This is a genomic window from Arsenophonus sp. PmNCSU2021_1, from assembly GCF_036919435.1.
GTDB lineage: Bacteria > Pseudomonadota > Gammaproteobacteria > Enterobacterales > Enterobacteriaceae > Arsenophonus > Arsenophonus nilaparvatae.
On the sequence record NZ_JAZHPL010000004.1, the window covers coordinates 57,672 to 115,342 of the forward strand.

Consider the following 57,671-nt stretch of genomic DNA (forward strand, 5'->3'; position numbering starts at 1 on the left):
ACCCATCATATAATGACAAGTAGGGATAACAGGAATCGGTTCTTTAACCGGATCAACATGAGCAAAAGTCCTGGATAATTCGAGAATACCGGGTAATCGTGATTCCAACACTTCTTTACCTAAATGATCCAGTTTTAATTTAACATGTGGTCCCCAGGGGCCATCACATCCCCTTCCTTCACGGATCTCTATCATAATTGAGCGAGCAACAACATCGCGGCCAGCCAAATCTTTTGCATTAGGCGCATAACGCTCCATAAAGCGCTCGCCATCTTTATTAAGTAAATAGCCGCCCTCTCCCCGACATCCCTCTGTCACTAATACACCCGCACCAGCAATTCCAGTTGGATGAAATTGCCACATTTCCGTATCCTGCAATGGCACACCTGCCCTGACAGCCATGCCAACACCGTCACCGGTATTAATATGGGCATTAGTTGTTGATTGATAAATTCTTCCCGCTCCACCTGTCGCAAGAATAGTAGCTTTAGCTTTAAAGTAAACGACCTCACCGGATTCCATACATAATGCGGTACAACCGACTATGTCACCATTCTGATTTTTAACTAAGTCAAGTGAATACCATTCGGAGAAAATCGTGGTATGGTTTTTTAAATTCTGTTGATAAAGAGTATGCAAAAGGGCATGGCCAGTTCTATCTGCCGCCGCCGCGGTTCGAGCGGCTTGCTCACCACCAAAATTTTTTGACTGGCCACCAAATGGACGTTGATAAATACGACCGTCGTCTAAACGTGAAAATGGTAACCCCATATGCTCAAGTTCTAGTATGGCCTCAGGTCCGGTTTTGCACATGTATTCGATGGCATTTTGATCACCTATATAATCAGAGCCCTTGACAGTATCATACATATGCCATTGCCAATCATCTTCATGCGTATTACCTAACGCAACGGTGATCCCGCCCTGAGCAGATACGGTGTGTGAACGTGTCGGGAAAACTTTAGAAATTAATGCACATGACAAACCTAACTGAGAAATTTGCAACGCAGCTCGCATCCCAGCGCCACCAGCACCAATAACAACGGCATCAAACTCTCTTACTGGTAATTTCATTTACGCTCCCCACACTACTATTGTTCCATAAATTAAATACGTCATTAATATAACAATAAAAAATAGTTGTAATGATAATCGCAAGGCGATTGACTTAACATAATCGGTTAATACTTGCCATAAACCTATCCAGGCATGTACTAATATGGAAATGAGCGTTAAAATAGTAAAAATTTTTGTTATTGGAAAAGCAAAAAAAGTCCGCCAAACAGTATAATTTAAATCAGTTGTGACTATAAAACTAACAATATAAAACGTATAAAGGGCAATAATAATGGCAGACGCACGAAGTAGTAGCCAATCTTGTGTGCCAGTGCGGCCTAATGTTGATGCATTAACTACCATACAAAAACCACCGCTAAGATCGACAAAATAGCGGTGATAATAAACGCAACTATCGCTGAAATACGTCCCACAGACAAACTCTCATCGATAAAACCAAAATCCATTAGCATATGACGAATACCGCCACAAATATGATATATTAGTGCAGTCAAGACACCCCAAATAATGAATTTTATAAAAAAGCTACCCATAATTTCAGTAGCATATTGAAAACCTTCCAGTGAAGAAAGCGATAATCCCAGCAGCCATAACAAAATACCGACCGCAATAAAGGTAATAACGCCAGAGACACGATGTAAAATCGAAGCTATTGCAGTAATCGGAAAATGAATTGTCTGCAATTGAAGATTGATAGGTCTTTGTTTTTTCACAATTTATGCCCACACAGCTCTTTATTGTTTTCCTACCTCCGGACCTGGAGCAGAAATCAAACAGCGATCGTGATAACAAAGCACAACTCAGCTTATAAATTAATCCCTAACATATTGGCAAAAGTTGTTACTCATTAACGCTGGGTACTCCTACCACAAGGTAATCCGGAGACCTCATTTGCAGTATATGACCTTCACATGCCCATTACAATTACAACACATTAGGTTTGGAGAGATTTAGCTTGAACAGTGAGTGTGATCACGGTTTAAACATCGGTCATTAAATTGATAATGTAATTTGACAAGAAACAAACATTTATCTTACATATGATTAAGTTGAATTAATTAGTGATTATCGCCACACAAAAGAAGAAATTATGTAAAATAAACATGCTAGATTGTTATCCATAAAAAACCTAATGTTATTGTTGGTATAATTTAAAATATATAAGGAACAGAATAGATTATGAATTGTTAATAAAAAATTTTATTAGATAAAAACTTCGTTAAAAACATGATTCAAGCCTTTTAATAAATGAAATATCATGCAATTTCTAAGCGTTTTATCATGCTTTCATGGTTGTCGGAAATTGCGTTTTAGCGCTAAGGAGACCCGTAATGGCAGGCAAAGAAAAAAAGACTATAGAATTAGTCGATAAAGATGCAGAAAAAATTGAGCTTGAAGTACTAAACCCTACACTTGGGATCGATGTAATTGATGTCCGAGGATTAGGCTCCAAAGGTTATTTTACCTACGATCCTGGCTTTACCTCAACCGCATTCTGCGAGTCTAAAATTACCTATATAGATGGAGATAAAGGTATTCTTTTGCACCGCGGATATCCTATTGATCAATTGGCTACCAATTCTACTTATTTAGAAGTTTGTTATATACTACTTTACGGTGAAAAACCTTCACAAAACGACTATGACAACTTTAAAAAAATTGTCACTGAACATACAATGATCCACGATCAAATTACTCTGCTTTTGCAAGGTTTCCGTCGTGATTCTCATCCAATGGCAATCCTTTGTGGTGTAACCGGCGCACTAGCGGCTTTCTATCACGACTCATTGGATGTTAATAATCCGCGTCATCATGAAATAGCGGCATTTAGGTTACTATCAAAAATGCCTACCGTTGCAGCAATGTGTTATAAATACTCTATTGGTCAACCTTTTATTTACCCAAAAAATTCCCTCTCTTATTCTGCGAATTTCCTTCATATGATGTTTGCTACACCTTGTGAAAAATATCAGGTTAATCCAATCATAGAACGGGCCATGGATCGTATTTTTATTTTGCATGCTGATCATGAACAAAATGCATCAACTTCAACAGTAAGAACTGCGGGTTCTTCTGGCGCTAATCCATTTGCTTGTATTGCTGCTGGAATCGCCTCTCTTTGGGGACCGGCTCACGGTGGTGCCAATGAAGCCTGTTTACGCATGCTAGAAGAGATTCAAACTGTCGAAAATATTCCTAAATTTATCAAACGGGCAAAAGACAAAGATGATCCCTTCCGTTTAATGGGATTTGGCCATCGGGTTTATAAAAATTATGATCCCCGCGCAACTGTGATGAAACAGACCTGCGATGAAGTACTTAAAGAACTTAAATTAAATGATAATATATTAGAAGTCGCCAAGCAGTTAGAACATATAGCCCTAAATGACCCCTATTTTATTGAGAAAAAACTTTATCCCAATGTGGATTTCTATTCTGGCATCATTTTAAAAGCAATAGGGATCCCAACAACCATGTTTACGGTTATTTTTGCTATTGCTCGTACAATTGGTTGGATTGCTCACTGGAACGAAATGCATGATGAAGAATTAAAAATAGCACGTCCCCGTCAATTATATACCGGCTATAAACAAAGAGATTTTCATAGCGATTTAACCAAAAAATAGTTAATTATTATTGATAAATAAACTGTGTCTTACTATTTTATTTTGCATAAACAATCATCATATAGAATACAAGACACAGTTTGGTGATAACCCTTGGTTTTAATACTTTTTAGCTGGCTTGGTGTTTATCCTTACAAAAATTAGGCAGGATTGGCTATATCGATAAAAGTCACCTCAAATCCATAATCTTTTTGCAGCCATTCACCTAACATTTTAACGCCAAATCGCTCCGTTGCATGATGACCTGCGGCATAAAAATGGATCCCCATTTCTCTGGCAATATGGATCGTTTGCTCAGAAACTTCACCTGTCACAAAAGCATCAACACCTGCCTCGGCGGCTTGTTGAATAAAATTTTGTCCGCCCCCTGTACACCAGGCAATGGTACTGATCTCTTTTGGGCCATTATCACCACAATACAAGGGTTGACGAGCTAACTTATTGGTTAAACGCGACATTAAATCATCAGCCGTTATCGGTTGAGCAAAACTACCCATTGGCAATAAAGGCGAAATAAGCTTTTCAAACCGAACCCCCATGATATTCCCCAACTGCGCGTTATTTCCCAAAATGGGATTGGCATCAAGGGGCAAATGATAACCATAAAGGTTAATATCATTGCAAAGCAATGTTTTTAATCGATTACGCTTCATATTAAGAATAATGGCGGCTTCATTTTTCCAAAAATAACCATGATGAACAATAATCGCATCTGCAGCTAATTTTACCGCTTCATCAAGTAACGCTTGCGATGCAGTCACACCGGTCACGATTTTTTTTACCTCTGAGCGCCCTTCCACCTGAAGCCCATTGGGCGCATAGTCTTGATATTCATAAATATTCAAGTGCGTATTGATTAGTTGTTCTAATTCAATATTATGCATTACTTACTATCCTATTTGTAAAACTGATTTATTTTATTAAATATTAAACTTAAAAATATGTTTCACAACGACTTAAAACAAAAACGCCCTATCACAACCAGTAATAGGACGTTTTATTTTTTAATCAATTAATGACTTCATCGATTCGGTATCTTCAGCGCTGGCCAACCAAACGGGTTTATCACTAGTCTTTAGCCACATGCGGTGTAGGTAACTATAAAAGCGGCTACGATCATGTCGAAAAATCATGATAGGAAAAGCCACAATGCCTAATAATACAACACCAACACGACGCAAGAGAACTTGATGCCAAGGGTATTGACGATACTCAGACATAAAGATCCTCCTTATAAAGTTATCAATTGATATAAACAATTGAGATATATTATGTAATGAATGAAAATTTTATCTGATAAAAACCAGCATTACTACTCATCAGACCACTTTTTTTGCTGTTTTTATCAGCACTTTTCTTTATATCGTAATATCGTAATTTATTTGCTTATTAAACAATAAAAAAGCAGTCATTATTACAATAAATAAACATTATATTAACTATAGTTTATTTATTGTAACAAAAAATAGCGATAATAGTAATAACAGACAAACTATTATATTGGTATTTTTATACTATTTTTACACTATGAGTAGACTTTTTATCAGATTCTTTGCATTGAAAGACTTAAGCTTAGTACATTAAAATCATGAGGAGACAAACTGTGTCCATCTTTTCTATCACAGGGATCATTCTAATTGGAATATTATTTCTCTATTTGATTTATGCGCTTACTCATGCGGAGGATTTTTAAATGGTAAGTAGTGCTTTATTAATTGCCAGTTTTTTAATTCTCCTGCTTGTTATCGCTAAATTTGTAGGAAATTATATCGCTTTATTGATTGAAAGTGATTTACCGATCTGGGTTTTCAAAATAGAATCCGGCTTATGGAGTTGCTGTCGGTTGCGCAAACCCGGCGGTGAAATACATGAAATGAATTGGCGACAATACGTTACTGCGCTGCTGCTGTTTAACGTTATTGGTGGCGTATTTCTCTTTCTGCTATTAATCAATCAATACAATCTACCGCTCAATCCACAAAAATTTGTCAATCTAAATTGGGATCTTGCACTTAATACCGCAATTAGTTTTATCACCAATACTAATTGGCAAGCCTATAGTGGAGAACACACCTTAAGTTATTTTAGTCAAATGACGGGATTAACGGTACAGAATTTCTTATCTGCTGCTACCGGTATTGCAGTAGCTTTTGCGCTGATCCGCGCCTTTGCCCGCCAGGGGGTAAAAACGCTGGGCAATGCCTGGATAGATATTGCTCGCATTACACTCTATCTTTTACTACCACTGGCGATTATTTTTGCCTTATTTTTTGTCAGCCAAGGTGTATTACAAAATTTTTCGCCGTATCTAGTGGTAGAAACATTACAAACCCAAAACCAAATTATCCCAATGGGACCCGTCGGTTCGCAGGAAGCAATCAAATTATTAGGTACTAATGGCGGTGGATTTTTTGCCACCAATTCAGCACACCCTTTCGAAAATCCTACCGCGTTAACCAATTTTAGCCAAATGATTGCCATTCTTTTAATTCCCACTGCACTCTGTTTTGCATTTGGCCGCGTGGTCGGTGATAGTCGGCAAGGTACAACATTAATTTGGACAATGGGGATCATTTTCACTCTTGCTATCGCTATCGTTGTTTACGCAGAAATGCAAGGTAACCCACAATTGATGCTTTCAGGTGCTAACAGTAATATTAATCTGGAAGGTAAAGAAAGTCGCTTTGGGATTTTAAATTCGGCACTCTATGCTGTCATCACAACAGCAACCTCCTGCGGTGCAGTAAACGCCATGCATGATTCTTTTACTGCATTGGGCGGGATGATACCAATGTGGATTATCCAACTTGGTGAGGTGGTATTTGGTGGCGTAGGTTCCGGGTTATATGGCATGCTACTATTTGTTATGCTAGCCGTTTTCCTGGCGGGTTTAATGATAGGTCGAGCGCCTGAATATCTGGGGAAAAAAATCGAAATTCAGGAAATGAAATTAACCGCTATCGCTATTTTAATCACCCCCGCTTTAACATTGCTAGGAACAACACTGGCGCTTTTTACCGAAGCAGGACGCAGTGCTATTTTAAATCCTGGCGCTCACGGCTTTAGTGAAGTTCTTTATGCGTTTTCCTCAGCTGCGAATAATAATGGTAGCGCTTTTGCAGGATTAAATAGCAATAACCTATTTTATAATATTACGTTGAGTATTGTTATGTTTGTCGGTCGTTTTGGCTTAATTACTGCAGTAATGGCTATTGCGGGTATTATAGTAAGGAAAAAGCGCCAGCCCGAGAGCTTTGCCACATTACCCACTCATGGCCCACTCTTTATTGGCTTGTTAATACTAACTGTTTTCGTTATTGGTGCACTCACTTTTTTGCCTGCCCTGGCACTTGGACCAATTGCTGAACATTTACAACTTTGGCATTCCGTCCAATAAGGGAATATAAATGAACAAAAATATCAGCCTATTGTTTGATAGTAAATTGATCCACCAAGCATTATTTGACGCTATTAAAAAATGTGCGCCACAAATTCAGTGGCGCAATCCAGTTATGTTTATCGTTTATATCGGTAGTATATTAACGACATTAATTTGGTTTTATCAATTATTCACACCTTCAGTTGACAACAGTACGCTATTTACCGGCATTATTGCGGTTTGGTTATGGTTTACCGTTCTATTTGCTAATTTTGCCGAAGCATTGGCTGAAGGGCGCAGTAAAGCGCAAGCAGCTAGCCTTAAAGGTGTTAAAAAACAAAGCATTACTGCTCGTTTAGCCAGTGCCGATTATCAGGCAGCAAAAGAGAAAATTAACTCTGATCAAATAAGAAAAGGCGATATCGTACTGGTTGAAGCGGGCGAAATTATTCCTTGCGATGGTGAAGTACTTGAAGGAGGAGCTTCCGTTGATGAGAGTGCCATTACCGGTGAATCAGCCCCTGTTATTAGAGAGTCTGGCGGTGATTTTTCTTCAGTAACGGGAGTAACGGGAGGAACGCGGGTACTATCTGATTGGTTAATTATCCAATGTACGGTCAATCCTGGTGAAACTTTTCTTGATCGCATGATTTCGATGGTTGAAGGTGCTCAACGACGCAAAACACCTAATGAAATCGCCTTAATCATACTATTAACTGCATTAACAATTATTTTTCTATTAATCTGTTCAACCCTCTATCCTTTCAGTTTATTTAGCGCTGAAATCAATGGTAGCGGTAGCCCAATTTCTATTGTGGTACTGATTGCGTTATTAGTTTGTTTGATCCCGACTACGATCGGCGGATTACTCTCTTCAATTGGCGTTGCCGGTATGAGCCGAATGTTAGCCGCCAATGTGATCGCAACCAGTGGACGCGCTGTAGAAGCAGCCGGTGATGTCGATGTCTTATTGCTCGATAAAACAGGTACTATTACCTTAGGTAATCGCCAAGCGTCTAAATTCTTACCCATTAAAGGTGTTTCAGAGCAACAACTGGCTGATGAGACACCAGAAGGACGTAGCATTGTTATCTTAGCTAAGCAATTGTTTAATTTACGTGAACGTGATCTACAGGCATTAAATGCCACTTTTGTTCCCTTTTCTGCCATGACACGTATGAGTGGCGTAAATGTGGGTGATCGAGTGATCAGAAAAGGCTCAGCCGATTCTATTCGTCGTTATTTGGAAACCAGTCATGCCAGAGTCCCAGCTGAAACAGAAAAATTAGTCGAAGAAGTTGCCCGTAAAGGGGAAACACCATTAGTTGTTGTTGAGAATCAACAAATTCTTGGGGTTGTCGCCTTAAAAGATATTATAAAAGGAGGCATCAAAGAACGTTTTGCTGAAATGCGCCGGATGGGAATTAAAACCGTGATGATCACCGGTGATAACCATTTGACGGCGGCAGCCATTGCCGCTGAGGCCGGTGTTGATGATTTCCTGGCCGAAGCAACCCCTGAAGCTAAACTGGCATTGATCCGCCAATATCAGGCAGATGGGAGCCTAGTTGCTATGACAGGTGATGGTACTAATGATGCGCCAGCTCTGGCACAAGCCGACGTTGCTGTTGCCATGAATTCTGGCACTCAAGCAGCAAAAGAAGCCGGTAATATGGTCGATCTTGACTCAAATCCAACTAAGCTTATCGAAGTCGTTCATGTTGGTAAGCAGATGTTGATGACCAGAGGCTCTCTTTCAACCTTTAGTATTGCTAATGATATTGCCAAATATTTTGCCATTATTCCTACCGCTTTTTCAGTGACCTATCCTCAGCTTAATATATTAAATATCATGCAATTACACTCGCCTTCTTCAGCGATCCTGTCAGCAGTTATTTTTAATGCATTAATTATTGTTGCTCTGATCCCATTAGCGCTAAAAGGTGTTAGTTACCATCCGATGAGTGCAATAGCATTACTACGCCGTAATTTATGGATTTATGGATTAAGTGGTTTAGTTATACCATTTATTGGTATCAAGTTGATTGATCTACTGCTTAGCCTGTTTATGTCCTAATAAGGTATTGAATATGAATGTGTTACGTTCTTCATTTGTGTTATTCATTTTTCTAACTATCACAACCGGAATTGTTTATCCATTATTTATCACTGGTTTATCAAATGCTTTCTTTAATTATCAAGCTAAAGGCTCATTGATTGAAAAGAATAACCGTACTATTGGTTCGGCACTGATTGGCCAATCGATTACTGATGTTAAATATTTTCATGGGCGGCCATCAGCAACGCCTGATAGCCCTTATAATCGATTAGCCTCCAGTGGCAGTAACTTGGCGGTCAATAATCCCGAATTGCAAAAACAGTTTGCTGTTCGTTCTCAACAAATTAAAATTTTCAATAATCAAAATAACGTGCCCGTTCCTGTCGATCTGATAACGGCTTCAGCCAGTGGATTAGATCCTCATATTTCACCAAGTGCAGCATATTATCAAGCAGCTAGAGTTGCTAAAGTGCGCCGACTCGCTTTACATAAAATTAGACACTTAATTACCGATAACACCGAACGACCTTTCTTTAGTTTCTTAGGTGAACCTGTCGTTAATGTGCTTAAACTTAATATAGCTCTTGATGTACTTGAACAATCTGAGAATGCAAAAATACAATAAGGTTGATAGATGGAGAGCCAGGAACCGAAACGCCCTACCCCAGAAGATTTATTGAGTATTGCCAATGAAAAAATTCGCGGCAACTTAAAGATCTTCTTCGGCGCCTACGCTGGAGTAGGAAAAACCTATGCAATGCTACAAGAAGCCCAACGGCTTCGGTCTCAAGGGCTTGATGTTGTCATTGGTGTGGTAGAAACGCACAATCGATCAGAAACTGCTGCGTTATTGGAAGGTTTGCCACAACTGCCAACAAAACGGATCCGCTACCACGGACGTAAAATTAATACCTTTGATATTGACGGTGCTTTAGCACGTCACCCGGCCATTATTTTAATGGATGAATTAGCTTTTAGTAACCCGCATGGCAGTCGTCATCCTAAACGCTGGCAAGACGTTGAAGAGTTATTAGATGCCGGTATTGATGTTTTAACCACCATCAACGTACAACACTTAGAGAGTTTAAACGATATTGTCGGCAGTATTACCGGTATTCTCGTGCGTGAAACGGTACCTGATCATATTTTTGACCAAGCCAGTGAAATTGTTTTAGTCGATTTACCACCTGACGACCTACGCCAACGGCTGAATGAAGGAAAAGTCTATATTGCCGGACAAGCCAAACGAGCAATTGAACATTTCTTTCGTAAAGGCAACTTAATTGCCCTAAGGGAGTTATCACTAAGACGTACCATCGATCGTGTCGATAATCAAATGCGTGAATACCGCGATACCCAAGGTTACTCTCAAGTTTGGCATACTCACGATAACTTATTAGTTTGCATTGGTCACAACATAGGAAATGAAAAATTGGTTAGATCGGCAGCCAGACTTGCCGCTAAGCTGGGTTGTAGTTGGCATGCCGTGTATGTAGAAACCCCTAAATTACATACCATAGCTGAGGAGAAACGACGCGCTATTCTCAAAGCACTAAAATTGGCGCAAAATTTAGGCGCAGAAACCTCAACCCTGGCTGATACAAATGAAGAAAAGGCTATTTTAGATTATGCTCGCGAGCATAACTTAGGTAAAATTATTATTGGTCGTAAGCAAAATAAAACGTGGAGACTACTAAACTGTAAAATTCGCCCTGATTTTGCTGAACGCTTAGGCAAGTTAGGACCTGATTTAGATCTGATTATCATTGCACTGGATGAAAGTACCTCATGGGAAAAGGAGACTGAACGCCGGCCGCTAAGTGACAAATGGCGAGGAAATATCCAGGGTTATCTGTTCGCCGCTCTGTTATGTATTACCATCACCCTATTTTCTAATCGCTTTTTGCTTAATTTCGATCAAGCTAATATTGTCACTGTATATGTATTAGCGATTGTTATTATCGCTCTGCTGTATGGCCGAAATCCTTCCATCTTTGCTGCATTTATTAATGTTATCGGTTTTGATCTGTTTATTGTCCAGCCCCATTTTTCCTTTGTTGTTTTTGATATGCAATATTTGATAACCTTCATTGTCATGCTGGTTGTTGGTCTTTTAGTAGGTAATCTCGCTGCTGGTATGCGCTATCAAGCTAAAGTCGCTCGTTATCGTGAACAACGGACTTGCCATCTTTATGAAATGACCAAAGAGCTAAGCCGAGCTCTGAATGAAATAATGAAATTGATATTGCAAAAACAGGTTATCATTTCCTTTCCAATGCCTTTAAAGCAAAAGTCAGTCTGTTGCTACCCAATGATCATCAACAACTGGTTCCGCTTAAACTGGCTGACTATGGTCAAGTGCAAATTGATCAAGCAATTGCATTATGGAGCTTTGATAAAAATCAACCAGCGGGTGCCGGAACAGATACATTACCTAGCGTGCCTTATCAATTACAACCGATTGCGACTTCAAAAGAAACTTTAGCCATATTAGCTATCGAACCACAAAATTTGCGTCAATTACTGATCCCGGAACAGCAACGACTGCTACAAACTTTTACCGGCTTGATTGCCAATGCATTTGAACGATTACAACTTGCTAGACAAGCAGAATCTGCCAAACTGGATGCTGAACGCGAACAACTGAGAAACTCTTTATTGGCAGCACTTTCTCATGATTTGCGGACCCCACTCACAGTAATATTTGGCCAAACAGAAATATTGATGTTAGAATTAAGTGCTGAACATTCACCTCATACCGAAAAGGTTAACCAAATACGTCAGCAAATCCTAAGTACCTCAAGATTAGTCAATAATCTGCTAGATATGGCGCGGATCCAGTCCGGTGGCATTATACCAACTCTTACCTGGGAATCATTACAAGAAATTATCGGTAGCGCATTACGTTCTCTCGAATATGCATTAAAAAGCCATCCAACTAAAATTAATGTTCCTGCTGATCTATTACTTTATTGCGATGCCAATTTACTCGAACGTGTGATCATTAATTTACTGGAAAACACAATTAAATACTCAGCTGAAAACTCTCCTATTGGCATTGATGCCTACCCTCAAGGTAAATATGTCCATATTGAAATTTGGGATAAAGGTATCGGCATACCGGAAGGACAGGAAGAATTTATTTTTGATAAATTTTCTCGAGCTAAAAAAGAATCTTCCATTCCTGGTGTGGGTTTAGGCCTGGCCATTTGCCAAGCGATTATTGAGCTGCACAATGGCGAAATTTGGGCGGAGAATAACAAAAAAAGTGGAGCAACTTTCCACTTTGTTTTACCTTTAAAAGAAGTTCCTACTATAGAAGAGGGAATTGAAACGGAGTGATCCAGCACAATATTTTAATCATTGAAGACGAAAAAGAGATACGACGATTTGTCAAACTGGCATTAGAAGGTGAAAATTTTCGTGTATATGAAGCAGAAACCTATCAGCGAGGACTAATCGAGTCAGCAACCCGCAAGCCGGATTTGTTGATCCTCGATCTTGGCTTACCTGATGGTGACGGTATTGATTTGATCCGTGACTTACGCCAATGGAGCCATATTCCAGTATTAGTATTGTCGGCACGGGCAGATGAAACAGATAAAGTGATGGCGCTGGATGCCGGTGCAGATGATTATTTAACCAAGCCATTTGGCATCAGTGAACTACTGGCCAGAGTGAGAGTTGCCCTACGCCGCTATGCACGTAAAAATCAGCTAGACCCAATATTTCGATTTGGTGATATTAGTGTTGATTTAATCAATCGACGAGTAACGAAAAATCAGCAAGAACTCCACCTTACTCCAATTGAGTTTCGTTTGCTCAGTGAATTTATCGCTAATAGCGGCAAAGTGTTAACTCAACGTCATCTGCTACGGCAAATATGGGGTCCTAACTATGTTGAACATAATCATTACTTACGTATTTATATGGGACATTTAAGGCAAAAATTGGAAGACGATCAAACTCAACCAGTACACATACTGACTGAAACTGGAATTGGCTACCGCTTTATGCCTTAATAAAAATCAACTTTATCTTTATTATGATAATGCACTTAATTTTGCATTATCACTGCTTTTATCAATATTTAACCCAACAAATCTATTATGTGACCTTTATAGATTAACACCCTTCCGGCCCTATAGGGCAAGGGGATGTCAAAGGGATATTAATATAGAACCTAACCGATCTGCTCTTATTTCGGATAATTAATTTAAGTTAGACACGAGTTTCGCAATCTCCAAAAAAGAAGTATAAATTTAAAAACAAGAAAAAATCAGGGTGTTCATATTTTGTCGGGTTATCCATGTATTAAAGATATCTATAAAACATTCTTACAAGTAAGCAGTTTAAGATACTCTGGTTTAGCGTTATCAGAAGTAAGCCCATCGCCTTTATCTCATGACACTGTTAGCCGATGGCTAAAAAGTAGATGTTTTAGACCTAAAGACCTATGGCGATTAGTTGAACCTTCTATAGACAAAAAAAGCCCTTGCGTACTAATTGCCGATGATACATTGATTGCCAAAACACGTAGTAAAAAAATAGAGATGGTCCATTATCAATATTCAGGTAATGAACATGATGTTATTGCTGGCATAGGTTTAGTTAATTTGCTTTGGCATGATCTGACGAAGGTTGAATCAATTCCTATCAATTATCGTATTTATGATAAAGATTCTGATGGAAAAACAAAAAACACGCACTTTTCCGAAATGCTCACTCTTGCTAAAAAAAGAGGGATCATGCCAGAAGCGGTAGTGATGGATGCTTGGTATTCTAGCCTGGATAACCTGAAATCAATTCGCTCTCATGGTTGGGTCTGGGTAACCACGCTGAGGAAAAATAGGATTGTTAACCATAACAAACAACTGAACAAGTTAGACATCTCAGAAGAAGGAACGTCAATACACTTGCGAGGATATGGTTGGGTAACCGTTTTCAAATTTACAGCCAAAAACGGCCGTATTGATTACATAGTAACAAACAAAGAGAATCCCACCCATCAATACCTCAAATCTATCATGGATGCCCGTTGGTCTGTTGAAGTTTATCATCGAGAAGTTAAACAAAACTGTGGTATTGAACGCTGTCAGGCTCGCACGAGCCGAGCGCAAAGAAATCATATTTTTCTCGCTATTTCTGCGTGGTTTGAACAACATAAACGTCGTATATCTGAAAAAATAACCCTTTATCAACAAAATTGGGACGTAATCAAAAGTGCTATTACTGAGCAAATCCGTGTTTTATTAGCGTACCCAAATTAGTTTTGTGCGAAACTCGTGTTAGAATCAAATAAAGCAATTCTGGGAATTAAAATTTACCAGACAGGAAAAATTTTATTATAAGAAATGAAAATCTTGTCTATGTTATATAAACATCAGTTTCCACTACAGGAACAATAAATCAATCTGCTAAACCCCTTTTATGTTTTAGCGACTAATACTCAGCTCCATTCTTAACTTCTCACTATTATTGTAACAGAAAATTTACTTTTCCATTGTTTCCCCACCACTATTTAAGTTATATAATTTAGATACGGGTATAACTATAAATAAGTTTTATTTTAAATAAAGGATTATTTAAAAAATGAATTATTCAAAATGTTTATTCTTTTCACTGGTTGTATTAATACATACTGAAAATACAGCACATGCTGACAGAAATTTTTTATGGCATAAAATAAATGAAAATTGTGTACCGGGATACATTAATAAAGACACTTATCAACCATGCAGCCTGGTTGATATCAATGAAAAAATTGCGATATACAAAGTTGATAATGATAAATATCAATATCTTTTATTACCAACTGACAAAGTAACGGGTATTGAGGATGATAAATTACAAAAAAACAATTCACCAAATTACCTTTATAACGCATGGCTGGCAAAAACATTTTTGACAGAACGACTTGGTAAGCCGATTAAGGAACGTTTTATTTCATTAACATTAAACGCCAAAAATGCTCGTAGTCAGGACCATATTCATATATCATGCTTATCTAATTCTGCAAATAAAATCATATCAAAAATACCAGAAAGAGAAATAGATACAGACTGGTCTAAAAAACAGATAACAATACCACCTTATTCTTTTTATTACAGAAAAATAAGTCTAACTGAATTAATGAATAGCAATCTATTTAAATCTGTAGCAGAGAAAGTAAAAAAAGAACAAGGCAAATTAGAATATACAGGAGTTGGGCTGATTAATAGAAATTCAGACACCTTCATTATTTTAGCAGGGATAGGAACAAAGTCCAAAGGAGTATCTGCTGAACGGATTCAGGATCATGAATGTGAACTTGCAGAGCAATAACATAGAATCAATAGTTATAATTATATAAACCAAGGAAATATATTTTTATATATCCAGCAATTTTAATTATTTATTTTTTAATGAGAATAATTTCCTTATATTAATTTTTCATTATTAACGTGAGATAATAGCTAAAATTTAAACTGACAGTTTTCTATTCATATAATTTAATTAAACATGACCCATTAATAACGCAATATAATCTCATTATTAATGCGTTAAATGACAAAAGGTAAAAACACAAGCTCTCCCGCAGAAATCAGTCATTGATAGCTAAACCTTGCCAGTTTGTTATCTCCCCATTTCTTTAAGAATAATATTGGTATACTCGACAATAGGCTCTCTGATATGCTGGCTGTTTTCATCATCGGTAAGCATTGTTAATAAATGAACTATTTCATAATATTTCAAACAAATAACCTAAAAAATAATATCGAAAACTTGAATTTGACATGACTAAGATATCAACTTACAAGTTGATTAAACGCACTGGGATCTCAAATGATGGCAAAATGAGATCGCTGTAACTGTACTAATCGTTTTGAGTAGTGGGGGGTCGCAATTAAAAATCTCTACCCTATGCGCAAAAAATTTATCGTCACTACAATAAAATAAAAATTGAATTTAACACCGTTATTTTGACGGTGTTTTAAATCCATTTATAAAAATAAATTTAAATGTTAATCAAAAAGAAAATAAAAAATTAAACATAAAATAAATTAATAGAAAAATTATTCCCCAACGCCAAAATAGTTTTTATTGATATATGCGCATTGATTTAAGTTAAATAGATTTAACTCAACTGAATTATCTTATCATCTATTATGATATATTAACATTTCTATTTTATTTAAAATAATTTTTCCTTTTTTACTTTCATTATTGTTCTTTTTTAATCTCATTATTATTTAAAAAATAATAAGATAAGATTGCTTTTTATTATATTTTAATGATGAGGAACAATAATGAAATGTAGACACGCAAAAAATACTGATTTAGAAAACGTCAATGATATTCTAGCGACGGCCTTTTCTGAAGAACCGGTACACAAGCTTATATTTCCAGGTCGTGACCGTGATAGTCTTATTGATGTATTGCGGAATTTTTTTCGTATATACGTTAACCTTGCATGCAGATATGGCGGCATACTTCTTACAGACACGAGTTTCGCACGGGCATATAAAATTCTAGAAATGGCTTCAGAACAATAATTAATCTGTAACTTGCTAAGACGTATAAATTTACTTAAATTACAATAAGTTATTTTTAATTTATGAGATTTTTTCTATTTATATATTATGCTGAATTAAACTTAAAAATAGAGCGTTTTTTTATTGGTGCGAAACTCGTGACAGAAAATGATGCTGGTGCTTTGGTCTATTTCCGGCCTGAATCTATGCCAATGCCAAAAGAAGAACTTACTCAAATTGATAACCAGTTACGCAAAGTGTGTGGAGCAGACTATTCGAAAGCCGTAGCGTTTATAGACGGACTTGAGCAATATCATCCACATGCCTTTCGTCATTACTATATATCACGAGTTTCGCACAGGCCTATAAAATTCTAGAAATGGCTTAAAAGTAATGATTAATCTGCAAGTTACTGAAATGCATAAATTTACTTAATTTACAATAAGTTATATTTAATTTATAAGGTTTTATCTATTTACATATTATGCTGAATTAAACTTAAAAATAGAGCGTTTTTTTATTGGTGCGAAACTCGTGAAGATATCTATAAAACATTCTTACAAGTAAGCAGTTTAAGATACTCTGGTTTAGCGTTATCAGAAGTAAGCCCATCGCCTTTATCTCATGACACTGTTAGCCGATGGCTAAAAAGTAGATGTTTTAGACCTAAAGACCTATGGCGATTAGTTGAACCTTCTATAGACAAAAAAGCCCTTGCGTACTAATTGCCGATGATACATTGATTGCCAAAACACGTAGTAAAAAAATAGTGATGGTCCATTATCAATATTCAGGTAATGAACATGAGGTTATTGCTGGCATAGGTTTAGTTAATTTGCTTTGGCATGATCTGACGAAGGTTGAATCAATTCCTATCAATTATCTTATTTATGATAAAGATTCTGATGGAAAAACAAAAAACACGCACTTTTCCGAAATGCTCACTCTTGCTAAAAAAAGAGGGATCATGCCAGAAGCCGTAGTGATGGATGCTTGGTATTCTAGCCTGGATAACCTGAAATCAATTCGCTCTCATGGTTGGATCTGGGTAACCACGCTGAGGAAAAATAGGATTGTTAACCATAACAAACAACTGAACAAGTTAGACATCTCAGAAGAAGGAACGTCAATACACTTGCGAGGATATGGTTGGGTAACCGTTTTCAAATTTACAGCCAAAAACGGCCGTATTGATTACATAGTAACAAACAAAGAGAATCCCACCCGTCAATACCTCAAATCTATTATGGATGCCCGTTGGTCTGTTGAAGTTTATCATCGAGAAGTTAAACAAAACTGTGGTATTGAACGCTGTCAGGCTCGCACGAGCCGAGCGCAAAGAAATCATATTTTTCTCGCTATTTCTGCGTGGTTTGAACAACATAAACGTCGTATATCTGAAAAAATAACCCTTTATCAACAAAATTGGGACGTAATCAAAAGTGCTATTACTGAGCAAATCCGTGTTTTATTAGCGTACCCAAATTAGTTTTGTGCGAAACTCGTGATATAGTGAAATCAACATTTCATGGGTATGAATTAAAAGTCCTTGAAGCTCATCTTTATTACCATTAATAAAAAAATTAATATCCTTTATTAAAAATTTATCTATATAGAGAGATAGTATCGCTAAGTTATTTAGGTGATCATGCAAAACAAAAGCATGCCCGATAATATTAAGTGTTTTGATTGGTTCAAAGACTTTTTTAACTGGCCATATGGAATTAATTTTAATATTTTCATCCCAAGAAAAAGGCGAAACCTGATTTAATGCCTTAATAATGACCGGATCAATGTCTTGAGTTTTTTTATTAAGATAGTTATTAACAAGATCATCAGATAAATCACTAATAATAATCATGTCATCTGTGTTTTTTTATTCATCACAGCGTAGACGTAGTTTACCTTGTCATATTTCGCTAATTGTTTATCCAGATGCTGCTTGATGTAATTATTTTTTTCAGTATTTGAAAAAAATTTTTTAGGCATTAAATTTGTTCCTATTGTAAATGATGATGATATTTTCTTAAAATTCCTTAATGATTGATGAGATCTCTGACTTAGACTGATAGACATTGTTAGCTAAAAATCCCTGCTCAGTATCGTTTTTGGTAAAATGAATTTTTCCCCTTGACTAACGGTAAGGGGAAATTTCTTGCAAAGAAGTTTAACAAAAACCATTTCTACCACATCACTGTTAATGTAATTTATTGTCATACTAATCGGAATTGATTTACAAAAATAGCTTTTTCGATGAACAAGGGGTGTTTTGTCGCATGTAGGCTTAATTTCTCGCGCCCTATCTTTTGAATAAACATTCAATTTTTGTTCAACCTGTGAATTTCTATTAATAAGATTTGTTTAACATTTTACGATAGCAATCTGATTAATATCAGTCGTCCAATATTAGATAAAAATATCACCATAATTCCTTTGTGATAGATCTTTAATCTTTAAAATAGGTTTCTTAATTCAGGCTCTGTTAATCCAGTGAATTTCATAATAGATTTTCTGTCGATACCGCTTTCAAGCATCTGACAGGCAATATTCATCGAAGCTTATTTTTCACCTTCCCGTTTTCCTTTCTCAATACCCTCTTGAATGCCTTCAATTTTTCCTTTTTGAATTCCTTTCAGAATGCCTTTTTTTCGCCTTCTCGACGTAGCTGTTCTGCAATAGTCATTACGACCTCCCGATAATCATCCGCTTTCGCTTTTTCCGCAATCTGATGCAAAAATTGTTTTGCATGAGAAGTATTCCCCCGCTCAACAATATAATATATTAATCCCTTAAACAACTCCGGCCCCATTGCATACTGATTTAATAAATCAGCTATCTGCTGACTAAATTCTAGCATATCGCGGGTTCTGATATGTTTCTGTACCACACGAGTTTCGCACAGGCCTATAAAATTCTAGAAATGGCTTAAAAGTAATGATTAATCTGCAAGTTACTGAAATGCATAAATTTATTTAATTTACAATAAGTTATATTTAATTTATAAGGTTTTATCTATTTACATATTATGCTGAATTAAACTTAAAAATAGAGCGTTTTTTTATTGGTGCGAAACTCGTGTACTAGTTCCATGAGCGCCACTCGTCGATGGGTTAAAATTTCCTCATCCGGGATCACTTTGATATCAACCAACGGAAATACCTGCATATAGACAGATTTTGCCAGTTCCGCATCAGCAAAACAATCCAGCCATTAAGTACTGTAAGGATAGAGTGAAGTTTTACCTTGATAAAACAACAGCAGTATCACGACCGGCAACGTTTTATTACCTTGCTCAAGGTGCCGATGCATAGCCGCCACACTATATCTTAACAACCTAAAAGCCATCAATTTTTCCGGCTTATTCTGATGTTCAATGAGAGTATAAATATACCCCTTTCCTGTTGTAGTTTGCACAGAATAGAGCATATCAGAGCATTGACTACGCAGGTCTGATTCAATAAAACGGCACTGTTGCAATAGTGCCATTGATAATTATCGCCAGGTTGGTGGTTGGATTGTTTTTAAAACATCATTATAGTGTTTTATGGCATAACCAGTCATTATGTCAGATAAAACCGCTGTACAAGTGAAGGCTTTATTTGTCCCGAGTAGTCGATTTTTCCAATCATTGAATTTATCCTGACCAATCAGTGTTGGATCAATTGTGTGAGCTTTTTCCATTAGGGCATAAGCATAATATCTGAGCATCAGATGAATAACGGGTGAAATGAAAACTGCAGATAACGAAAAAAGATGTTCAGCTTTTCTCCTATCTGTACTTGACGTTAAATCATATAATTTCATAATCCGGTTGTAATTTTCATCATTCAATATATAACCTTGTTTTAAATCAAGTACGCGAGAGAAAACTTCACTTAATTCCTGTTGATAAGTGTCATCCACTAGTTTTGTAGCATAGGCTTTAGATTTTGTGGCATCTATGAATAACGATTTAAGCTGGTCACCTAAATCTAAGGTCTCGATCAACTGATAAAATTTTGATTGATTCAAGCTATAAGAAAAGTGCGGCGCAAAAAGGGGAAAACTTTCGTTGTAACATTGCTTCAAACTGTATTCTGTTGGGCTTAAACATTTTCCATCTTGAAAAAGATAAACGTGATCCCACTTAGTATCCAGACCCGGATGCAGCATTTGTGATAAAATATTTTCAGAAGCAACTAGTACTCTGTTAGGTGTCGTTGATAATAATAGAAAATTTTGCGCATTGTTATCTGACCAGTCTGCATTGCCTTTGTAATCACCAAAAATTTCTTTAATATCTCCATGCTTTAGTTGTTGCTGAATTTCAGGCATACTGAGATACTTTTCATACAGACTGTGGCCTGCATCAATACCCTGAGTTCTGGCTGCCAATAAGACTTGAATAAAGTTACTATTAAATTCAGAAGAAACCATTAGATGTGGATGTTGGTCAAAATAATTAAGAAATAGGTTTGTTATTGTTATTGTTATTGTTATTGTTATTGTTATTGTTATTGTTATTGTTATTGTTATTGTTATTGTTATTGTTATTGTAGAACGATTTTCTAGCAAACTGAGTAAATTTGGTGAAAGATTTTTTAGATAATTACTCGTTAGTGTATTAACAAAATGACTAAGTATACCCATTGGTCATAAATGACGTTTTGCCAAAAATGTCTAGTAATGGTAATGTGACATTAATAAGATTTGCATTAGATTTTTCTAACGAAGTAATTAACTGGCAGGCCAACTTTATTTTTAGTTCATTATATTTATTATCAATACTATTGATACTCGTTAATAAACTACTTTGATTGTTAAAGTGATTAAGTGTAATATATCTGGTCGCGCAAGGGAACTTCCCCCCTGCGCTCCCACGGAACCGGACGTGACAGTCTCCCGTCATCCGGCTCTTGTCGTTGACCGTTCACGCCGCGTACAAATTTCCCAGTGTGCAAACAGACAGGGCTTAGCGCTCTGTATCCTTCTCAACCATTCATATGCCTGAGCCAGGCTACCGTGTACCCGCTTATATTTGCGGGCGACCCATTTCGCAAGGTGCAGATCTATATGACTGGCTATACAGTCCATCGCTGACCGATAAAAGCGTCCATAATACTTAATCCAACCTCGTAACATGGGATTGAGCCAGCGTGCCATTACTTCCAAAGACAACGGAGTTTTGTGACTCAGATCCCAGCCCCGTACCGTCTGCCGGATTGCCTTCGCAGCTCTGGCGCTTATCGCTGGCAGGAAATTCACTGACAGCTCTCCCTCTTTCGATAATGACTTTCTTGGCCTGAATGTATAGCCCAGAAAGTCGAAGCTGATTTCAGGATATGCCCCCGTTCTTTCCCTGTCCTTGCAGTAGACGACTTTCGTCTTGCCCGGACTCATTTCCAGCTTACATTCACCCAGGCGCGCTCTGAGCCTGCCACGCAACATCATTGCCTGCGCATGGCTCTTGCAGTGGATGACAATATCATCAGCGTATCGCTCAAACCGGACGACAGGAAATTCCCGTTTCATCCACATGTCGAATGCATAGTGCAGGAACAGATTTGCCAACAACGGACTAATGACGCCCCCTTGAGGCGTACCTTTATCCCTTGTCTGCACAGTCCCATCCGGCATCTGTACCGAAGCGGTCAGCCATCGCTCAATGTAGAGCAACACCCACTTGTAATCCGTGTGCTTGCGCACCGCCTTCATCAGGAGCTCATGATCGATGTTATCGAAGAACCCTTTGATGTCTACATCCAGCACCCAGTCAGTGCGCCAGCATCGTTGCCGGGCTAGCTTCAGGGCATCGTGCGCAGATTTGTGTGGGCGGTAGCCAGGAGTCATCGTGGAATAGTGGCTCCAGAATCGGCTCCAGCATGTTTTTGACCACCATCTGCGCGATGCGATCAGAGACCGTAGGTATCCCCAGCGGTCTCGTTCCACCCGTCGCCTTTGGTATCTCAACACGCCGAACTACTGGCGGCATATAGCTGCCCGAAGCCATTCGATTCCAGATTTTGTATAGGTTCCCCAAGAGGTTCTTATCAAATTCCTCGATCGACTGACCATCGATTCCGGCACTGCCTTTGTTGGCTTTTACCTTCTTGTACGCGCACCAGACAGCCTGTCTAGATAACGCAAACGGTTTGGACTGGCTCACAGGCTCCTCCCGCTTGCGCGGTTGACCTGTAATACAGCCCCAACGACTGGCCCCCTTCGCTCCACGCCCATTACAGGCGTTTCATCACTACTACAGAACCATCTGCCCCTGTGCCCCGCATTGGTACTTAGGCGCTCACAGGGCTTCTGTTCGACGCCGCTCCCTTCGCATCGGGACGACAGGTTCCCACGTTCCATGCCAGAGCCTGTGTTATGCTCATGCTGTCTATATGCCGGATGCCGACCAGCCAGTAACCAGATAACCGCTGGACTTATCACGCACCGCTTAGAAAGCGCGTTTTTGACATCATCTTGTTCCTTTCGACACTGCATCTACAGTTCACTTTCGTTCATCATCACAACACATACATGACGCATCTGACTGCGCCTTTTCCCTGACGCCCACCACCACCGCTCTTAACAGCAGCAGCTCAGGGTAGTTTGAAGGCTGCGTCTGGACACCGCCTCCGAGGGGCCGACCCTCATCTCTCGCACAGCATTGCACCCTTATTTGCCTCAGGGTGCATTCGTGGCACACCTAAGCTATCATCATTCCATATTTTTGGAAGAGATAAAGTTAAAGTATTATTTAGGATGGCATCTGAAAAATTAGCAGCATTAATATTTAGCTCTTTTAAAATGGCATTACTGAAGTCAACTTTACTTAAGTTAGCGCCTATCAAGTCAGCTCCTGTCAGATTAGTATTGGTTAAATTAGCCCCGATCAAATCAGCGTGAGCTAAATTAGCGTTCATTAAGTTAGCATTGGTTAAATTAGCGTCAATTAATATGGTGTTTCCCAGCTTAGCCCGAGTTAGATTAGCGCCTGTCAGGTCAACTTCTATCAGATTAGCGCCGACTAAATCACTATCATCCATTTTTACACCGACCAAATTAGCCTGAAACAAATTAGCGTTATTTAGATTAGCTATGTTTAGATTAGCCCCTTTTAGATTAGCTTCTACCAATCTAACATATGCCAGATGAGCTAGAGCTAGATTGACGTTTATTAATTTAGCACGAGTTTCGCACAGGCATATAAAGTTCTAGAAATGGCTTAAAAGCAATGGTTAATCTGTAAGTTACTAAAACACATAAATTTTATTAAATTACAATAATTTGTATTTAATTTATAAGGTTTTGTCTATTTATATATCATGCTGAATTAAACTTAAAAATAGCGCGTTTTTTTATTGGTGCGAAACTCGTGTTTAGCTTTCTTTAAGTCAGCTCCCGTCATTTTAGCACCTGTCAGGATAGCTTTCGTCAAGTCAGCTTCCATCATTTTAACACCCTTCCGCTTAGCGTTGGCTAGATTACTACCATCCATTTTTGCACCAATCAGATTAGCTTGCAGCAAATTAGTGTCTTTTAGATTAACCTTTTGTAGCGTCGCTTTTTCTAGATTAGCGCCGGATAAGTTCGCTAATGAGAGGTTAGTTTTACCATTAAAAAGAGATGAAAGATTCATATCGCTTAAATTTGCTCCCGATAAATCAATAACAGAATTATCATTTCGATTAGCTAATGATTTTTTTAATGCATCCGAGTTTTTCCTCTGTCGATCCAGTTAAAAAAACATCAGATGACCCACCCCCAAATTTATCCACCATTTTAGAACCCATTCCACCCAGACCTTGCGTTTTCAGATGATAAAGTCGTTCTCGTATTAAAATAGGCGCTAATGTTAGATTACCCACATCGTCTTTAAGATATCTACGACCATACAGGGCTCCGGTTTCTGAATTAATCTGAACAAAGATATCTTTACCCTGTTTTTTACCAATATTAACGACAAAAACTTTCTTTTTTAACTCAGTGCGGTAAGCGGTCTCAATTTTAAATGATTTAGCCGGTGTTACCGGAAAATTTTTTACCTGCTTTTCCAGAGTTTCTGCTAGCTTTGTTAAGCCATTAATTTTTGGTTTTAATTTTAACGCCGTATTTTTTAAACTATTGATACCTTTTATGCCGCCAGATGTGAGTAATTCAAACCCTGGATCTGCACTGCGAAAAAATCTATACCTAATCCAATGTAGGCTTCTGGTGGTACACTTTTTGTTATATGGGGGATACCAACGCTGATAAACTGCTTACCTCCTTGTTTTAAGAACTGCGCAATTGTTGCCTGTTTTGCTGCGATTTTGAGTCCTTGAGTCGTTGCTTCCCCCATTGCAATACTAAATCGCCCACCAATTTGCAGTCCTTTACCCAAAAATGGTAAAAAACTTAAAATATCAAATATACCGGCGGCAATAGATTCCCTAACATTACCTTTTTGCGCTTCATTAATGCAGGTGTAAAAAGGAATAAGACTTAAGAAAAAATCGTCTACTTTTTGCCGAGTGGTTTTCTGATAACCATCATCATGGAATTTTATAAACAGCTTATTACTACGTATTTCCGCCAACTTTTCTAACGCCATTTTTGGCTGTTCATCTGTTTTTTTTAGCAAAATAGGAGAGTGGATCTTCAAGGCGAAATTTTTGTTATAGCGAGGATTTTTATGATCTTTTATTAAGTCAAAGATTAAATCTCTGTTACGGTCAACGCGCGATAATTTATAGTTGCCCATTTTTTGCTCTTTTTCTAAGGCATAAATCCGTTCTTCTCCATTAAAGGAACACATAAGCATATCAGTGGCATCAGGAATATGAATAATAAGTCCATTGTTAGCAACTAATCCAGCTACACCGGGTGGTAGAAAATGAATGTTACTATCCCTGGCATTGTATTCAACTTTTACCTGGTTTATTTCTGCTCGTTGCAAAAATATTTGTTCTTCTTCGCTGAGAGCATTAAATGCTTGAGGTAAAAGAACGTGTTCTGTTTGCTTAAAAACATCCACAATATGCTGGTTTTGTTGTTCAAAAATTGTATCGATATTAAGTAATGTGCTTATCTTGCCCTGCTGATTTGGATAGTCCACCTCTCTATTTTTATACAACACGAGTTTCGCAATCTCCAAAAAAGAAGTATAAATTTAAAAACAACACGAGTTTCGCACCAATAAAAAAACGCTCTATTTTTAAGTTTAATTCAGCATAATATATAAATAGATAAAACCTTATAAATCAAATACAACTTATTGTAATTTAATAAAATTCATGTGTTTTAGTAACTTGCAGATTAATCATTACTTTTAAGCCATTTCTAGAATTTTATAGGCCTGTGCGAAACTCGTGAACAAGAAAAAATCAGGGTGTTCATATTTTGTCGGGTTATCCATGTATTAAAGATATCTATAAAACATTCTTACAAGTAAGCAGTTTAAGATACTCTGGTTTAGCGTTATCAGAAGTAAGCCCATCGCCTTTATCTCATGACACTGTTAGCCGATGGCTAAAAAGTAGATGTTTTAGACCTAAAGACCTATGGCGATTAGTTGAACCTTCTATAGACAAAAAAAACCCTTGCGTACTAATTGCCGATGATACATTGATTGCCAAAACACGTAGTAAAAAAATAGAGATGGTCCATTATCAATATTCAGGTAATGAACATGATGTTATTGCTGGCATAGGTTTAGTTAATTTGCTTTGGCATGATCTGACGAAGGTTGAATCAATTCCTATCAATTATCGTATTTATGATAAAGATTCTGATGGAAAAACAAAAAACACGCACTTTTCCGAAATGCTCACTCTTGCTAAAAAAAGAGGGATCATGCCAGAAGCCGTAGTGATGGATGCTTGGTATTCTAGCCTGGATAACCTGAAATCAATTCGCTCTCATGGTTGGATCTGGGTAACCACGCTGAGGAAAAATAGGATTGTTAACCATAACAAACAACTGAACAAGTTAGACATCTCAGAAGAAGGAACGTCAATACACTTGCGAGGATATGGTTGGGTAACCGTTTTCAAATTTACAGCCAAAAACGGCCGTATTGATTACATAGTAACAAACAAAGAGAATCCCACCCGTCAATACCTCAAATCTATCATGGATGCCCGTTGGTCTGTTGAAGTTTATCATCGAGAAGTTAAACAAAACTGTGGTATTGAACGCTGTCAGGCTCGCACGAGCCGAGCGCAAAGAAATCATATTTTTCTCGCTATTTCTGCGTGGTTTGAACAACATAAACGTCGTATATCTGAAAAAATAACCCTTTATCAACAAAATTGGGACGTAATCAAAAGTGCTATTACTGAGCAAATCCGTGTTTTATTAGCGTACCCAAATTAGTTTTGTGCGAAACTCGTGATCTATAAAACATTCTTACAAGTAAGCAGTTTAAGATACTCTGGTTTAGCGTTATCAGAAGTAAGCCCATCGCCTTTATCTCATGACACTGTTAGCCGATGGCTAAAAAGTAGATGTTTTAGACCTAAAGACCTATGGCGATTAGTTGAACCTTCTATAGACAAAAAAAGCCCTTGCGTACTAATTGCCGATGATACATTGATTGCCAAAACACGTAGTAAAAAAATAGTGATGGTCCATTATCAATATTCAGGTAATGAACATGATGTTATTGCTGGCATAGGTTTAGTTAATTTGCTTTGGCATGATCTGACGAAGGTTGAATCAATTCCTATCAATTATCGTATTTATGATAAAGATTCTGATGGAAAAACAAAAAACACGCACTTTTCCGAAATGCTCACTCTTGCTAAAAAAAGAGGGATCATGCCAGAAGCCGTAGTGATGGATGCTTGGTATTCTAGCCTGGATAACCTGAAATCAATTCGCTCTCATGGTTGGATCTGGGTAACCACGCTGAGGAAAAATAGGATTGTTAACCATAACAAACAACTGAACAAGTTAGACATCTCAGAAGAAGGAACGTCAATACACTTGCGAGGATATGGTTGGGTAACCGTTTTCAAATTTACAGCCAAAAACGGCCGTATTGATTACATAGTAACAAACAAAGAGAATCCCACCCGTCAATACCTCAAATCTATCATGGATGCCCGTTGGTCTGTTGAAGTTTATCATCGAGAAGTTAAACAAAACTGTGGTATTGAACGCTGTCAGGCTCGCACGAGCCGAGCGCAAAGAAATCATATTTTTCTCGCTATTTCTGCGTGGTTTGAACAACATAAACGTCGTATATCTGAAAAAATAACCCTTTATCAACAAAATTGGGACGTAATCAAAAGTGCTATTACTGAGCAAATCCGTGTTTTATTAGCGTACCCAAATTAGTTTTGTGCGAAACTCGTGTTTATATAAATAATGTGACTAATGTCCGATTTCAATAAAGATATCTTTATTCATCGTAAGGTAAAGTTATTAAGCTGTTTCTATACTCATTGAGAATCAAGACAAAAAACTTTTTTATTAAAAGACTAAGCTTAAGTAATTGAAATATTCATTGTTTTGTTTTTTAAGTTTATATCTTATAATTGGCAGGTAATTTTAATTAAAACAGATTGAAATAACATGAAAACGATTGAAGTTGACGAAGAACTTTACCGCTATATCGCTAGTCATACCCAGCATATAGGTGAAAATGCATCGGTTATATTACGACGTCTATTAGGGTTTGACGTTAGTCAGTCGCATATTCCACTCTCGGTCACCGTAAGTAATATAACGGTAGGAGTGAAAAAAGATAAAGCAGTTTTTTCCCATGATGCAGCAAGAGTGATACATGATTTATTGCTTTCCAACAATTATGCAACTAAAAGCAAAGCGATTGATCGCTTTATGCTTATTTTATCCACTCTATACAATTTAAATAAACAAGCTTTTTTGGCAGCAACAGAATCAACCCATGGGAGGACGCGCATTTATTTTGCTAACGATAAACAGACCTTATTGGCCAGTGGTAAGCAGACAAAACCTCGCCTAATACCCGATACGTCTTTTTGGGTAATTACCAATACCAACACCAATCGTAAACGCAATATGATTGAACAAATTATGCAAGATATGAAGTTTCCTGTTGAATTGGTTGAGAAGGTATGTGGTACGATTTAAACAAATATTATTGGTCACTTAGTTATTATTGCTATGTGTACCGCTGTTGCTGCGGAGAGAAATAAGTGGCATTACATAAACGTGCTGGGCAATCTGCCCAACAAAGTGATTTAATAAATGTTGAACAGTTGGTCGCACAATATTATTCACTACAACCGCAAGTAAAAAATCCTGCTCATAGCGTTAAATTTGGTACATCAGGTCATCGTGGTAGTGCTTGTCGTCATAGTTTTAATGAGCAACATATTTTAGCGATTACCCAAGCAATCATTGAAGTCCGTCGATTAAATGGAATTACTGGCCCTTGTTTAGTGGGAAAAGATACTCATGTTTTATCCGCGCCTGCTTTTATGACGGTTGTTGAAGTGTTGATCGCGAATGGCGTTGAAGTCATCGCGCAACAAGACGATGGTTTTACACCAACTCCCGCTATTTCTCACTCTATATTGGATTATAATCGTCAGCATCAAGCAAAAGCCGATGGTATTGTGATCACGCCTTCACATAATCCTCCAGAAGATGGTGGCATCAAATATAATCCACCCCATGGCGGCCCGGCTGATGAAGCACTAACGGTTGAAATTGAACGCCGAGCAAATCAATTTATTGCCGATCAATTATCAGCTATTCAACGTATCAATTATCAGGCCGCTATTAAAGATCCTCACTATCAACAACAAGATCTTGTTGAGCCTTATGTGGTTGCTTTGAGTGATGTTATTGATATGGCTGCGATTAAAAAAGCTGGATTAAAAATAGGTGTTGATCCGTTAGGGGGCGCCGGAATAGATTATTGGAAACGCATTGCTGAATATTATCAACTCGATTTAGAGTTAGTTAATGAACAAATAGATCCAACATTTAGCTTTATGCCTTTAGATCATGATGGTGTGATCCGGATGGATTGTTCTTCGCGCTGGGCGATGAAAGGCTTATTGGATTTGCGTAATAAATTTGATTTAGCTTTTGCTAATGATCCGGATTATGATCGTCATGGAATTATAACGCCAGCGGGATTGATGGATCCAAATCATTATCTCGCGGGTGCTATCGATTATCTCTTTCGCCATCGCCCTCAATGGAAAAAAGAGGTTGCGGTGGGCAAAACATTAGTCTCCAGTGCCATGATCGATCGTGTGGTTGCAGATTTAGGACGTGAATTAGTTGAAGTACCGGTTGGTTTCAAATGGTTTGTTGATGGTTTATATCAGGGTAAGTATGGTTTTGCTGGTGAAGAGAGCGCTGGTGCTGCTTTCTTACGATTTGATGGAACGCCATGGACGACCGACAAAGATGGTATCATTCTCTGTTTGTTAGCCGCTGAAATGACGGCGGTGACAGGGAAAAACCCGCAGCAGCGCTATCAAGAACTTGCTCACCTTTTTGGTGAACCTTGCTATAGTCGTATCCAGGCTAAAGCTAGCCATCAACAAAAACAACGTTTAGCTAAATTGTCCGCTGAAATGGTATCTGCAGATATGCTGGCCGGTGATCCGATTATTGCCCGTTTAACCAAAGCGCCAGGCAATGGCGCAGCGATTGGTGGTTTAAAAGTAATAACAGATTATGGTTGGTTCACAGCACGACCATCAGGTACTGAAGAAGCTTATAAAATTTACTGTGAAAGTTTTCGTGGTAAGGAGCATCTTAATTTGATTGAACAGGAAGCTATCCAGATTGTTAATCAAGTTATTGCAGATTGAGCAGTTTATTATCCATTGCACCGTAAAATCCCATCCTTCCGGGGGTATATAAAGCGTGCTTTTCAGACTAGCCAGGTGTTTGCTGCTGTTCAATGTATTACTAAATGATCAATATTGGAGTACCCGCACATAAGTGCCAGGTATGCGGATATAAGGCGAGCGCAGATATCAACAGTGCCGTATATTTTAGCGACAGGACAAGCCGTGCTTACCTGTAGAGGGATGGTGCAATTAGACCGCCCGTTGAAGCAGGAACCCACTGAAATGATCCAGACTTCAGTCTGAACCTAGTAGGGATCCTCGCCCTTCAGGGCGGGGAGGATTTTAATCAATATTGTTTCTTAGTTAAATGAAGTAACCACGAGTTTCGCACAAAACTAATTTGGGTACGCTAATAAAACACGGATTTGCTCAGTAATAGCACTTTTGATTACGTCCCAATTTTGTTGATAAAGGGTTATTTTTTCAGATATACGACGTTTATGTTGTTCAAACCACGCAGAAATAGCGAGAAAAATATGATTTCTTTGCGCTCGGCTCGTGCGAGCCTGACAGCGTTCAATACCACAGTTTTGTTTAACTTCTCGATGATAAACTTCAACAGACCAACGGGCATCCATGATAGATTTGACGTATTGACGGGTGGGATTCTCTTTGTTTGTTACTATGTAATCAATACGGCCGTTTTTGGCTGTAAATTTGAAAACGGTTACCCAACCATATCCTCGCAAATGTATTGACGTTCCTTCTTCTGAGATGTCTAACTTGTTCAGTTGTTTGTTATGGTTAACAATCCTATTTTTCCTCAGCCTGGTTACCCAGACCCAACCATGAGAGCGAATTGATTTCAGGTTATCCAGGCTAGAATACCAAGCATCCATCACTACGGCTTCTGGCATGATCCCTCTTTTTTTAGCAAGAGTGAGCATTTCGGAAAAGTGCGTGTTTTTTGTTTTTCCATCAGAATCTTTATCATAAATACGATAATTGATAGGAATTGATTCAACCTTCGTCAGATCATGTCAAAGCAAATTAACTAAACCTATGCCAGCAATAACCTCATGTTCATTACCTGAATATTGATAATGGACCATCTCTATTTTTTTACTACGTCACGAGTTTCGCACAGGCCTATAAAATTCTAGAAATGGCTTAAAAGTAATGATTAATCTGCAAGTTACTGAAATGCATAAATTTACTTAATTTACAATAAGTTATATTTAATTTATAAGGTTTTATCTATTTACATATTATGCTGAATTAAACTTAAAAATAGAGCGTTTTTTTATTGGTGCGAAACTCGTGTACGTGTTTTGGTAATCAATGTATCATCGGCAATTAGTACGCAAGGGCTTTTTTTGTCTATAGAAGGTTCAACTAATCGCCATAGGTCTTTAGGTCTAAAACATCTACTTTTTAGCCATCGGCTAACAGTGTCATGAGATAAAGGCGATGGGCTTACTTCTGATAACGCTAAACCAGAGTATCTTAAACTGCTTACTTGTAAGAATGTTTTATAGATATCTTTAATACATGGATAACCCGACAAAATATGAACACCCTGATTTTTTCTTGTTTTTAAATTTATACTTCTTTTTTGGAGATTGCGAAACTCGTGGTAACATTCTGTTTTAACACCCACTAGACGCAGGATTGTTTGCAATAGAATATTCAGTATTGATTCCTCAAATATTAGCTCTTCCCAGGTTCCAAAACGAGCGTGTGGGCCGTTTTTCCTGGTTGCAAAGGAAGTGGCTCCCCTTTTACCCAGTGATCATGTCCGGCAAGGAACCATGGACTTATCGGATTACCACTTTGCCCGCCAGTCATTGTTAGCGTACCTTGATGCTCTTTTGCCGGAGCAACAACCAGCCGACTGGATGCACCAAAGCCAGGACGATTAACATGGGGCACATTATGATCACCTGATAATGGATCCGATGGTGCCGCAAACCAGGGGCGTAAAAAACTGAACACATGTACAAACGGATGAACAATATCAGCCTTGTTGCTCTGTCCCCAGGTTGCCTCAGTAAGTTTTTTTCCTCCACTGGTCAGTGAAGTCAGTACGGTATCCAGTTGATTAACAAGAAAATCAGCCCAACAATTGTATGGAGAAGGGATCCATTTTTCAGCCTTGATTAAGGTTATCACCGTTTCATCCCAACGGGTATTGGCTTTCATATAGCTGGCTTGAGGACATTGCGCGGTTAGTATTTTATCAACCTTACTGAATATGCCACTATAAATCATGTCACGCCATGCTTATAATAGCAGGTATCCGACAGAATCAATGCAAGCAGAATCCTGCCATTCAGTAATAAAACCCGCAGCCTCCTTACGAAGTTCATGACCTATTCTTTGTTCATTTAGTAACGGTAATAATACCTTTTTCCATTTTTGTATAAGAGGCGCTCTATCATCTAGTTGAATCGCTCTCATAACATCGGCAGAGATTTTGTCAGCCTGTTTAAGCCAGCGTTTTATTTCCCAGGAGCGAACCCCAATATCTGCGCCACCATCGCCAATATAAAGGTATTTATTGTCGAAACACTGTCTGTTATTGGCTGACCAGAGAATACCATCAGGCGGATCAACAATATCCGGGTGTTTTTCAGCGGCGAGTACAGATGCTCCCCATGCAGAATTTTCATCTAGTGGATAAGTATAATTTTCATACGGATCCAATCGCTGTGGTAATCCTCCTGCCAGAGTCCAGCCTATGTGTCCTTCTTTATCTGCCAGCATCATGTTAACAGCTGGCATGCCTGATGCCTTGGCAATATTGATCGCCTCACGAACATTGTTAGCCTCGTTTAAAGATAAGAAAACCAGTGAAATGGCTTGTGGTAACTGGAGAACCCAACGCATGGCCAAATTTCCTTCCTGGGTCGACACCACAGGCCCCCAGGGACTGACAGGGATATTTAGTTCAACAGTGTCATATCCTCCCAACAATTTTCTTACTTTTATCATTTCTTGATGAACTGGCCAGTGTGTTATTGGTTCCTTGGTTCGTATAAAATCAAAAGTACTGGCATAAGCATTTGTGAGCCCCCAGGCAATACTGCCATTACTTCCCACAACAGTCGCCGGTAATCCCGGAAGAGTTAGTCCAGCAAGGGTGATATTTTCACCTTTGTCGGTACAATATGTTATTTTTGCCCGGTACCAGTAATTAGGCAACATAAGCTCAAGATGCATATCATTGGCCAGCATAGCATGTCCGCTTTCGCTATGCTGACTATCGACAACCCAGCCATTGCTCCCGACATATGTATGCTCCGAAGGTAATAAGGGAGCGCGGTCACTGCTTTGTCCCCACCATACAGGTGGTGTGGCGTCTGGCGCGACAGGTGGTGCAGGTGGAGTACCGGTTAATGGGGTATCCCATTCGCTCGTATCTGGCATAAGAAACGCCAGTTGTTCTGTCTGGATGTGTCTGGCAAACCAGCCACGCGCATAAAGACGCGGAGCCTGATTTTGCTGAAGCGCGGATGACAACGCATACAAAACGAGTAAGGTATCTTCATCCCTCCAGTCAGCGGGAGTTGTCAGTAATGCAATATATTCAAAATGGCGGCCCGCTAATGAAGCTAGCCCGGCGTTAACTCCCCGACTATATTGAGTGAGAATTTTCTTTTCTGAGGCAGGGAGTGTGGTCAGAGTGTCGCGTGCTTTTGTACGAAATTGCCATAGCCGGTTTTGCTGGTCCGTTTTTAGCGCAAGAACCCCTAACAATTCAGCCAGTTCACCTGCGGCCAGACGACGCATTAAATCCATTTGTGGAAATCGATCCTGTGCGTGAATAAAACCTAGAGCGTAGCTGACATCTTCGCGGGTTTTACCGTTAATACCTGGTATACCGAGCTCTGCATCCCGGGTGATAGTGACCTTACCGTTTAGCAGTGGTTGTTTCAGCATACCATCCAGATGGGGTAAACTAGGCTTACATAGTGCCTGTAGCCAGGCGGGCATATCTGATTTATTATCAGAAAGGAATTCAGCTCCTGAGATAAGACCACTCAGAATTTCGGTACTGATGAGTTCTTTAATCATGTGTTCAAAATACATTCCCGGACCAAGTCCTTATTCGTACCCCTAAATAACAGCTTGTCCTTTCAGTATTTCCTGTTGTTGATTAAGGTAATTTATCTTTCCGGTATATATATTTTCAGTTTGTTTATCTGCCTCTATATTGCTTATCAAAAATTACATTTTGAATTTTTACTAAATTACAGGGCATTAACCATATGTGCGAAAATGTATCGAATAAGTTTGATATCATGGCAAAAAAGAGAAGAAACTAACACAGTCATCAGTAGTAAAATATCTGATATTGAGTTTAGCTATCTTTTACTTTTGACAAATGAATAACCTGATTTTGTTTTATTTGCGTGAAGATTGTTCGAACTAAATTAAATGAAACAAAATTTTTTGTGATAGAGGAGGTATATATCCTGGAGGGAAAAGAATGAAACTCTCGATTAATAAAGATATTGATATTCGCTTAAACATTCTGATGCTTTCATATATGAAACATGGTAATAATTTGGGGTTATAAAAGATAAAGAATCAAGGTTTGTTTATGCTAATAAGGCTACCATTAATTATAGTAATTTCTCTAAAGGTCTTTATATATAAGCTCTTTTAATAGTTAATGCTCTGTATCTGATTAGAATTTGAAGCTGTTATACAAGCAAACGATAAAAACGTAATGCAAAATCAAAAAACAATTCAAGTTTTCCATATTATTTTTTTAGATTATTTATTTGTTTAAAGTATTATAAATTTTTAGACAGGTAAAAATATTTATTCTTAAATGTTTATTAAATCGTTTTATAATAATAAAAGACATTTATCGTCTTTAAATAGATTAAGGAGACATTGAATGCGGCTTTTTGGGTATGCCAGAGTGTCAACCAGTCAACAATCGCTCGATATTCAAATTAAAGCGCTTAAAGAAGCCGGTGTAAGAGCAAATCGAATTTTTACTGATAAAGTCTCAGGTAGTCATACTAATCGGGACGGACTCAATCTGTGGCACTGTTGCAAATATCGTGACGTGGTAGCCTTATTTGTTGGTGAAAGTTTTAACATTTCAAAAATCCTGTTCACCGGGTGCATCTCACCTAAGGGATAGCTGAAGTAAAACGACTTAGCCTGACCTTTACGCAGCGCCAGCATTACTGCAATCCCTTTTATCGTGGCATAAGTGGTCTTCATCGATTTAAACCCCAGTGTGGCGCTGATTATCCGTTTCAATCTGCCATGCTCGCATTCGAAAATGTTATTTCGGTACTTAATCTGTCAATGCTCAACGTCAGACGGATACACGAGTTTCGCAACCAATAAAAAAACGCTCTATTTTTAAGTTTAATTCAGCATAATATATAAATAGATAAAACCTTATAAATCAAATACAACTTATTGTAATTTAAGAAAATTCATGTATTTTAGTAACTTGCAGATTGATCATTGCTTTTAAGCCATTTCTAGAATTTTATATGCCTGTGCGAAACTCGTGGGATATTGACCTTCACGTTTGAGCTGTCAATGCCAACTGAATTCTGATCCACTTTGCTAAAGTAAAACTGATCCACCCCCTTTAATTTACTCGCTAAGTTCCGGTTTCAATTTTTTATGTAGCTGACCGCTTTTTAGCTTGTCTTTTAACCGATAACTTTGTCCACTAATCTGTACAATATGTGCATGGTGCAGCAATCTATCCAGCATAGCCGCTGTTAGCGTCTCATCGTCACCAAATGTACTTGACCACTGAGCAAAAGACAGATTACTAGTTAAGAGCACACTACCCGCTTCATATCGCTTTGCCACCACCTGGAAGAACAGGTTTGCTTCTTCCTTGCCAAAAGGTAAATAGCCAACTTCATCGATAATCAATAGTCTAGGTTTACTGATAACTCGGGTAAGATATCCTTTAAGGTCACCTTGTCGATGAGAGGTAAGCAGCTGCAACATCATGTCCGCCGCAGTTAGAAAACGGATGCTTAATCCCTGCATCGCAGCCCTATAGCTGATGGCAGTAGCAAGGTGGGTCTTACCGACACCAGACGGACCTAGCAACACGATATTCTCCTGGCGCTCAATAAAAGCCAGTCCAGCCAGTTCCTGTATTTGGTTACGGGTGTCAACGATCACCGAAAACTGATCCACTTTTTAGCTAAATACGATCAATCAAAATTGATCCACTGTTTTACTCGGTTATTGCTCCTGATCGCCGCTTATCTTTCAATCGATAGCTTTCACCGCTCAATTGCAGTACATGCGAATGATGAAGTAAACGATCAAGCATAGCGGCGGTTAATGTTGCGTCATCAGCAAAAGCACCAGGCCATTGTCCAAATGATAAGTTACTCGTCAATATGACACTGCCATGCTCATAACGCTTGGCAATCACATTGAAAAATAGGTTTGCTTCCTCTCGCCCAAATGGCAGGTATCCAATCTCATCTATGATCAACAACTTCGGGGCCATTACCGAACGTGATAGATATTGTTTGAGCTTATTTTGTCGTTTAGCAGTTGAGAGTTGCAACATCAGTTCAGCCGCTGTTGTAAAGCGAGTTTTCTTCCTGGCCTGTATTGCTTTTAATCCTAATCCAATAGCTAAATGCGTTTTGCCTACACCGCTTGGGCCAAGCAACACGACATTTTCATTACGTTCAATAAAAGTTAATGCACTTAATTCTTGTATTTGTTGCTTAGGAACACCCGTTGCAAACTTAAAATCGAACGAACTAAGTTCTTTGTGCGTTGGGAATCCTGCCATCCGACTAAAGAGATGGCGAGTTCGTTCATCTCGTTGTTGTTGCTCACATTTTAATAGGGACAATAAAAACTCTCCGTAGCTTTTGTCTTGGGCAATGCACTGTTGGGCAAGTGATGACCAATGAGTCGGAACAGAATTTAATTTCAATGACTCACACAGGTGTTCAATTTGTTCATGCAATAACATGTTCACCTCCCAGCAATGCTTCATATACGCTGATTGAGTGTTGCAAATTGACAGATTCAAGCGGCGGTACGATACGGATATTAAGCGCATTAGTCTGCGGGATAGATTGGCAAATCCTTGTTGGCAAAGGAAGAAGATACTTAATTTCCTTAGCTAATCTATCTGCTGGCTTCTCTAACGTTGTTCCATGAATCCGCTGATGAGCGACTCGTTGTAACCAGGGCCCCACTTTTGCATTGGCTATCTCCATGTCCAGTTCAAGATTATGAGCACGAAGGTCGGTATTTAATGGTACGATAAAGCTGTTTTTTAAGTAGTGGTTAAAGCGCTCTACTTTACCTTTTGTTTTTGCCCTGTAGGGCTTACAAGCACTCAATTTAAATCCGTAATCTTTCGACATCTGAAGCATTTCGACATTTAATTTATGTTCACCTTCTGCATAAGCATCCCGTTCGATGATGAGAGCTTTTGCGTTATCACACCATACTTCCTGTGGTACACCACCAAAATAGTCGAAAGCGTCTTTTAAACCTTGTTGCCAGGATTCTGCTCGCTCATTATCAAAGAATTTTACATAACTCGCACGCGAGTAGCCGAGCGTTGCAACAAACGCTTTTAGGGGTTGTTTTCCTCGCCGGATGGTGGTGAAGTCGATTTGCATTTGTTGACCTGGCTGTGTTTCAAAACGGACGACAGCTTCGGGAACGATGCTTGGTTTAAATTGACAAACAAATCGGCGTAATTGAGCAATACCGCCTTGATAACCTCTTTCAACTACCTCATCAAATAAGACTGTTGCAGGGATCCAATCAGGTTTAGCCAATTCAATTCGCTGAAGCAAATAAGGTTTAAAGGGTGCCAGTTTACTCGGTTGTTGACTTCTTTTAGCATAAGTTGGCATTCCCTGCTATTGTAAATGATGTTTTACGGTGTTACGGGAAATGCCCAATTCACGGGCAATTTTTCGAAGGCTTTGTCCTTGTGCAACGCGAACATGAATATCCACAAATATCTCCTTGGTTAACATAAATTACCCGTACAAAAATGTACGAATAATACCAAGTGGATCAGTTTTAGATGATCGTTAGTGGATCAGTTTTGCATGATCGCTGACAATTGCGATTACATCTAATAAAAACACGCTCAACCGAAGAAATCATTAATCGTGTATGGGGCGAACATCATACACAAGAAAATGACGTTGTGAACCTGCTTGTTGCATTTAAAAATCAATTAGACAGACACCCCACAGACAGTATCAACAATCGCTGTCTAACAAAAACTTATCTTTATACGGTGAAGAACCGTTATCCTCGCAGCAGGAGACGTAATGGATCTGGCAACCGAGAACAACATTTTACGAATAATCAAAAACTTCACACAAGAGCAACTCGAGGTCTGCGATAAAGAAGGCGAACGCATTTATGAATCGTTAAGTGACGGGTATCTTGCTCACGTCTTATCAAAGCAAATCTTTATTTACGAAGATAATTATGATGAGTCTCTTCTCGCAATCCAAACTACCCCTGGTTTCAATAATGCACTCTATGACTTAGGTCAACAACTCGCCAAAATTCTTTACGCGAAGAAGTGTCAAGATTCCTATTATGAGGTGCCAGTTTAATGCAGTGGTATGACGTAGAACAAAATACCGCAGCGTGGAATGAACTGAGAACTGGAAAAGTGACTGCTTCTCAATTTGGCTGTTTTATGGCTAACCAGGGAAAAACTTTTGGAGAACCGGCAAAGCGATATGCACTCCAAATTGCCCTTGAGATTATCAAGGGCAAAAAGTCCGAATTCAGCTTCAATAATGGGCACATGCAGCGTGGGCATGAACAAGAACCGATAGCTAGAATGCTATACGAGCAAAAGAAAGAAGTTCTTGTCACTGGTGGTGGATTTTTCGATTGGGGAGACTACGGCGATAGCCCTGATGGATTAGTAGGCAATGACGGCGCTATAGAAATCAAATCAGTCATAGCACCCGTGCATTATGAAACGCTAAAGCGAAAAACTTTTGATCCAGCGTACAAGTGGCAACTCATAGGCCACCTCGATTGTACAGAGCGTGACTGGGTTGATTTTGTCAGCTATTGCGCTGATTTCCCAAAAGAAAAACAGCTAATTTTTTATCGTCTAGCGAGAAAAGACTGTCAAGACGAGATAAATCAACTTCGCCTGAGACGAAAGGATTTTCTCAATTTAATAGAGGATACTATCGATGTCATCATCCAATAATGTGATTGATTTAGAGAAAGCCTTTCATGCAAAAATTAGAGAAATACAGCGAGATTTGAATGCGCCAAAAAGCGAATGGAACAGCTTTGCAAAGTACAAATACAGAACTTGTGAAGGCATTCTTGAAGCCGTTAAACCGCTGCTCTTAAAGTGTCAATTGGACATTAAAATAGATGATGAAATCACCTATATTGGTAATCGTCATTATGTCAAGTCAACAGCAACATTAACAGATGGACAATTTAAGGTTTCGGCAACATCTTCTGCTCGTGAGCCGGAACAAAAAAAAGGGTTCGATGAGTCGCAATTAACAGGTGCAACTATCTCATACGCCAGAAAGTACGCGTTAAACGGACTGTTTGCTATTGATGACTCTAAAGATGCGGATACGAACGAATATTCACAACAAAAACAGAGTATACCCATTAACGTAAGTTCAGACGAAATTTTGAAAAAATTCACTGATGGAGCGATGCAAGCTAATTCTTATGAGGATCTGAAAACGTCGTTCAGATATGCCTTTAAAAATTTGTCTGGTGAACATCAGAAGAAAGCAAAACAAGTTTATGACCTGCGTAAATCAGAACTGGAACCAACACAATGAGCATAAACACCGTGATATTTTCCGGCAATCTTGGCGGTGACTGTACAACACGCAGCACCACAAGCGGCAAGTTGATTGCCACATTTTCTTTACCGGTCAAGCAAGGATACGGCGAGCATGAGAAAACCTCTTGGGTGCAGTGTCGAATGTTTGGTACCAAAGCTGAAAAGTTGCCAAATTATCTGACACGAGGAACCAAAGTTACCGTTATCGGGCAATTTTTGCTCGAAAGTTGGACGGGCAAAGATGGTACAGAAAAAACAACCGCTGTTGTTCTGGTTAACGAGATTGATTTCTCAAGTAAGCAGGAAAATAAACCTAAACAAAATCAACCGTCAGCAAGCCAAGCTAGAAATGTAAAGTCAGATCCATTTTATGACGATGAGATCCCCTTTTAACCACCCCATAGCTTGGGGAGCACATCTTTAAATAGTAAACCTAGGATACCAGCTAGTATAAACCATTGTAGACGATCGAATTTAATCTCTAAGCGGTCAAACCGTTTTTGAGAGTAGTCAAGGCGTTTGTCTATTTGCTCGAAGCGGTTAGTCATGTCCTTGCGAACATCAGCAATCTGAGTCTCAACTTTTTCAAAGCGATATTCCATATCCTTGCGGACATCGGCTATTTTGGTATCAGTTTTATCAAATCTAGCATCAATATCTTTACGCACGTCATCAAGGTCACGCTTGACATCCTTGATGTCTGCCTTGGTAGCAAGGTCTGCTACTTCATGTGATTTACGCACAACAAGGGATATCGCTCTTGCCTGATCTTTTGGCAACCCTGCGTTTTCAAGTGTCTCGACGAATTCTTGAGTATCAAATGCAACTTGGCCCATTAGGGAATCTCCTGTTTTTTCTTTAGTTTAAACCCTTTTAGGGTCAACAAGCAAAATTTTACAAGTTACCTATCGATGCATGTCAACCAAATTCATTTAACAATGAAGAAATTATTATGACTAAATTAATTGTAATTGAAAATACCGTTGTTCGTCAGGATGCTTTTGGGCGTTACTGTTTGAATGATTTGCATAAAGCCGCTGACGAATTGGAAAAAGACAGACCTAAATATTGGCTCTCCAATGATAAGACTCAGGAATTAGTTGTTCAATTCGTAAGCGATGGTGGAATTCCCCCATCGGTTATTAGAGGAGGTACAGAGCAAGGAACATACGTTGCCAAAGAACTTGTTTACGCTTATGCAATGTGGATTAGTGCAGCTTTTCATCTCAAAGTTATTCGTACTTTTGATGAAGTGATTTCTACACCTATACAACCGCTAACCGATAAAGTACAGGCTGGATTGGCAATGCTGGCTTTCTACAAGCAAGAGCTACGAATAGCACCTTCCGCCATGTTGGGAGCAATGAAAAAACTCCAATCGTCGCTCGGCATGCCAGATATTCTACCAGCCTACACGGTAGACGCACCAGAGGGCAATGTCACCGGATCAAGTGAGGTTACACATTCGCTCACTGAGCTTTTACTTTTACACGGCAAGCCCTACACGCCACAATCTGGCTATCGGCGGCTGCAATTGCTCGGACTCGCTGAACGTAAATCGCGCCCTAGCAGCAAGCATCCTGATAAAGAAAAACTGTTCTGGTCGCTAACGGAGAAAGGTTTGCAGTTCGGTAAGAATCTGACCGATCCGAATAACCCGCGCCAGACACAGCCACACTTCTACGAGAACCTGTTTCCCAAGCTCCTAAGCGTCATGATGAACGGAATTGCAGCATAACCCCATTACGCATTGACGAAAGAGCAAAACATGAGCTATATTGTACTCAGCACCTTAACAAAACGGGTGCCGGGTTTGAACTCCCGATTCATGAAGCGGACGTTAGCCGCTATAAGCGGTTTTTTTGTGTCCGTTAAACCAACGTTGCGCCCCTAAATTATGGTGGGACGTAGCGGGGGAGCCGAAAGGCTCGCCGGGTTCTTCGTGGCCGGTAGTTCAATCCCGTTACGTCTCGCCACCCTGCTTGAACTCAGGTTGGTGAGATTTGAAAGAACCCACGAAGGAGGCCGCCACTATGGTTGCTACCACCCCAACTCGCCCTGAGTTTATTGACACTTACTGGATCATTCCAGAATACTCCACTACCCCTTACGGCAAAGTGTCACTTACACGTCAAGATCGCCGTACCTCTGCCGATAATTCTATTGATTCTATTAAAAATCCCTTGCCAGTTTTGGGGGACTTCGCCTATAGTAATCATGCACTAGTAAATCCTAGTGACAGGTTTGGAACCCTGAGTGAATGCATGGCGACAATAGACGCCGAAGATAGCGTCTTTTTTTATGTCGCAGACAATGCCTCGCAACATTCAATGGTGGCGTTGTCAGGGCAATCTTCGGATTGGCTGGAGACCATGCATTCCAGTAGTTCCAACCCTGATAACGTCACCGCCCATAAAGAGATTGGAACCTCTAGCGGTGATTTCCTAAATAAATGCATGGAGATCGCATCAATGGCGACTATCCCTAGTCAGACTCACCCTAAATTCACTGATATTTACTGGGTTATCCCAGAATACTCCAGTACCCCTTACGGTAAAGTATCGTTTACACGTCAAGATCGTCGAACCTCTGCCGATAATTGTGTTGATTTTATTAAAAATACCTTGCCTATCTTGGCAAACTTCGCCTATAGTAATCATGCACTAGTAAATCCTAGTGATAGGTTTCGCAGCCTGGATTGGTACAAGGCGACAATAGACGCCGAAGATAGCGTCTTTTTTTATGTCGTAGACAATGCCCTGCAACATTCAATGGTGGCGTTGTTAGGGCAATCTTCGGATTGGCTGGTCTCCTTGTACGCCAGTACTGCGAACCCTGATAACGTCACCGCCAATTATGAGTTTCGCAGCTCTAGCGGTGATTTCCTGAATAAGTACAAGGAGATCGCATCAATGGCGACTATCCCTAGTCAGACTCACCCTAAATTTACTGATACTTACTGGATTATCCGTTTAGATTCAAATCGTCCCTATGGCAAGGTGTCATTCACGCATAGGGACTTCCGTACCTTCACCGCCCTATTCAAAGACAGCCGCCTTATCTGGGCTGGTCGTCAACCTGTACGTACTGGTATGGGGGTAAATTAACATGAAAATTGTTGATATCTCCCCTGCCCGTCAGGAAAACATAAAGCTGGAAATTAGTCACGAAAGTCATAGCAGGTTAATTAGAGCAAGAGAAGTCGCCGCTAACATTTACAAGTACTTTGATGCCGATGAATGTTACAGCAAACCGAATCCCTGGCTCCCTGAAATACTCGACTATCTCTGCGCGGATATGGATTGTATTTTGCACGAAATTGATAAGTACAGTTGAACGACAACTTATCTAACTATCTATTTTTCTTAAAATAAATTAAAGGATTGTCGTTATGACTAACGTTACTTATGCTGATTTTGAAGCTCAGAAAGAAGAAAATAAAATTAATGTGTTTGAATTAGAAGAAGGCTACACCCGAATTTCAAATAATATCCTTGAAGCAATATTAACAGCAGGTTTAACACAGCATCAACTTTTAATAGTGATGGCTGTTCTTAGAAAAACTTATGGGTACAACAAAAAAATAGATTGGGTGAGTAATTGGCAGTTATCGGAATTGACTGGGCTATTGCCACATAAATGCTCAGCCGCTAAAAGTGCATTACTTAAAAGAAAAATCCTTATCTCATCAGGACGGTTTGTCGGAATCAATCAATGTATACAGGAGTGGCAAGGTAAAACCAACGCAGATAATGAGGTCTCGCCCGAATTCGATAACAAAAAAGACGACAACACACGTCAGATGAAATCATCCCAATTCGGGGATAGTCACTTACCCGAATCAGGTAACAACATAGAACCTTACCCAAATGAGGTAAATTTACCTCAATCAGGTAAAAAAAGTTTACCCGAATTAGGTAAGAAAAATACTTACCCGAATCCGGTAATTTACCCGAATCAGGTAAGAAAGAGTTTACCCGAATCAGGTAAACACAAAAGACAAACTACAAAAGAAAATAAAATAATAAATAACTATATATCCCCTATAGTCCCCTTAACGAAAAAATCCGAACTGGATTTGTCAAGTTTTGAGCAGCTACCCAGCGAATCCGTTTGGGGTGATTATCTTCAACACCGAAAAAACAAAAAAGCGCCACTGACACAAACCGCCCTGAACCGATTGGCAACCGCAGTCAACGAAGCCAACGCGCTAGGATATTCCACCGATAACGTACTGGCTGAATGCATGTTACGAAACTGGCAAGGTTTCAACGCTGCCTGGCTGGAAAACAAAAGATCTTCAAACAGTCGTCGTGATGAGCTTGAGGCCGCCTGGAACGATACGAGTTGGGCAAATGGACTGGAGGGTGTTTTATGCAATGCGTTTCAACACTAACCGCTAAAATTAGCCGTCAGCCGTCGTTTGCTCAACCGACTGAAAACCCGATTAATCCACAGTTCATCAAACTGTTTAACCGATTTTTTGAAAGTCTTAAAGTAATTTTTCCGGCCAGTATTTCAGTGCTAAAAACATCAGCAGAAATCGAAATATTCAAGCAACAATGGATCACCGCATTCGCTGAAAATAACATCAACTCTGACCGTCACATCAACGCGGGTTTGCGGATTGCCAGACAACAAAAATCGCCGTTTTTACCGTCTGTTGGGCAATTTATCGATTGGTGTCAGCAAGGTTTGGCCGAGGAATACGGACTACCCACGCCTCAACAGCTGAGCGAAAAGTTACAAGCATACTGCCCCCAACGAGGGCACGATGATATTCATGAATTTGACTATGGCTCGAATGCCAATTACTGGCTGGTTCATGAACTCTATCGGGCGATGATTGCTGAATCATTAAACTCAAGGCAGGTTGAAGACAGAGCAAGGCTGTTGATTGATTGCTTAACTAAAAAATTGCGTAACGGCTATGTGATACCTAAGCCACCATTGTCACTACCGCAAAAGACTTGCATGAATCCAACGAGCCAATCTGTCGCACTGGAAAGAATCAGCGCCATCAAGGCAAAGTTCGGTTTTGGAAGAAGTCATTCCCAACAATTGAAAAAATCGGTTTGATGGATGGTATCAGAAATCAATTTTAACCATGCTAAAACGCCCGTAGCGGCGTTTTTACTCTCTACAATACTAAACCTTACCACCTCATCGATAAAAGCGCTCACAGTGGCGTAAGGGTGGGATTTGTTAAATTTTCAAGAGTAGTTAAATAATATGCTCAAAAAAAGCTGGTTTCGACATGAAGCCATTAGTACAAAACAAGCCAACAGGCTGGTTAAGCAATACACGGAGAAGGGCTATCATGTTGAGAAAACACTTAACAGCGATCCTGAATTATGGGATGTCGCCGTTAAACTGGTAGAAAGCGGTAATAATCACCCCACCCCACGCTGCATGATTAACAAAGTCTGGAACTCTCCATTATACAAAAATTCTACTGTGGTTTAGAAATTATGCTAATCAGTCATACACCGAAACCATTCAAAGATCGGTGGCGTACGCCTATTGAAGTATTTCGAGCCCTTGATGCTGAATTTAATTTCAAACTAGACGCCGCCGCCGATAAAAGCAACGCGCTATGCAAAGTGTTTTTAACTGAACAGCAAGACGCACTGAGCTGCGACTGGAACAGCGAAGGGGCCATTTTCTGCAATCCACCCTACAGCAAGATTATGCCTTGGGTTAAGAAAGCCGCTGAACAATATCGAAGGCAGAATCAAACGATAGTGATGTTACTCCCTTCCGATACTTCTACAGCATGGTTTCAGGAAGCAATAAAAACTTCTCATGAAGCAAGATTTATCACTGAGGGGCGATTATCATTCATCTCCGCTGAAACAGGGAAAGAAGGAAAGGCGGGCAACAGCAAGGGCAGTGTGTTGTTTATCTGGCGACCGGGGCGAATATTTGGATGCAGAATGACGTATGTCCAAAGAAAAGAACTATTAAAAAAAGGTGTGAATCGTGATAATCGAACTCCCATTCCCGCCCAGCGTTAATACTTCACGAGTTTCGCACAGGCCTATAAAATTCTAGAAATGGCTTAAAAGTAATGATTAATCTGCAAGTTACTGAAATGCATAAATTTACTTAATTTACAATAAGTTATATTTAATTTATAAGGTTTTATCTATTTACATATTATGCTGAATTAAACTTAAAAATAGAGCGTTTTTTTATTGGTGCGAAACTCGTGTACTTATTGGCGACATAATTCAAAACGCCCCTACTTAAGTGATAAAGCTAAAGCATTTAAAGCAACAACCGCAAAAATTGTCAACGAGATGCGCCAGAAATCTGGCTGCCAAAAATTTGAAGGTGAGGTCTCTGTATTGATGCAACTCTATCTACCCAACAAGAGAAAGCGTGATGTGGACAATTACTCCAAAGGCGTACTCGATTCTTTAACTGGGGCGGATATTTGGCACGATGATAGCCAGGTTCGCGTGATGACCGTTGAGAAGATGGATAACAACAGCGGTGTGAAAGGCGGCAAGTGTGTCGTTATGATTGACGAGTATCATGCACGAGTTTCGCACCAATAAAAAAACGCGCTATTTTTAAGTTTAATTCAGCATAATATATAAATAGATAAAACCTTATAAATTAAAGACAACTTATTGTAATTTAAGAAAATTTATGTGTTTTAGTAACTTGCAGATTAATCATTACTTTTAAGCCATTTCTAGAATTTTATATGCCTGTGCGAAACTCGTGTCATGAAGAGAATGATATGACAGAATATACAACATTCAAGGAAGTCGCCGAAAAGCTGGAAAGCAAAGGACTATACCGCCGTGCCACCAATGTTTGGCAACAGGCGATGTCTGCAACTTCTTCGATAGAAAAGCAGAATATCTGCATTAATGCCATTAAGCGATGTTCTGAACACCCAGAGTATTAAAAACACTTCCCGCTCCTCTTAAATACTTACACCTACAAGCAAAAAAATCATGAATAACATTGAAAAATACACAACGGGCACTGCCTATGGTGCCAGCGCGACGACGTTTCTATGCGGTGCGTTATCACTCAGTGAATGGGCACTGATTACGGGTATTATCTGTTCAGTGCTGACCGTTGGGCTGAACTGGTATTACCGGCACAAGGAATATCGTTATCGAACGAGAAATCTTAATGAATAGCCAACTCAAAAAACGCCTTGTGGTTGCAGCGGCAGGCGGCGTATTAGCACTTGCCGCCGTCTTGGTGCAGTGGCACGAAGGTAAGCGCTATAAGCCCTATCGTGATGGTGGCGGCGTGCTCACTGTCTGTCACGGTCATACGGGCAAGGAAGTTACACAGGGAGAAATCTATAGCGAACAAGAATGCAACGAGTTGATGAAGCAGGATTTGCAGATAGCACGTTCTACCGTTGAACGTTATGTCACTGTTCCGCTTACCGATTTGCAGAAAGCCGCTTTGACTTCATTTGTTTACAACATCGGCAGTGGCGCATTTGCCCATTCAACGCTACTTAAAAAGTTGAACGCCGGAGATATTCAAGGCGCTTGTGACCATATGCACCGATGGAAATACGATGAAGGAAAGGTATCAAACGGGCTGATTAACCGCAGGAAGTTAGAGCGGGAACTTTGTTTAAATCCAAGTGCACTAAGCGATCCACGTCAATAAGTCTTGGCATCGTCTGGTTTTTTTCCATCGGTGCGGCGCATGCACTAATCACACGTTGAGCCTTGTTTAGGAATGAGCCTTTGAGGAAGCAGCTGGCTAGTGCTGCCTTCGACGGGCTGACTTCCTATGCGCCAAAGGTTCATTACCTAAGTAAGGATAAGCACTATGCAAACAATCACCGTTCCGTTTTATGGAAATGCTCTGTATGTCGTCAACCATAACGGCGAACCCTATACCCCGATGAAACCTATCGTTGAAGGAATGGGTATGGACTGGAAGAGCCAGTTTCGCAAGCTTAATCAACGCTTTGCAAAAGGTATGGTCATGTTGACCATACCTTCAGATGGCGGACCTCAAGATATGGCCTGCTTGGCATTGCGCAAATTAAACGGCTGGCTTCAGACTATCAGCCCCAACAAGGTCAAGCCCGAAATTCGCGACAAAGTCGTTCAGTACCAAGAGGAGTGTGATGACGTACTTTATGAGTACTGGACTAAAGGGCAAGTTGTCAATCCTCGTAAACGCAGCATCATGCAGGAACTTAATACAGCATGTGCTGAATTAAAAACTGATAAGGCGATTGCTAGCTTATTCGGTACCGGATTGAGTGAATGGAAAAATATTAAGGCAGCACACACGAAGAAGGTTAAGGGTTTAATTGAAGAAGCTCAATTGTTGTTAACTTTTTAAGAAAGCACAGTAGCGGTCATTATGAACAACATAGAATTCATTGAAAATCATGTGGTAACTGAACTTGTTAAGCAAGGTTACGAGCAATCAGTAGCCAGAATCAGTGCAGATATCGCAGTGGAACATTATCGCCGTAATGCAGCCAGCGCAAAGGGCAAGATCTTTTCAGATTGTTTACATGCGGCCAAAGTCTGGGCTGGAAAGTATCAGCCTCAAATTAAGAAATAATCAAGCAGTTCAAAACCATTCTACGCACCATGCCCGGTGCATATCAACCATGAGCCTTTTGGGATAGAGCCTTGAGGATAGCCGGTGGCAATCATCGCTCCTACTCATGGGCTGGCTATTTCTGGGCACGAGGCTCTATCACTAAAAGGAAATAAGCAATGCAATTAGTGGAAATAAAGAAATTTGATCTTGTAGCGAATACTATGGCGATTGCTGAGGGTGTTGAGAAAGATCATGACACCATTATCAAGCTTGTTGACCGTAACAAAGCTGATCTGGAAGAGTTTGGGCCACTCGGATTTGAAATCCGTATGGTTGAGAGAAGCCAAGGCGGTGGCAAGCCTCTTCGTGTTGCATTTCTCAACGAGCAGCAAACTACACTCTTAATTACCTACATGCGCAACAATGATGCTGTTCGTGTATTCAAGAAGAAGCTGGTTTCCGAGTTCTTCCGTATGCGCAAGGCATTGGCGGGCAAGAAGATGGATCGCAATACCGCCCGGATTGAGTACCGTCCAATGACCGATGCCATCAAACACGAACGCGAAGTACAAGGGAAAACCATCGCGCCACACCATTTCAGTAACGAGGCTGATTTAATAAACCGTATTGCACTTGGTATGACATCTGCAAAATTTCGTGTCCACCATGAAATAGGCAAGAAAGAGTCCATTCGTGACTATCTAACACCAGAGCAGATCCATTGCATTACCGAATTGCAACGTGCCAACACGGTATTCATTGCTATGGGGTGGGACTTTGAGCAGCGTAAATCTACGTTAATGGGGATATTCGACAAAAATCATCGCCAACCATTGATTGAAGAGCAACATAGGTTGGCAGCATGATGCGTTGGCAATTCCCTATTATCGCTGTACTACTCGCCTCAATGCTGGGTACTGCCCTGTATTACCGTACGCTGTATGACGATACTGAAAAAGCACGAAAGATTGCTGTATCTGATAGGGAAAAACAACAGGTTGCATTTGAGCAGTTAAGCCATCAAATGCAGACCATCTCAGCATTGGATACACAACACACCAAAGAACTTGAATATGACAAGAACCTTATTGCCCAGCTTGAGCACGATGTGGCTGCTAATCGTCGCCGGTTGCGCGTCAAAGCAACCTGTTCCAATGTGTCCGCCAATGCCACCTCCTCCAGCCTGGATGATGCAGCCCGCGCCAGACTTGACTACACCGCTCAACGAAATTATTTCACCCTCAGACGGCGAATCGAAATTGCGGAAGAGCAGATAAACGGCTTGCAGGATTATGTGCAGCAAGTCTGTTTAGCTGCAATATCAAAAGATTTAAAAAGGAATAAATTAAATGAAAGAAAATAATAAATCATATTATGAAGCAATAGGGCGCTGTGTATTTCTAAAAGAAAAAATTAAATCACGGATTGAAGCTCTTGATAACAGACTATCTCGTATACACGAATTGGGCATTGCTCCATCCTATTTTTGCGGTGACAAACCTGAGATAAGCATACATGAAATAATTATTGATTACGTTGAAAAACTCGCCACTGACACCAAATATATTTATGCTGATATTTATCGTTCAGCAGTAGAATATAATAAATGGGCTGAATTGGCAGGCTATGAAACTATCACGATATTATATGACCAGAAAGAGAAACCCCTCTTGGAGAATGAATAATTATGGCAAGAATTAGGTCAATTGGGTCTTATGCAATACAGGTTTCTTTTTATGAAAGCGATACTCAAGAGGAGTATATATCAATATGTGAACCAGTAATAAATAATGATTTCTTGAACTTTACAACGGCTCATCGAATAGAATTTTTTATACCTACTTCAAGAATAAAATATGTGAAGACTTTTCCTATAGAAAAATATAGCGAAAATGACAAGGTTCAATCAAGAAAATTTCAGGCTGTTAAAATTAATCCTGAATGTCTCAACGATCTCCAAAAAGAATTAAAAGCATTCTTTAACCAGAAAAATCAACATGCCAAACCGAATTCCTAGACCATGCCGTAAGCATGGCTGCCCCAATACCACTACAGCACAATATGGCTACTGTGAGCAGCATAAAAACGAAGGGTGGGTTCAGCACCAACGCTGTAGAACGCGTCAACAACAAGGCTATGGCAGACAGTGGGAAATTATCAGAGTCAGAATATTGAAGCGAGATAAGTACTTCTGTCAACCATGCTTGCGAAAAGGGATAGCTACCGAAGCCAAAGCCGTTGACCATATTCGAGCAAAGGCGTTTGGCGGCACAGATGACGACACCAATTTGCAAGCAATTTGTCATGTTTGTCACCGCGCTAAAACAGCCAGTGAAGGCACTCATTAAAATTTAGCGGAGATTGTATGAAAATTTTTAGTGCTTATTTTCATCACAATGGATTCATCGTTCAAGCGGAACAAAATGAAGACTTCTGGGTATTACTTAGCAGAAGTCTAGGATGGGGAAAATTCTGTAAAATAGATGATATGGAAGCTCTTACAGGCCGTGCATCGCGCTTTGAATGCGTGAAATACGTCCGGCAAATGAGCCAGCCCCATATCCAGTCATTTCAGGTTCAAATGTTTTATGGCATCTGCTGGAAGCTTGCGACGTGTTGAAATCAAAGTAGATTTATTATTCAATCGATGATTGCTTGTAAAATAGCGAGAGCCTCGTCGATCACTTCTTTCGGCGCATTTTCAATAATTTTAGCCGAGCGAGCCGTTAAATCGAGCATGCGAATGTGATTAATCAGCGCAACACCCTGCGTACGTATGCCAGTGCCAGACAATGATACAGCGAATCCCGCCTCGCGAGCAAAGTGCCCTCCCTGAGTGATCGGGGCAACAAGCGCGGTGCCGAGCTGATTAAATTCCTTCGTACTTAACACCAAAGCAGGCCGCTCTATTCCTTGCTCTTCACGCCCTACAACAGGATTGAAGGTAACAGAGACGATATCACCACGTTGAAAGCCTGGGCGCTTCACCATACTTCATTTCCTTTAGGAGCACTTTCTTTCCAGATATCTATATCTGAGACAGGATCAGCATCAAAATCGCATTTCCTAATGAGATCTGTTAACAAATACTTAGGCTTCCCTGCTTTAAGCACCAATTCATTGCCTCTGACCTCCACAACAAGCTCTTGTCCTATCTGGAAATGCAGTTTCTCTAAGACCGGTGCAGGGATAATCATTCCTGCACTATTTCCCCATTTTTTGATAGCAACACGCATATACCCCTCCACTACATTAAGTATAACTATTGTATAACTTCTTGCGGTTTTCATCAAATAAATTATACATTGTTTATACTTAAAGAGATGGGGGGGAGGTAAAATCACTATATAAACAACAGGTTAGGAGCGAATGGCCTCCCTTTCTTACATCGCCGCAGGTTAGAAAACTTTTTATGGGTATCCCTAACAGCGTGATTAATAGGAGTTTTCAATTATGTCAGGGCCACCAAAAACCCCGACCCATCTACGTTTAGTCAGGGGTAACCCTTCAAAAAGGGCAATCAATAAAAATGAACCACAACCCGAAAAAGGGATCCCCCCAACACCAAAACATTTCAATAAACAAGAACGCTACTGGTTTAAGGTTCTTGGCGAACGCCTAGAAGCTATGGGAGTGATGACCGTTCTTGATGGCATGGCCCTTGAGTTACTGGTTGGTGCTTATATCGAGTGGAGGCGTCACCGTGACATTATCGAGCAGGAAGGGGATTCTTATAAAACAACCTCAGCCGATGGCAGCGTGATGATCCGTCCTCATCCGCAAGTCGCCATGATGGCCGATGCGTGGAAGCGTATTTGCAGGATGCAAGCAGAATTCGGCATGACGCCCGCGAGTCGCTCAAAGGTCAATGTTAACGAGGCACGAGTTTCGCACCAATAAAAAAACGCTCTATTTTTAAGTTTAATTCAGCATAATATGTAAATAGATAAAACCTTATAAATTAAAAATAACTTATTGTAATTTAAGTAAATTTATACGTCTTAGCAAGTTACAGATTAATTATTGTTCTGAAGCCATTTCTAGAATTTTATAGGCCTGTGCGAAACTCGTGCGAGGCAGAGACAGCAGATCCGTTTGCGGCATTGTTAAGTCAACGGGAGGATTAATGGCAACGGTTGCGGAAGGCATCCGCTATGCCCAGCGCGTGGTGTCTGGCGAAGTGCTGGCGTGTGAATATGTCCGCTTGGCCTGTCTACGCTTTCTGGATGACCTTAAAAACGGCGAAGAGCGCGGCATTTATTTCAGCCAGCCTCGCGCTCAGCATGTACTTAATTTCTATAAAGTTATCCCGCACGTCAAAGGCGACCTTGTGGGTCAGCCGATTGAACTGATGGATTGGCACATCTTTATTCTGATCAATATTTTTGGTTTTGTTATCCCATTGGTTGATGAGAAAACAGGTGAAATTGTTCTCAAGTCTGACGGCAGCGGTAAGCCTGTGATGGTACGGCGTTTTCGTACTGCCTACAACGAAGTGGCGCGAAAGAACGCCAAGTCCACGCTTTCATCGGGGATTTCCCTGTACATGACGGGGGCGGACGGCGAAGGTGGCGCAGAAGTCTACTCCGCTGCGACCACGCGAGATCAGGCTCGGATTGTATTTGAGGACGCCAAAATCATGATTAAAAAGGCTCCGCTAACACTTGGACGCTTTTTTGAATTTAATAAGCTGGCTATCTATCAAGAACATTCTGCCTCTCGATTTCAACCGCTATCCTCAGATGCTCACAGTCTCGACGGGTTAAATATTCACTGCGGAATAGTCGATGAGCTTCACGCTCACAAGACCCGTGATGTTTGGGATGTGCTGGAAACAGCAACCGGTGCACGTCTGCAATCGCTAATTTTTGGTATCACCACGGCGGGATTTAACAAGGAAGGCATTTGCTACGAACTTCGAGACTACGCCATTAAGGTATTGCGCGGTGTTGATAGCAAGGTTGAAGGGGCAATCAAAGATGATACCTTTTTTGCCATCATCTATACGCTCGATGAAAACGACGATCCCTTTGATGAAAGCGTCTGGTTAAAAGCGAATCCCGGCTTGGGTATCTGTAAACGCTGGGATGATTTACGCGGCTTGGCAAAAAAAGCACAAGAGCAGGTTTCCGCCCGTGTAAACTTTTTTACCAAGCACATGAATATGTGGGTAATGGCGGAATCAGCATGGATGGACATGATCAAGTGGGAAAAATGCAAATATATCGCGCCACAACATGAATTAAACACCTATCCACTGTGGGTAGGCGTTGATCTATCAAACAAAATTGACATTTGTGCGGCAGTTAAAGTCTGGCGGACGAACGAGGGGCATATTCACGTCGATGGCAAATTCTGGCTACCCGAAGGACGGCTAGCGCGCTGCTCACGCCAAATGGCAGAAATGTACCGCAAGTGGGCAGCACTGGATAGGCTCACGTTAACGGAGGGTGATGTTATCGACCATGCGCAAATCAAGGAAGCGCTACAGGCTTGGGTGTCAGGCGAAAGTCTGAAAGAAATTGCTTTCGACCCGTGGAGTGCGACCCAGTTTAGTTTATCACTTGCTGAAGAGGGCTTGCCACTGGTTGAGGTGCCGCAAACGGTAAAGAATTTATCAGAAGCCATGAAAGAGGTAGAAGCGCTGGTTTATAGCGGACGTTTGCACCACACACAAAACCCGTTAATGAACTGGATGATGTCGAATATCACGGTAAAAATCGATAAAAACGACAACATTTTCCCTAATAAATCAACCCCTGAAGCAAAAATAGATGGGCCGGTTGCCTTGTTTACCGCGATGAGTCGAGTCGTGCTTAATGGTGATGCGGCGTGCGATATTTGAAGCCAAAACGTGCGATAAATGGTGAGCTACTCTTGTTTCCATCAGTGCAACGGAATTACACTGTTATTTTTCATCGGAGGCACTTTGGTCTGTTCTAGTGGTACGATCAACGGGACAATATTTGTAGATGATGGCCGATGAAACTAGATAAAGTAATACAAGCTTTTTTCTACTATGGCAGGACTCAAGTAATTCTTGAGCCTACTGTTCCTATACATAAGATAAATGAGCAAGACCTACCGCCGATACGCTCTCTCTGCTTCTCGCCGCTGTAAGCTCCATTAGCCCCAAAGCGTTCATCACATAAAAGAACGCCCTACTTACGAATAGATGTTGATAGAATCTGTCAAACTATGAAAATGAATCCCTTTATCTTTCAATTCAGAGATTAAACCGATTAAATTCTTGATGCTGTGTCCCAGCGAGGGCAAGATAGCGAATATTTATTAACCAAACTGCTCGTCGATAGAGCACTCATGTTCTCACCTTAGTCTCAGAGGTAGCACTTAAAATGCTACCTTTTGAACTATGGACACTCCATGTGTATATTTCAAGAGTAAAAATTAATCAACCGCTGATTGATAGTTTTAAGGTCATATGCTCGTTCAGCTATGTCGCACATTAGCCACTCGTGTAATTCTTCACGCTCTGGATTATCAACATCTTGAATATCTTTGAGCTTTTGGTAATATCCCCAAAGCCCCCCAGAGTCTTCAGATGGGCAGGCTTCCGCTCCCTTTATACAGATGGGGAGCTGGAGTAATTCCTGATCAGGCAATGATGATTCTTCAAGCAAAATGCAATGATCCCAGTTGTCTCCGAAATCGTATAAGTAAACCATTTTTTCTCCTTTCTTACGAAGGAGTTTGCTCAAAGGCACACCTGTACTATCTTGCAGATATGTTTCTTTAAAATCGTCCATAATCATTCCATATCGCAAATCTCCTTTTTCAAAACTGTACAAATGATCATTTGTCCAACCCATAGCTAATTGTATAACCATGTGTAGTTCATCAAGAGGTATTGTCTTCAGAACGATCAAACGTCGCCAAATTAGTGGTTTACTATCAATTAGTGTGATTTTTATTTGATATAAATCCTTTCCCGAAAATTCACTCATTATTATCCCCCTTAAATAAATACAGTCTCTTTAGTCTCACACTCCACTAAATTTTTCAAGTCTTTGCTAACGTTTGGCAATCACATTGAAAAATAGGTTTGCTTCCTCTCGCCCAAACGGTAGATATGCAATCTAATCTATGATCAATAACTTCGGGGCCATCACCGAACGTGATAGATATTGTTTGAGCTTATTTTGTCGTTTTGCAGTTGAGAGTTGCAACATAAGTTCAGCCGTCGTGGTAAAGCGGTTTTTTTTCTTCGTCCTCTGCTTCTCGCTGCAGCCAAACCTGCCTGAGTACGTTCAACAATAAGCTCCCGCTCCATTTGCGCCAAGGCACTCATCACATGAAAGAAAAAACGACCTGCTGACGAAGAGGTGTCGATAGAATCCGTTAAACTATGAAAATGAATGCCTTCATCTTCAAGTTTGGATATTAAAGTAATCAAATGTTTAATGCTGCGACCCAGTCTATCCAGCTTCCAGACCACCAATGTGTCACCCGATTTCAGTGCGTTTAGAGCACGTTTTAATCCGGGTCTCTGGTCTGTTTTTCCGCTGATTTTATCCTCAAAAATCTGTTCACAATTTGCGCAAATCAAGGATTTTTGCTGTAAATCGGTGTTTTGGTCATTTTTTGACACCCTCATATAGCCTATTTTTGCCATTTTAGCCCCTTAACCTTCCTCTAAAAGACTTATTATGCCTGGTTTTGGTCAAAATATTAGCTAAATTCTGAATTCAATAAAACCTTGGTTTAACGGAAACGGTAGATTGTGCAAAAAATGCACTGGATAAACGAACGGGTGGTAGCGTCAATGGCAACCTCCATGTGACCCAATCTGTGCATATCGGCGATAACGATTCAGGATTACGGGCTAATGGCGATGGCAACGTGGCATTTTATGCTAATAATGCAAAAGTAGCTTCCTGGAATAATGATCGATTGCATTGGTTAAAGAGTGTAGAAATTGATGGAACCATCAATACTCATAGCAATTTGCATATCTCATGGGGCGGCAGAACCGCGGTTTATCAAGAAAATGGTGATGTAACTGGCCCTATTTGGGGCGGGGCGTTAAGCAGCTGGCTTAATATGCAGATTAACAATCGAGGAGCAAAAAATACAGCTCACCTCGCTACGAATGGATGGTGGAAATGTGGTGACAGCGGCCTTATCAGACAATGGGGCATCACACCACCACTCAATGCCGGACAGATTTATACGGTATCTTTACCTTGTCCCGTCCCTCATGCCATTTTCTCGGCAAACGCGACGGTAAAATACAAAGGTATTGCTCCCGAGGGCAATTTAGGTACTTATGTCGAAATAGTCGGAAAATCGTTAATTATCAGTGCAGATTATACCAGAACAGGGATTAAAGCGCCGAGAACATGGGAGCTGGTTTGCTACTAACTCAACATTATCAGGCCGCCCTGACAATGTAGTTAAACGCGACATTTCGCGGGCGGGTTTCGCTACCGCCTGCATTAGACGTTGTTTTGTCAATGAATAGAAAAGAATCATTATCTCCATCCGTAGCACGTGAACCTGTATCTGCATTATACCCTACAGGCATTTTTTCTTTATTGTTTGCGTGGCCTAGTGGACCATCATCTTCAACATAATACCTGTCCCGATAACCATGAGCGTGGCTCTCGAGTGATGCAGTTTCAGACGATAAAACCTTACGCCTAGGATTCACGCCTCGCCCAGCATCCCAGCCACGAATAAACTCACCACGTAAATCAGGGAGTTTTCCTGATGGATAGGCGAGTGCTAAAAGCGGGTATTTTTTCTTATCGAATGGCTCACCGTTGCAGATAAACCAACCGGTCGGCGCTCTTTCAGCAGGCCAAGGCAGGGGAATACCTACCGGGATTTCGACA

The 57,671-nt window shown here is 39.9% G+C and carries 58 protein-coding genes and 13 pseudogenes (2 of these 71 cut by a window edge); 43 read left to right on the forward strand and 28 right to left on the reverse strand.

Translation table 11 applies throughout. The features are described from left to right. The 3 genes in view from sdhA to sdhC are tightly spaced (each overlapping or abutting the next) and all read right to left on the reverse strand, a layout consistent with a single transcriptional unit that may run on beyond the window. Positions 1–1,074, reverse strand: the 5' portion of a protein-coding gene (gene sdhA, locus V3224_RS04615; RefSeq protein ID WP_334468865.1) for a succinate dehydrogenase flavoprotein subunit. It extends 693 nt beyond the left edge of the window; only the first 1,074 of its 1,767 coding nucleotides appear in the window; it begins with the start codon at positions 1,072–1,074; the stop codon falls past the left edge of the window. Beyond that, on the reverse strand, positions 1,075–1,419 hold the full coding sequence (sdhD, locus tag V3224_RS04620) for a succinate dehydrogenase, hydrophobic membrane anchor protein (RefSeq protein WP_032116263.1): 345 nt from the start codon (positions 1,417–1,419) through the stop codon (positions 1,075–1,077). Further along, positions 1,413–1,793: a succinate dehydrogenase cytochrome b556 subunit gene (gene sdhC / locus V3224_RS04625; protein ID WP_334470293.1), complete on the reverse strand. Its 381-nt coding sequence runs from the start codon at positions 1,791–1,793 to the stop codon at positions 1,413–1,415. Before sdhC ends, sdhD begins: the two co-directional genes overlap by 7 nt. A gap of 615 nt (positions 1,794–2,408) precedes the next feature. On the opposite strand from sdhC, the gene V3224_RS04630 reads away from it, so the two are divergent. After that, positions 2,409–3,704, forward strand: coding sequence for a citrate synthase (locus V3224_RS04630; protein WP_334468866.1), 1,296 nt, complete (start codon positions 2,409–2,411; stop codon positions 3,702–3,704). Positions 3,705–3,844: 140 nt separating this feature from the next. Here the strand turns inward: V3224_RS04630 and V3224_RS04635 are convergent, their stop codons facing one another. Both V3224_RS04635 and V3224_RS04640 read right to left on the reverse strand, forming a co-directional pair. Continuing rightward, entirely contained in the window at positions 3,845–4,588 is a 744-nt protein-coding gene (locus tag V3224_RS04635) for a type 2 GTP cyclohydrolase I (protein ID WP_334468868.1), read from the reverse strand. A 120-nt stretch (positions 4,589–4,708) separates the two neighbouring features. Beyond that, positions 4,709–4,924 (reverse strand): YbfA family protein, encoded by a 216-nt coding sequence (locus V3224_RS04640; RefSeq protein WP_334468870.1) that lies wholly within the window; start codon positions 4,922–4,924, stop codon positions 4,709–4,711. A 368-nt stretch (positions 4,925–5,292) separates the two neighbouring features. Here V3224_RS04640 and kdpF point away from each other — a divergent pair, with 368 nt between their 5' ends. From kdpF to V3224_RS04675, 8 genes and pseudogenes are all read left to right on the forward strand, one after another. Then, positions 5,293–5,397 (forward strand): K(+)-transporting ATPase subunit F, encoded by a 105-nt coding sequence (gene kdpF, locus V3224_RS29745; protein WP_148305596.1) that lies wholly within the window; start codon positions 5,293–5,295, stop codon positions 5,395–5,397. Continuing rightward, positions 5,398–7,101, forward strand: coding sequence for a potassium-transporting ATPase subunit KdpA (kdpA, locus tag V3224_RS04645; RefSeq protein WP_334468871.1), 1,704 nt, complete (start codon positions 5,398–5,400; stop codon positions 7,099–7,101). Between the two features lie 10 nt (positions 7,102–7,111). Then, positions 7,112–9,160 (forward strand): potassium-transporting ATPase subunit KdpB, encoded by a 2,049-nt coding sequence (kdpB, locus tag V3224_RS04650; RefSeq protein ID WP_334468873.1) that lies wholly within the window; start codon positions 7,112–7,114, stop codon positions 9,158–9,160. A gap of 13 nt (positions 9,161–9,173) precedes the next feature. Next, positions 9,174–9,767 (forward strand): potassium-transporting ATPase subunit KdpC, encoded by a 594-nt coding sequence (kdpC, locus tag V3224_RS04655; protein WP_334468874.1) that lies wholly within the window; start codon positions 9,174–9,176, stop codon positions 9,765–9,767. Between the two features lie 9 nt (positions 9,768–9,776). Next, positions 9,777–12,484 (forward strand): annotated as a pseudogene (kdpD, locus tag V3224_RS04660) (two-component system sensor histidine kinase KdpD). Further along, on the forward strand, positions 12,481–13,164 hold the full coding sequence (kdpE, locus tag V3224_RS04665) for a two-component system response regulator KdpE (protein ID WP_334468875.1): 684 nt from the start codon (positions 12,481–12,483) through the stop codon (positions 13,162–13,164). The pseudogene kdpD and the gene kdpE overlap by 4 nt, the downstream one beginning before the upstream one ends. A 273-nt stretch (positions 13,165–13,437) precedes the next feature. Continuing rightward, positions 13,438–14,412: an IS701 family transposase gene (locus V3224_RS04670; RefSeq protein ID WP_334468876.1), complete on the forward strand. Its 975-nt coding sequence runs from the start codon at positions 13,438–13,440 to the stop codon at positions 14,410–14,412. A gap of 322 nt (positions 14,413–14,734) precedes the next feature. Next, entirely contained in the window at positions 14,735–15,466 is a 732-nt protein-coding gene (locus V3224_RS04675) for a CDP-diacylglycerol diphosphatase (protein WP_334468877.1), read from the forward strand. Between the two features lie 291 nt (positions 15,467–15,757). Here the strand turns inward: V3224_RS04675 and V3224_RS04680 are convergent. After that, positions 15,758–15,868, reverse strand: a pseudogene (locus V3224_RS04680) (PipA/GogA/GtgA family type III secretion system effector); the annotation flags it as partial. A gap of 946 nt (positions 15,869–16,814) precedes the next feature. Between V3224_RS04680 and V3224_RS04685 the strand changes: the two are divergent. Together V3224_RS04685 and V3224_RS04690 are read left to right on the forward strand one after the other, a co-directional pair. After that, positions 16,815–17,033, forward strand: coding sequence for a hypothetical protein (locus V3224_RS04685; protein WP_334468878.1), 219 nt, complete (start codon positions 16,815–16,817; stop codon positions 17,031–17,033). Between the two features lie 114 nt (positions 17,034–17,147). Next, positions 17,148–18,145 (forward strand): annotated as a pseudogene (locus tag V3224_RS04690) (IS701 family transposase). Here V3224_RS04690 and V3224_RS04695 read toward each other — a convergent pair. From V3224_RS04695 to V3224_RS04735, 9 genes and pseudogenes are all read right to left on the reverse strand, one after another. Next, positions 18,128–18,517 carry an autoinducer binding domain-containing protein gene (locus tag V3224_RS04695; protein WP_334468879.1) on the reverse strand — a complete coding sequence of 130 codons (390 nt, stop codon included), beginning with the start codon at positions 18,515–18,517 and terminating at the stop codon, positions 18,128–18,130. The pseudogene V3224_RS04690 and the gene V3224_RS04695 sit on opposite strands and share 18 nt — an antisense overlap. A 771-nt stretch (positions 18,518–19,288) precedes the next feature. Further along, a complete protein-coding gene (locus tag V3224_RS04700) occupies positions 19,289–19,543 on the reverse strand; it encodes a hypothetical protein (protein ID WP_334468880.1) in 255 nt (84 codons plus the stop codon). 185 nt (positions 19,544–19,728) lie between these two features. Further along, positions 19,729–20,133 (reverse strand): annotated as a pseudogene (locus tag V3224_RS04705) (Rpn family recombination-promoting nuclease/putative transposase); the annotation flags it as partial. A 15-nt stretch (positions 20,134–20,148) separates the two neighbouring features. After that, positions 20,149–21,072, reverse strand: coding sequence for a hypothetical protein (locus tag V3224_RS04710; RefSeq protein WP_334468881.1), 924 nt, complete (start codon positions 21,070–21,072; stop codon positions 20,149–20,151). Between the two features lie 468 nt (positions 21,073–21,540). After that, positions 21,541–22,485, reverse strand: coding sequence for a group II intron reverse transcriptase/maturase (locus tag V3224_RS04715; protein WP_334468883.1), 945 nt, complete (start codon positions 22,483–22,485; stop codon positions 21,541–21,543). Beyond that, positions 22,409–22,801 carry a hypothetical protein gene (locus V3224_RS04720; protein ID WP_334468885.1) on the reverse strand — a complete coding sequence of 131 codons (393 nt, stop codon included), beginning with the start codon at positions 22,799–22,801 and terminating at the stop codon, positions 22,409–22,411. Before V3224_RS04720 ends, V3224_RS04715 begins: the two co-directional genes overlap by 77 nt. A gap of 481 nt (positions 22,802–23,282) precedes the next feature. Continuing rightward, positions 23,283–23,840 (reverse strand): pentapeptide repeat-containing protein, encoded by a 558-nt coding sequence (locus V3224_RS04725; protein WP_334470295.1) that lies wholly within the window; start codon positions 23,838–23,840, stop codon positions 23,283–23,285. Positions 23,841–23,971: 131 nt separating this feature from the next. After that, a complete protein-coding gene (locus V3224_RS04730) occupies positions 23,972–24,271 on the reverse strand; it encodes a pentapeptide repeat-containing protein (RefSeq protein ID WP_334468888.1) in 300 nt (99 codons plus the stop codon). Positions 24,272–24,766: 495 nt separating this feature from the next. Beyond that, complete coding sequence (locus V3224_RS04735) at positions 24,767–25,747, reverse strand: hypothetical protein (RefSeq protein ID WP_334468891.1); 981 nt, start codon at positions 25,745–25,747, stop codon at positions 24,767–24,769. 266 nt (positions 25,748–26,013) lie between these two features. On the opposite strand from V3224_RS04735, the gene V3224_RS04740 reads away from it, so the two are divergent. The 5 genes and pseudogenes from V3224_RS04740 to V3224_RS04760 form a co-directional block, all read left to right on the forward strand. Further along, positions 26,014–26,988, forward strand: coding sequence for an IS701 family transposase (locus tag V3224_RS04740; RefSeq protein WP_334468894.1), 975 nt, complete (start codon positions 26,014–26,016; stop codon positions 26,986–26,988). Between the two features lie 15 nt (positions 26,989–27,003). Continuing rightward, entirely contained in the window at positions 27,004–27,954 is a 951-nt protein-coding gene (locus V3224_RS04745; protein WP_334468896.1) for an IS701 family transposase, read from the forward strand. Positions 27,955–28,191: 237 nt separating this feature from the next. After that, positions 28,192–28,731, forward strand: coding sequence for a replication initiation negative regulator SeqA (gene seqA, locus V3224_RS04750; protein ID WP_334468899.1), 540 nt, complete (start codon positions 28,192–28,194; stop codon positions 28,729–28,731). A 65-nt stretch (positions 28,732–28,796) separates the two neighbouring features. Continuing rightward, on the forward strand, positions 28,797–30,434 hold the full coding sequence (gene pgm, locus V3224_RS04755) for a phosphoglucomutase (alpha-D-glucose-1,6-bisphosphate-dependent) (protein ID WP_334468901.1): 1,638 nt from the start codon (positions 28,797–28,799) through the stop codon (positions 30,432–30,434). A gap of 131 nt (positions 30,435–30,565) precedes the next feature. Continuing rightward, positions 30,566–30,719 (forward strand): annotated as a pseudogene (locus V3224_RS04760) (RNA-guided endonuclease InsQ/TnpB family protein); the annotation flags it as partial. Positions 30,720–30,811: 92 nt separating this feature from the next. Here V3224_RS04760 and V3224_RS29750 read toward each other — a convergent pair. Next, positions 30,812–31,983: pseudogene (locus tag V3224_RS29750) on the reverse strand (IS701 family transposase). Between the two features lie 143 nt (positions 31,984–32,126). Beyond that, positions 32,127–34,508 (reverse strand): annotated as a pseudogene (locus V3224_RS04775) (penicillin acylase family protein). 817 nt (positions 34,509–35,325) lie between these two features. On the opposite strand from V3224_RS04775, the pseudogene V3224_RS04780 reads away from it, so the two are divergent. Continuing rightward, positions 35,326–35,475, forward strand: a pseudogene (locus V3224_RS04780) (recombinase family protein); the annotation flags it as partial. Between the two features lie 56 nt (positions 35,476–35,531). Here V3224_RS04780 and V3224_RS04785 read toward each other — a convergent pair. The 4 genes and pseudogenes from V3224_RS04785 to istA all read right to left on the reverse strand — a co-directional run. Further along, a pseudogene (locus V3224_RS04785) lies at positions 35,532–35,765 on the reverse strand (DDE-type integrase/transposase/recombinase); the annotation flags it as partial. Positions 35,766–36,047: 282 nt separating this feature from the next. Continuing rightward, positions 36,048–36,581, reverse strand: a pseudogene (gene istB, locus V3224_RS04790) (IS21-like element helper ATPase IstB); the annotation flags it as partial. A 70-nt stretch (positions 36,582–36,651) separates the two neighbouring features. Then, the gene (gene istB, locus V3224_RS04795; protein WP_334468905.1) at positions 36,652–37,413 is read right to left on the reverse strand and encodes an IS21-like element helper ATPase IstB; all 762 of its coding nucleotides are present in this window, start codon (positions 37,411–37,413) and stop codon (positions 36,652–36,654) included. Beyond that, positions 37,400–38,440: pseudogene (gene istA / locus V3224_RS04800) on the reverse strand (IS21 family transposase). Before istA ends, istB (V3224_RS04795) begins: the two are co-directional and overlap by 14 nt. 303 nt (positions 38,441–38,743) lie before the next feature. On the opposite strand from istA, the gene V3224_RS04805 reads away from it, so the two are divergent. Genes V3224_RS04805 through V3224_RS04820 form a run of 4 tightly spaced genes read left to right on the forward strand, consistent with a single transcriptional unit; the run spans position 38,744 to position 40,656 of the window. Beyond that, positions 38,744–39,037: a hypothetical protein gene (locus V3224_RS04805; protein WP_334468907.1), complete on the forward strand. Its 294-nt coding sequence runs from the start codon at positions 38,744–38,746 to the stop codon at positions 39,035–39,037. Next, the gene (locus tag V3224_RS04810; protein WP_334468909.1) at positions 39,037–39,654 is read left to right on the forward strand and encodes a YqaJ viral recombinase family protein; all 618 of its coding nucleotides are present in this window, start codon (positions 39,037–39,039) and stop codon (positions 39,652–39,654) included. Before V3224_RS04805 ends, V3224_RS04810 begins: the two co-directional genes overlap by 1 nt. Continuing rightward, entirely contained in the window at positions 39,638–40,258 is a 621-nt protein-coding gene (locus V3224_RS04815; protein WP_334468911.1) for an ERF family protein, read from the forward strand. Before V3224_RS04810 ends, V3224_RS04815 begins: the two co-directional genes overlap by 17 nt. Continuing rightward, positions 40,255–40,656: a single-stranded DNA-binding protein gene (locus tag V3224_RS04820; RefSeq protein WP_334468912.1), complete on the forward strand. Its 402-nt coding sequence runs from the start codon at positions 40,255–40,257 to the stop codon at positions 40,654–40,656. Before V3224_RS04815 ends, V3224_RS04820 begins: the two co-directional genes overlap by 4 nt. On the opposite strand, the gene V3224_RS04825 is transcribed toward V3224_RS04820, so the two are convergent. Further along, positions 40,653–41,099, reverse strand: a complete 447-nt coding sequence (locus V3224_RS04825) for a DUF1640 domain-containing protein (protein WP_334468914.1) — start codon at positions 41,097–41,099, stop codon at positions 40,653–40,655. The two genes, V3224_RS04820 and V3224_RS04825, sit on opposite strands and share 4 nt — an antisense overlap. Positions 41,100–41,215: 116 nt before the next feature. Between V3224_RS04825 and V3224_RS04830 the strand changes: the two genes are divergently transcribed. The 19 genes from V3224_RS04830 to V3224_RS04920 all read left to right on the forward strand — a co-directional run bounded on the left by V3224_RS04830 (position 41,216) and on the right by V3224_RS04920 (position 51,436). Continuing rightward, positions 41,216–42,001 carry a KilA-N domain-containing protein gene (locus V3224_RS04830; protein WP_334468916.1) on the forward strand — a complete coding sequence of 262 codons (786 nt, stop codon included), beginning with the start codon at positions 41,216–41,218 and terminating at the stop codon, positions 41,999–42,001. 295 nt (positions 42,002–42,296) lie between these two features. Beyond that, on the forward strand, positions 42,297–43,370 hold the full coding sequence (locus V3224_RS04835) for an ash family protein (protein ID WP_334468918.1): 1,074 nt from the start codon (positions 42,297–42,299) through the stop codon (positions 43,368–43,370). A 1-nt stretch (position 43,371) separates the two neighbouring features. After that, entirely contained in the window at positions 43,372–43,599 is a 228-nt protein-coding gene (locus V3224_RS04840; RefSeq protein ID WP_334468921.1) for a hypothetical protein, read from the forward strand. Between the two features lie 55 nt (positions 43,600–43,654). Then, positions 43,655–44,659, forward strand: coding sequence for a replication protein (locus tag V3224_RS04845; RefSeq protein ID WP_334468923.1), 1,005 nt, complete (start codon positions 43,655–43,657; stop codon positions 44,657–44,659). Beyond that, positions 44,638–45,342 (forward strand): replication protein P, encoded by a 705-nt coding sequence (locus V3224_RS04850; RefSeq protein WP_334468926.1) that lies wholly within the window; start codon positions 44,638–44,640, stop codon positions 45,340–45,342. The genes V3224_RS04845 and V3224_RS04850 overlap by 22 nt, the downstream gene beginning before the upstream one ends. Before the next feature lie 153 nt (positions 45,343–45,495). Further along, on the forward strand, positions 45,496–45,729 hold the full coding sequence (locus V3224_RS04855) for a hypothetical protein (protein ID WP_334468929.1): 234 nt from the start codon (positions 45,496–45,498) through the stop codon (positions 45,727–45,729). Between the two features lie 5 nt (positions 45,730–45,734). Next, complete coding sequence (locus tag V3224_RS04860) at positions 45,735–46,280, forward strand: phage N-6-adenine-methyltransferase (protein WP_334468931.1); 546 nt, start codon at positions 45,735–45,737, stop codon at positions 46,278–46,280. Positions 46,281–46,463: 183 nt separating this feature from the next. Next, positions 46,464–46,826 carry a RusA family crossover junction endodeoxyribonuclease gene (locus V3224_RS04865; RefSeq protein WP_334468933.1) on the forward strand — a complete coding sequence of 121 codons (363 nt, stop codon included), beginning with the start codon at positions 46,464–46,466 and terminating at the stop codon, positions 46,824–46,826. Positions 46,827–47,014: 188 nt separating this feature from the next. Beyond that, a complete protein-coding gene (locus tag V3224_RS04870) occupies positions 47,015–47,185 on the forward strand; it encodes a PerC family transcriptional regulator (protein WP_334468934.1) in 171 nt (56 codons plus the stop codon). A gap of 49 nt (positions 47,186–47,234) precedes the next feature. Beyond that, on the forward strand, positions 47,235–47,426 hold the full coding sequence (locus V3224_RS04875; RefSeq protein ID WP_334468936.1) for a phage holin family protein: 192 nt from the start codon (positions 47,235–47,237) through the stop codon (positions 47,424–47,426). Then, positions 47,419–47,916 carry a lysozyme gene (locus tag V3224_RS04880; RefSeq protein ID WP_334468938.1) on the forward strand — a complete coding sequence of 166 codons (498 nt, stop codon included), beginning with the start codon at positions 47,419–47,421 and terminating at the stop codon, positions 47,914–47,916. Before V3224_RS04875 ends, V3224_RS04880 begins: the two co-directional genes overlap by 8 nt. A 165-nt stretch (positions 47,917–48,081) precedes the next feature. After that, positions 48,082–48,606 (forward strand): phage antirepressor N-terminal domain-containing protein, encoded by a 525-nt coding sequence (locus V3224_RS04885; RefSeq protein WP_334468941.1) that lies wholly within the window; start codon positions 48,082–48,084, stop codon positions 48,604–48,606. A 21-nt stretch (positions 48,607–48,627) separates the two neighbouring features. Beyond that, the gene (locus V3224_RS04890; RefSeq protein WP_334468943.1) at positions 48,628–48,834 is read left to right on the forward strand and encodes a hypothetical protein; all 207 of its coding nucleotides are present in this window, start codon (positions 48,628–48,630) and stop codon (positions 48,832–48,834) included. A gap of 158 nt (positions 48,835–48,992) precedes the next feature. Beyond that, positions 48,993–49,682 carry a Rha family transcriptional regulator gene (locus V3224_RS04895; protein WP_334468946.1) on the forward strand — a complete coding sequence of 230 codons (690 nt, stop codon included), beginning with the start codon at positions 48,993–48,995 and terminating at the stop codon, positions 49,680–49,682. Further along, the gene (locus V3224_RS04900; RefSeq protein ID WP_334468949.1) at positions 49,679–50,179 is read left to right on the forward strand and encodes a lysis protein; all 501 of its coding nucleotides are present in this window, start codon (positions 49,679–49,681) and stop codon (positions 50,177–50,179) included. The genes V3224_RS04895 and V3224_RS04900 overlap by 4 nt, the downstream gene beginning before the upstream one ends. After that, on the forward strand, positions 50,166–50,501 hold the full coding sequence (locus V3224_RS04905) for a hypothetical protein (RefSeq protein ID WP_334468952.1): 336 nt from the start codon (positions 50,166–50,168) through the stop codon (positions 50,499–50,501). Before V3224_RS04900 ends, V3224_RS04905 begins: the two co-directional genes overlap by 14 nt. Before the next feature lie 2 nt (positions 50,502–50,503). Then, entirely contained in the window at positions 50,504–50,833 is a 330-nt protein-coding gene (locus V3224_RS04910; protein ID WP_334468954.1) for a hypothetical protein, read from the forward strand. Further along, entirely contained in the window at positions 50,814–51,164 is a 351-nt protein-coding gene (locus V3224_RS04915) for an HNH endonuclease (protein WP_334468956.1), read from the forward strand. The genes V3224_RS04910 and V3224_RS04915 overlap by 20 nt, the downstream gene beginning before the upstream one ends. A 17-nt stretch (positions 51,165–51,181) precedes the next feature. Further along, positions 51,182–51,436 carry a hypothetical protein gene (locus tag V3224_RS04920; protein ID WP_334468959.1) on the forward strand — a complete coding sequence of 85 codons (255 nt, stop codon included), beginning with the start codon at positions 51,182–51,184 and terminating at the stop codon, positions 51,434–51,436. A gap of 20 nt (positions 51,437–51,456) precedes the next feature. On the opposite strand, the gene V3224_RS04925 is transcribed toward V3224_RS04920, so the two are convergent. Together V3224_RS04925 and V3224_RS04930 are read right to left on the reverse strand one after the other, a co-directional pair. Further along, positions 51,457–51,807, reverse strand: a complete 351-nt coding sequence (locus V3224_RS04925) for a type II toxin-antitoxin system ChpB family toxin (RefSeq protein WP_334468962.1) — start codon at positions 51,805–51,807, stop codon at positions 51,457–51,459. Beyond that, positions 51,801–52,052 (reverse strand): AbrB/MazE/SpoVT family DNA-binding domain-containing protein, encoded by a 252-nt coding sequence (locus tag V3224_RS04930; protein WP_334468965.1) that lies wholly within the window; start codon positions 52,050–52,052, stop codon positions 51,801–51,803. The genes V3224_RS04925 and V3224_RS04930 overlap by 7 nt, the downstream gene beginning before the upstream one ends. A 217-nt stretch (positions 52,053–52,269) precedes the next feature. Between V3224_RS04930 and V3224_RS04935 the strand changes: the two genes are divergently transcribed. Together V3224_RS04935 and V3224_RS04940 are read left to right on the forward strand one after the other, a co-directional pair. Next, on the forward strand, positions 52,270–52,716 hold the full coding sequence (locus tag V3224_RS04935) for a phage terminase small subunit P27 family (protein ID WP_334468968.1): 447 nt from the start codon (positions 52,270–52,272) through the stop codon (positions 52,714–52,716). 226 nt (positions 52,717–52,942) lie between these two features. Then, positions 52,943–54,661 carry a terminase large subunit gene (locus V3224_RS04940; RefSeq protein WP_334468971.1) on the forward strand — a complete coding sequence of 573 codons (1,719 nt, stop codon included), beginning with the start codon at positions 52,943–52,945 and terminating at the stop codon, positions 54,659–54,661. Between the two features lie 550 nt (positions 54,662–55,211). On the opposite strand, the gene V3224_RS04945 is transcribed toward V3224_RS04940, so the two are convergent. The 3 genes and pseudogenes from V3224_RS04945 to V3224_RS04955 all read right to left on the reverse strand — a co-directional run. Beyond that, complete coding sequence (locus V3224_RS04945; protein ID WP_334467940.1) at positions 55,212–55,781, reverse strand: plasmid pRiA4b ORF-3 family protein; 570 nt, start codon at positions 55,779–55,781, stop codon at positions 55,212–55,214. A gap of 69 nt (positions 55,782–55,850) precedes the next feature. Beyond that, positions 55,851–56,039: pseudogene (locus V3224_RS04950) on the reverse strand (ATP-binding protein); the annotation flags it as partial. A 2-nt stretch (positions 56,040–56,041) separates the two neighbouring features. After that, a pseudogene (locus V3224_RS04955) lies at positions 56,042–56,449 on the reverse strand (recombinase family protein); the annotation flags it as partial. Positions 56,450–56,613: 164 nt separating this feature from the next. Here V3224_RS04955 and V3224_RS04960 point away from each other — a divergent pair. After that, complete coding sequence (locus tag V3224_RS04960; protein WP_334467938.1) at positions 56,614–57,198, forward strand: gp53-like domain-containing protein; 585 nt, start codon at positions 56,614–56,616, stop codon at positions 57,196–57,198. A 10-nt stretch (positions 57,199–57,208) separates the two neighbouring features. Here V3224_RS04960 and V3224_RS29755 read toward each other — a convergent pair whose 3' ends face one another. Further along, on the reverse strand, positions 57,209–57,671 hold the 3' portion of the coding sequence (locus V3224_RS29755) for a baseplate J/gp47 family protein (protein WP_442889892.1). Its footprint extends 875 nt past the window's final position; the window shows 463 of its 1,338 coding nt (coding positions 876–1,338); its start codon lies off the right edge, out of view; the stop codon is at positions 57,209–57,211.

What these genes read in the sequence shown, in the direction of transcription:
- seqA (WP_334468899.1), top strand. Translation starts at nt 28,192, where the DNA reads ATGAAAACGATTGAAGTTGACGAAGAACTTTACCGCTATATCGCTAGT.
- V3224_RS04630 (WP_334468866.1), top strand. Translation starts at nt 2,409, where the DNA reads ATGGCAGGCAAAGAAAAAAAGACTATAGAATTAGTCGATAAAGATGCA.
- V3224_RS04940 (WP_334468971.1), top strand. Translation starts at nt 52,943, where the DNA reads ATGGCAACGGTTGCGGAAGGCATCCGCTATGCCCAGCGCGTGGTGTCT.
- V3224_RS04880 (WP_334468938.1), top strand. Translation starts at nt 47,419, where the DNA reads ATGAATAGCCAACTCAAAAAACGCCTTGTGGTTGCAGCGGCAGGCGGC.
- V3224_RS04825 (WP_334468914.1), bottom strand. Translation starts at nt 41,099, where the DNA reads ATGGGCCAAGTTGCATTTGATACTCAAGAATTCGTCGAGACACTTGAA.
- V3224_RS04900 (WP_334468949.1), top strand. Translation starts at nt 49,679, where the DNA reads ATGATGCGTTGGCAATTCCCTATTATCGCTGTACTACTCGCCTCAATG.
- V3224_RS04875 (WP_334468936.1), top strand. Translation starts at nt 47,235, where the DNA reads ATGAATAACATTGAAAAATACACAACGGGCACTGCCTATGGTGCCAGC.
- V3224_RS04855 (WP_334468929.1), top strand. Translation starts at nt 45,496, where the DNA reads ATGCTCAAAAAAAGCTGGTTTCGACATGAAGCCATTAGTACAAAACAA.
- kdpB (WP_334468873.1), top strand. Translation starts at nt 7,112, where the DNA reads ATGAACAAAAATATCAGCCTATTGTTTGATAGTAAATTGATCCACCAA.
- V3224_RS04820 (WP_334468912.1), top strand. Translation starts at nt 40,255, where the DNA reads ATGAGCATAAACACCGTGATATTTTCCGGCAATCTTGGCGGTGACTGT.
- V3224_RS04905 (WP_334468952.1), top strand. Translation starts at nt 50,166, where the DNA reads ATGAAAGAAAATAATAAATCATATTATGAAGCAATAGGGCGCTGTGTA.
- V3224_RS04890 (WP_334468943.1), top strand. Translation starts at nt 48,628, where the DNA reads ATGAACAACATAGAATTCATTGAAAATCATGTGGTAACTGAACTTGTT.
- V3224_RS04830 (WP_334468916.1), top strand. Translation starts at nt 41,216, where the DNA reads ATGACTAAATTAATTGTAATTGAAAATACCGTTGTTCGTCAGGATGCT.
- V3224_RS04815 (WP_334468911.1), top strand. Translation starts at nt 39,638, where the DNA reads ATGTCATCATCCAATAATGTGATTGATTTAGAGAAAGCCTTTCATGCA.
- V3224_RS04730 (WP_334468888.1), bottom strand. Translation starts at nt 24,271, where the DNA reads ATGAATCTTTCATCTCTTTTTAATGGTAAAACTAACCTCTCATTAGCG.
- kdpC (WP_334468874.1), top strand. Translation starts at nt 9,174, where the DNA reads ATGAATGTGTTACGTTCTTCATTTGTGTTATTCATTTTTCTAACTATC.
- V3224_RS04910 (WP_334468954.1), top strand. Translation starts at nt 50,504, where the DNA reads ATGGCAAGAATTAGGTCAATTGGGTCTTATGCAATACAGGTTTCTTTT.
- V3224_RS04945 (WP_334467940.1), bottom strand. Translation starts at nt 55,781, where the DNA reads ATGAGTGAATTTTCGGGAAAGGATTTATATCAAATAAAAATCACACTA.
- V3224_RS04850 (WP_334468926.1), top strand. Translation starts at nt 44,638, where the DNA reads ATGCAATGCGTTTCAACACTAACCGCTAAAATTAGCCGTCAGCCGTCG.
- kdpF (WP_148305596.1), top strand. Translation starts at nt 5,293, where the DNA reads ATGAGGAGACAAACTGTGTCCATCTTTTCTATCACAGGGATCATTCTA.
- sdhD (WP_032116263.1), bottom strand. Translation starts at nt 1,419, where the DNA reads ATGGTAGTTAATGCATCAACATTAGGCCGCACTGGCACACAAGATTGG.
- V3224_RS04895 (WP_334468946.1), top strand. Translation starts at nt 48,993, where the DNA reads ATGCAATTAGTGGAAATAAAGAAATTTGATCTTGTAGCGAATACTATG.
- istB (WP_334468905.1), bottom strand. Translation starts at nt 37,413, where the DNA reads ATGTTATTGCATGAACAAATTGAACACCTGTGTGAGTCATTGAAATTA.
- V3224_RS04915 (WP_334468956.1), top strand. Translation starts at nt 50,814, where the DNA reads ATGCCAAACCGAATTCCTAGACCATGCCGTAAGCATGGCTGCCCCAAT.
- V3224_RS04870 (WP_334468934.1), top strand. Translation starts at nt 47,015, where the DNA reads ATGACAGAATATACAACATTCAAGGAAGTCGCCGAAAAGCTGGAAAGC.
- V3224_RS04715 (WP_334468883.1), bottom strand. Translation starts at nt 22,485, where the DNA reads ATGACTCCTGGCTACCGCCCACACAAATCTGCGCACGATGCCCTGAAG.
- V3224_RS04920 (WP_334468959.1), top strand. Translation starts at nt 51,182, where the DNA reads ATGAAAATTTTTAGTGCTTATTTTCATCACAATGGATTCATCGTTCAA.
- V3224_RS04935 (WP_334468968.1), top strand. Translation starts at nt 52,270, where the DNA reads ATGTCAGGGCCACCAAAAACCCCGACCCATCTACGTTTAGTCAGGGGT.
- V3224_RS04930 (WP_334468965.1), bottom strand. Translation starts at nt 52,052, where the DNA reads ATGCGTGTTGCTATCAAAAAATGGGGAAATAGTGCAGGAATGATTATC.
- kdpA (WP_334468871.1), top strand. Translation starts at nt 5,398, where the DNA reads ATGGTAAGTAGTGCTTTATTAATTGCCAGTTTTTTAATTCTCCTGCTT.
- V3224_RS04695 (WP_334468879.1), bottom strand. Translation starts at nt 18,517, where the DNA reads ATGATTATTATTAGTGATTTATCTGATGATCTTGTTAATAACTATCTT.
- V3224_RS04640 (WP_334468870.1), bottom strand. Translation starts at nt 4,924, where the DNA reads ATGTCTGAGTATCGTCAATACCCTTGGCATCAAGTTCTCTTGCGTCGT.
- V3224_RS04860 (WP_334468931.1), top strand. Translation starts at nt 45,735, where the DNA reads ATGCTAATCAGTCATACACCGAAACCATTCAAAGATCGGTGGCGTACG.
- V3224_RS04635 (WP_334468868.1), bottom strand. Translation starts at nt 4,588, where the DNA reads ATGCATAATATTGAATTAGAACAACTAATCAATACGCACTTGAATATT.
- V3224_RS04675 (WP_334468877.1), top strand. Translation starts at nt 14,735, where the DNA reads ATGAATTATTCAAAATGTTTATTCTTTTCACTGGTTGTATTAATACAT.
- V3224_RS04840 (WP_334468921.1), top strand. Translation starts at nt 43,372, where the DNA reads ATGAAAATTGTTGATATCTCCCCTGCCCGTCAGGAAAACATAAAGCTG.
- V3224_RS04885 (WP_334468941.1), top strand. Translation starts at nt 48,082, where the DNA reads ATGCAAACAATCACCGTTCCGTTTTATGGAAATGCTCTGTATGTCGTC.
- V3224_RS04805 (WP_334468907.1), top strand. Translation starts at nt 38,744, where the DNA reads ATGGATCTGGCAACCGAGAACAACATTTTACGAATAATCAAAAACTTC.
- V3224_RS04835 (WP_334468918.1), top strand. Translation starts at nt 42,297, where the DNA reads ATGGTTGCTACCACCCCAACTCGCCCTGAGTTTATTGACACTTACTGG.
- V3224_RS04810 (WP_334468909.1), top strand. Translation starts at nt 39,037, where the DNA reads ATGCAGTGGTATGACGTAGAACAAAATACCGCAGCGTGGAATGAACTG.
- V3224_RS04845 (WP_334468923.1), top strand. Translation starts at nt 43,655, where the DNA reads ATGACTAACGTTACTTATGCTGATTTTGAAGCTCAGAAAGAAGAAAAT.
- V3224_RS04710 (WP_334468881.1), bottom strand. Translation starts at nt 21,072, where the DNA reads ATGGTTTCTTCTGAATTTAATAGTAACTTTATTCAAGTCTTATTGGCA.
- V3224_RS04925 (WP_334468962.1), bottom strand. Translation starts at nt 51,807, where the DNA reads ATGGTGAAGCGCCCAGGCTTTCAACGTGGTGATATCGTCTCTGTTACC.